General features: G+C 64.0%; 48 protein-coding genes (1 of these 48 running past the window's edge). 17 read left to right on the top strand and 31 right to left on the bottom strand.

Features of this window, described 5'->3' with window-relative positions:
• The 3 genes from HWY30_RS11920 to HWY30_RS11910 all read right to left on the bottom strand — a co-directional run.
• On the bottom strand, positions 1-1,021 hold the 5' portion of the coding sequence (locus HWY30_RS11920; protein ID WP_090808993.1) for a SulP family inorganic anion transporter. It extends 731 nt beyond the left edge of the window; only the first 1,021 of its 1,752 coding nucleotides appear in the window; the start codon lies at positions 1,019-1,021; its stop codon lies off the left edge, out of view.
• An 82-nt stretch (positions 1,022-1,103) separates the two neighbouring features.
• The gene (locus HWY30_RS11915; RefSeq protein WP_090808991.1) at positions 1,104-2,063 is read right to left on the bottom strand and encodes a DUF2950 domain-containing protein; all 960 of its coding nucleotides are present in this window, start codon (positions 2,061-2,063) and stop codon (positions 1,104-1,106) included.
• A gap of 9 nt (positions 2,064-2,072) precedes the next feature.
• On the bottom strand, positions 2,073-3,551 hold the full coding sequence (locus HWY30_RS11910) for a DUF3300 domain-containing protein (RefSeq protein ID WP_244144883.1): 1,479 nt from the start codon (positions 3,549-3,551) through the stop codon (positions 2,073-2,075).
• A gap of 330 nt (positions 3,552-3,881) precedes the next feature.
• Here HWY30_RS11910 and HWY30_RS11905 point away from each other — a divergent pair, with 330 nt between their 5' ends.
• Together HWY30_RS11905 and HWY30_RS11900 are read left to right on the top strand one after the other, a co-directional pair.
• Positions 3,882-4,355, top strand: a complete 474-nt coding sequence (locus HWY30_RS11905; protein WP_090810400.1) for a glycine zipper family protein — start codon at positions 3,882-3,884, stop codon at positions 4,353-4,355.
• An 18-nt stretch (positions 4,356-4,373) separates the two neighbouring features.
• Entirely contained in the window at positions 4,374-4,961 is a 588-nt protein-coding gene (locus HWY30_RS11900) for a hypothetical protein (RefSeq protein ID WP_090808989.1), read from the top strand.
• A gap of 15 nt (positions 4,962-4,976) precedes the next feature.
• On the opposite strand, the gene HWY30_RS11895 is transcribed toward HWY30_RS11900, so the two are convergent.
• The 18 genes from HWY30_RS11895 to HWY30_RS11810 all read right to left on the bottom strand — a co-directional run bounded on the left by HWY30_RS11895 (position 4,977) and on the right by HWY30_RS11810 (position 27,089).
• Entirely contained in the window at positions 4,977-5,996 is a 1,020-nt protein-coding gene (locus HWY30_RS11895; protein WP_090808986.1) for a hypothetical protein, read from the bottom strand.
• Between the two features lie 19 nt (positions 5,997-6,015).
• Entirely contained in the window at positions 6,016-6,273 is a 258-nt protein-coding gene (locus HWY30_RS11890; protein WP_090808984.1) for a hypothetical protein, read from the bottom strand.
• A 20-nt stretch (positions 6,274-6,293) separates the two neighbouring features.
• Positions 6,294-7,076 (bottom strand): enoyl-ACP reductase FabI, encoded by a 783-nt coding sequence (fabI, locus tag HWY30_RS11885; protein ID WP_090808982.1) that lies wholly within the window; start codon positions 7,074-7,076, stop codon positions 6,294-6,296.
• Positions 7,077-7,088: 12 nt separating this feature from the next.
• On the bottom strand, positions 7,089-8,264 hold the full coding sequence (locus HWY30_RS11880; protein ID WP_090808980.1) for an acetate/propionate family kinase: 1,176 nt from the start codon (positions 8,262-8,264) through the stop codon (positions 7,089-7,091).
• A gap of 4 nt (positions 8,265-8,268) precedes the next feature.
• The gene (locus tag HWY30_RS11875; RefSeq protein ID WP_090808979.1) at positions 8,269-9,258 is read right to left on the bottom strand and encodes a phosphate acetyltransferase; all 990 of its coding nucleotides are present in this window, start codon (positions 9,256-9,258) and stop codon (positions 8,269-8,271) included.
• A gap of 94 nt (positions 9,259-9,352) precedes the next feature.
• Positions 9,353-11,689 carry a DUF3141 domain-containing protein gene (locus HWY30_RS11870; RefSeq protein WP_090808977.1) on the bottom strand — a complete coding sequence of 779 codons (2,337 nt, stop codon included), beginning with the start codon at positions 11,687-11,689 and terminating at the stop codon, positions 9,353-9,355.
• 178 nt (positions 11,690-11,867) lie between these two features.
• Entirely contained in the window at positions 11,868-12,467 is a 600-nt protein-coding gene (locus tag HWY30_RS11865; RefSeq protein WP_090808975.1) for a PqiC family protein, read from the bottom strand.
• On the bottom strand, positions 12,464-14,077 hold the full coding sequence (locus HWY30_RS11860) for a PqiB family protein (RefSeq protein WP_090808973.1): 1,614 nt from the start codon (positions 14,075-14,077) through the stop codon (positions 12,464-12,466). Before HWY30_RS11860 ends, HWY30_RS11865 begins: the two co-directional genes overlap by 4 nt.
• On the bottom strand, positions 14,061-15,341 hold the full coding sequence (locus tag HWY30_RS11855; protein WP_090808971.1) for a paraquat-inducible protein A: 1,281 nt from the start codon (positions 15,339-15,341) through the stop codon (positions 14,061-14,063). Before HWY30_RS11855 ends, HWY30_RS11860 begins: the two co-directional genes overlap by 17 nt.
• Positions 15,338-16,852, bottom strand: coding sequence for an efflux transporter outer membrane subunit (locus tag HWY30_RS11850; protein WP_090808969.1), 1,515 nt, complete (start codon positions 16,850-16,852; stop codon positions 15,338-15,340). The genes HWY30_RS11855 and HWY30_RS11850 overlap by 4 nt, the downstream gene beginning before the upstream one ends.
• 1 nt (position 16,853) lies before the next feature.
• Positions 16,854-20,087 (bottom strand): efflux RND transporter permease subunit, encoded by a 3,234-nt coding sequence (locus HWY30_RS11845; RefSeq protein ID WP_090808968.1) that lies wholly within the window; start codon positions 20,085-20,087, stop codon positions 16,854-16,856.
• A 13-nt stretch (positions 20,088-20,100) separates the two neighbouring features.
• Positions 20,101-21,348, bottom strand: coding sequence for an efflux RND transporter periplasmic adaptor subunit (locus HWY30_RS11840; protein ID WP_090808967.1), 1,248 nt, complete (start codon positions 21,346-21,348; stop codon positions 20,101-20,103).
• 16 nt (positions 21,349-21,364) lie between these two features.
• Positions 21,365-21,757, bottom strand: a complete 393-nt coding sequence (locus HWY30_RS11835; protein WP_090808966.1) for a hypothetical protein — start codon at positions 21,755-21,757, stop codon at positions 21,365-21,367.
• Between the two features lie 215 nt (positions 21,758-21,972).
• The gene (locus tag HWY30_RS11830) at positions 21,973-22,359 is read right to left on the bottom strand and encodes a response regulator transcription factor (RefSeq protein ID WP_090808964.1); all 387 of its coding nucleotides are present in this window, start codon (positions 22,357-22,359) and stop codon (positions 21,973-21,975) included.
• A gap of 162 nt (positions 22,360-22,521) precedes the next feature.
• Positions 22,522-23,145 (bottom strand): response regulator transcription factor, encoded by a 624-nt coding sequence (locus tag HWY30_RS11825; RefSeq protein ID WP_090808962.1) that lies wholly within the window; start codon positions 23,143-23,145, stop codon positions 22,522-22,524.
• Complete coding sequence (locus HWY30_RS11820; protein WP_090808960.1) at positions 23,142-24,602, bottom strand: PAS domain-containing sensor histidine kinase; 1,461 nt, start codon at positions 24,600-24,602, stop codon at positions 23,142-23,144. The genes HWY30_RS11825 and HWY30_RS11820 overlap by 4 nt, the downstream gene beginning before the upstream one ends.
• Before the next feature lie 935 nt (positions 24,603-25,537).
• Positions 25,538-26,125, bottom strand: a complete 588-nt coding sequence (locus tag HWY30_RS11815; protein ID WP_425199372.1) for a BPSL1445 family SYLF domain-containing lipoprotein — start codon at positions 26,123-26,125, stop codon at positions 25,538-25,540.
• A gap of 283 nt (positions 26,126-26,408) precedes the next feature.
• Complete coding sequence (locus HWY30_RS11810; protein ID WP_090808955.1) at positions 26,409-27,089, bottom strand: hypothetical protein; 681 nt, start codon at positions 27,087-27,089, stop codon at positions 26,409-26,411.
• A 231-nt stretch (positions 27,090-27,320) separates the two neighbouring features.
• On the opposite strand from HWY30_RS11810, the gene ppk2 reads away from it, so the two are divergent.
• On the top strand, positions 27,321-28,136 hold the full coding sequence (ppk2, locus tag HWY30_RS11805; RefSeq protein ID WP_090808952.1) for a polyphosphate kinase 2: 816 nt from the start codon (positions 27,321-27,323) through the stop codon (positions 28,134-28,136).
• A gap of 27 nt (positions 28,137-28,163) precedes the next feature.
• On the opposite strand, the gene HWY30_RS11800 is transcribed toward ppk2, so the two are convergent.
• From HWY30_RS11800 to HWY30_RS11785, 4 genes are all read right to left on the bottom strand, one after another.
• Positions 28,164-29,948 (bottom strand): acyl-CoA dehydrogenase family protein, encoded by a 1,785-nt coding sequence (locus HWY30_RS11800; RefSeq protein ID WP_090808949.1) that lies wholly within the window; start codon positions 29,946-29,948, stop codon positions 28,164-28,166.
• 17 nt (positions 29,949-29,965) lie between these two features.
• Complete coding sequence (locus HWY30_RS11795) at positions 29,966-31,846, bottom strand: feruloyl-CoA synthase (protein ID WP_090808947.1); 1,881 nt, start codon at positions 31,844-31,846, stop codon at positions 29,966-29,968.
• A gap of 72 nt (positions 31,847-31,918) precedes the next feature.
• Positions 31,919-33,370: an aldehyde dehydrogenase gene (locus tag HWY30_RS11790; protein WP_090808945.1), complete on the bottom strand. Its 1,452-nt coding sequence runs from the start codon at positions 33,368-33,370 to the stop codon at positions 31,919-31,921.
• A gap of 38 nt (positions 33,371-33,408) precedes the next feature.
• A complete protein-coding gene (locus tag HWY30_RS11785) occupies positions 33,409-34,236 on the bottom strand; it encodes a p-hydroxycinnamoyl CoA hydratase/lyase (RefSeq protein WP_090810398.1) in 828 nt (275 codons plus the stop codon).
• A gap of 205 nt (positions 34,237-34,441) precedes the next feature.
• Here HWY30_RS11785 and HWY30_RS11780 point away from each other — a divergent pair, with 205 nt between their 5' ends.
• Positions 34,442-34,855, top strand: a complete 414-nt coding sequence (locus tag HWY30_RS11780; protein WP_244144881.1) for a MarR family winged helix-turn-helix transcriptional regulator — start codon at positions 34,442-34,444, stop codon at positions 34,853-34,855.
• Positions 34,856-34,888: 33 nt separating this feature from the next.
• Positions 34,889-35,788: an amidohydrolase family protein gene (locus tag HWY30_RS11775; RefSeq protein ID WP_090808941.1), complete on the top strand. Its 900-nt coding sequence runs from the start codon at positions 34,889-34,891 to the stop codon at positions 35,786-35,788.
• Positions 35,789-35,846: 58 nt separating this feature from the next.
• On the opposite strand, the gene mhpT is transcribed toward HWY30_RS11775, so the two are convergent.
• A complete protein-coding gene (gene mhpT / locus HWY30_RS11770; protein WP_090810395.1) occupies positions 35,847-37,076 on the bottom strand; it encodes a 3-(3-hydroxy-phenyl)propionate transporter MhpT in 1,230 nt (409 codons plus the stop codon).
• Positions 37,077-37,298: 222 nt separating this feature from the next.
• Here mhpT and HWY30_RS11765 point away from each other — a divergent pair, with 222 nt between their 5' ends.
• The 3 genes from HWY30_RS11765 to HWY30_RS11755 all read left to right on the top strand — a co-directional run bounded on the left by HWY30_RS11765 (position 37,299) and on the right by HWY30_RS11755 (position 39,086).
• Positions 37,299-37,784, top strand: a complete 486-nt coding sequence (locus HWY30_RS11765) for a MarR family winged helix-turn-helix transcriptional regulator (protein WP_090808939.1) — start codon at positions 37,299-37,301, stop codon at positions 37,782-37,784.
• A gap of 253 nt (positions 37,785-38,037) precedes the next feature.
• Entirely contained in the window at positions 38,038-38,616 is a 579-nt protein-coding gene (locus HWY30_RS11760) for a DJ-1/PfpI family protein (protein WP_090808937.1), read from the top strand.
• A 131-nt stretch (positions 38,617-38,747) separates the two neighbouring features.
• The gene (locus HWY30_RS11755) at positions 38,748-39,086 is read left to right on the top strand and encodes a ribbon-helix-helix domain-containing protein (RefSeq protein ID WP_090808935.1); all 339 of its coding nucleotides are present in this window, start codon (positions 38,748-38,750) and stop codon (positions 39,084-39,086) included.
• 77 nt (positions 39,087-39,163) lie between these two features.
• Here HWY30_RS11755 and HWY30_RS11750 read toward each other — a convergent pair whose 3' ends face one another.
• The gene (locus HWY30_RS11750) at positions 39,164-40,402 is read right to left on the bottom strand and encodes an MFS transporter (RefSeq protein ID WP_090808933.1); all 1,239 of its coding nucleotides are present in this window, start codon (positions 40,400-40,402) and stop codon (positions 39,164-39,166) included.
• A gap of 219 nt (positions 40,403-40,621) precedes the next feature.
• Complete coding sequence (locus HWY30_RS11745; protein WP_090808931.1) at positions 40,622-41,506, bottom strand: class I SAM-dependent methyltransferase; 885 nt, start codon at positions 41,504-41,506, stop codon at positions 40,622-40,624.
• A 786-nt stretch (positions 41,507-42,292) separates the two neighbouring features.
• Here HWY30_RS11745 and ptsP point away from each other — a divergent pair.
• The 6 genes from ptsP (at position 42,293) to HWY30_RS11715 (ending at position 52,579) form a co-directional block, all read left to right on the top strand.
• Positions 42,293-44,818: a phosphoenolpyruvate--protein phosphotransferase gene (ptsP, locus tag HWY30_RS11740; protein WP_090808929.1), complete on the top strand. Its 2,526-nt coding sequence runs from the start codon at positions 42,293-42,295 to the stop codon at positions 44,816-44,818.
• 22 nt (positions 44,819-44,840) lie between these two features.
• Positions 44,841-46,625: a PTS glucose transporter subunit IIBC gene (gene ptsG / locus HWY30_RS11735; protein WP_090808927.1), complete on the top strand. Its 1,785-nt coding sequence runs from the start codon at positions 44,841-44,843 to the stop codon at positions 46,623-46,625.
• Between the two features lie 97 nt (positions 46,626-46,722).
• Positions 46,723-48,312, top strand: a complete 1,590-nt coding sequence (locus tag HWY30_RS11730; RefSeq protein WP_090808925.1) for an aspartate:alanine exchanger family transporter — start codon at positions 46,723-46,725, stop codon at positions 48,310-48,312.
• A 183-nt stretch (positions 48,313-48,495) separates the two neighbouring features.
• Positions 48,496-49,803 carry a c-type cytochrome gene (locus HWY30_RS11725; protein WP_090808923.1) on the top strand — a complete coding sequence of 436 codons (1,308 nt, stop codon included), beginning with the start codon at positions 48,496-48,498 and terminating at the stop codon, positions 49,801-49,803.
• The gene (locus tag HWY30_RS11720) at positions 49,800-50,282 is read left to right on the top strand and encodes a (2Fe-2S)-binding protein (RefSeq protein WP_090808921.1); all 483 of its coding nucleotides are present in this window, start codon (positions 49,800-49,802) and stop codon (positions 50,280-50,282) included. The genes HWY30_RS11725 and HWY30_RS11720 overlap by 4 nt, the downstream gene beginning before the upstream one ends.
• Complete coding sequence (locus HWY30_RS11715; protein WP_090808919.1) at positions 50,279-52,579, top strand: xanthine dehydrogenase family protein molybdopterin-binding subunit; 2,301 nt, start codon at positions 50,279-50,281, stop codon at positions 52,577-52,579. Before HWY30_RS11720 ends, HWY30_RS11715 begins: the two co-directional genes overlap by 4 nt.
• Before the next feature lie 124 nt (positions 52,580-52,703).
• Here HWY30_RS11715 and HWY30_RS11710 read toward each other — a convergent pair whose 3' ends face one another.
• From HWY30_RS11710 to HWY30_RS11700, 3 genes are all read right to left on the bottom strand, one after another.
• Entirely contained in the window at positions 52,704-53,177 is a 474-nt protein-coding gene (locus HWY30_RS11710; protein WP_090808917.1) for a hypothetical protein, read from the bottom strand.
• 149 nt (positions 53,178-53,326) lie between these two features.
• The gene (locus HWY30_RS11705; RefSeq protein ID WP_244144880.1) at positions 53,327-54,508 is read right to left on the bottom strand and encodes a Na+/H+ antiporter NhaC family protein; all 1,182 of its coding nucleotides are present in this window, start codon (positions 54,506-54,508) and stop codon (positions 53,327-53,329) included.
• Positions 54,509-54,718: 210 nt separating this feature from the next.
• Positions 54,719-55,231 (bottom strand): hypothetical protein, encoded by a 513-nt coding sequence (locus tag HWY30_RS11700; protein WP_090808915.1) that lies wholly within the window; start codon positions 55,229-55,231, stop codon positions 54,719-54,721.
• Between the two features lie 432 nt (positions 55,232-55,663).
• Between HWY30_RS11700 and tnpA the strand changes: the two genes are divergently transcribed.
• From tnpA to tnpC, 3 genes are all read left to right on the top strand, one after another.
• Complete coding sequence (gene tnpA, locus HWY30_RS11695; protein WP_244144879.1) at positions 55,664-56,092, top strand: IS66-like element accessory protein TnpA; 429 nt, start codon at positions 55,664-55,666, stop codon at positions 56,090-56,092.
• 32 nt (positions 56,093-56,124) lie between these two features.
• A complete protein-coding gene (gene tnpB / locus HWY30_RS11690) occupies positions 56,125-56,433 on the top strand; it encodes an IS66 family insertion sequence element accessory protein TnpB (RefSeq protein ID WP_343048332.1) in 309 nt (102 codons plus the stop codon).
• Between the two features lie 30 nt (positions 56,434-56,463).
• Positions 56,464-57,671 (top strand): IS66 family transposase (tnpC, locus tag HWY30_RS11685; RefSeq protein ID WP_176078885.1); only part of this gene is annotated, 1,208 nt, incomplete at its 3' end.

Raw genomic sequence — 57,671 nt, 5'->3', positions numbered from 1 at the left:
TTTTCGCGCCGGCCTTGTCGTTCACCGACGATTGCGAAAGTCCTCCCGCAACCGGAAAGGCCTGGAACAATCCCGCCGCCAGATTGGCCGCGCCGAGACCCAGCAATTCCTGGCGGGCGTCGATCTCGTAACCATGTGCCTGCGCGAGCGCGCGCGCGGCCGAAACGCTCTCGACGTATGCCAGCAACAGGCACGCGAACGCCAGCGGAACGATGCCGTCGACATCGCGCAGCCGCAGCCCGGGCAGACGGAATTCAGGCAAGCCTTGAGGCAGCGCGCCCACGAGCGTGAAGCCGCGGCTGGCCAGCGGCGTGACGGACAACACGACGATCGAGGCAGCGACGACGGCGAGCGCCACCGGACGCCCCGGCAAAAACTTTTCGCCGAGCAGCAGCAACGCGATGCAAACGAGGCCGAAACCGAGCACGCCGAGGTTGGTCAGCGGAAGCTGCCCCCACAGCACGGCGATCCGTTCGAAGAAGAATTCGCCGCCGCCTTTCACCCCGAACAGCTTCGGCAGCTGGGTCATCGCGATCGTCAGCGCGGCGCCCGCCTTGAAGCCGAGCAGGATCGTCTCGCTGATGAAGCTGACGAGCGAACTCAAGCGCAGCAGCCAGCCGATCACGCACATGCACGCGATCAGCACGGACGTGAGCGCCGCGATCGAAGCCCAGCGCGAGGGGTCGCCCCCGGCCATCGGCACGAGCGTCACGCCGACGAGCATCGAGATCGCCGAGGTCGGGCCGATCGCGAGCTGGCGCGACGAGCCGAACAGCGCATAACAGAGGCCGCCGACCAGATAGCCGTAGATGCCGTATTGCGGCGGCAAGCCGGCGAGCGACGCATAGGCGAGCGATACCGGAATGCCATAAGCCGCGAGCGTCACGCCGGCGACCGCGTCCTTCGCGAGCCATCGAGGCTGATAGCTTCGCAGCCACTGCGCGGGAGGAAACGCGCAGCGCCACCCGCGCGCGGGTGGCGTGGAAGACGCGCGGCCGGTGACGCTCTGTGGATGGTTCAACGTAGCGCCTCGAGTACGGAAGCGGACCTGACGGAAGCACGGGCGCGCTGTACGGCCTTCGCCTCAGCCAACCCGGAGCGGCTCAGAGCGAATCCTTGACGCGCTGCCACGTGTGATCCGGATTGAACTCGGTCACAGGCGGCGCGTGCGCGCCACGGTCCTTCTGGTAGATGACGCCGTTGTTGTTGACCACGAAGGTCATCACGCCGCTCGTGCCGTACCGCGCCGGGTAAGCGACCATCGCGAAACCCGCGATCATGTGGCCGTTGATCACGTAGCTGAACGCGCCGCCCGGCGCGTTCTTGCCCTGCCGCGTCAGGATGTGGAAATGGTAGCCCCGGTAAGGATCGCCCGCCGCGTGGCCTTTCAGATATTCGGAACTCGCGGCGACGAGCGGTCCGAACGGACTCTCTTCTTCGTCACTGTTTTCGTCGGTGGGCCAGTAGAGACCGTCCTGCTTGCCGGGTGTGCTGGCCAGCTTCTGCGCGTATTCGAGCAGGCCGTCGTGGTTCCGGTCGCGCGACGCGTATTGACGCTGCGCGCCGATATAAGCCTGCAGCACCTTGATCGCTTCGAGTTCGTTGGCGCCGATCCGTCGATTGATCAGTTCTTCTTCGCCCTGCTCGGTGGCGAAGCGCCAGGTGCCGTCCTCTTTGACGATCGGTATCGGCATCGGCCACGCCTCGTCGCCGACCAGCAGAATCCGCCGGTTCGGGCCCCTGTCGTCGAGCAGGTGATAGGCCTCGATCTCCTTGCTCGCCTTGGCCCAGTTCGCCTCGTTCTCCGCCTGATCCGGCGATACCACGAGGCTCTTGTGCGCTTCGCCGAAGATCGCGACGAGCGACGCTTCGTCGTCGGTCTTCAGTGCGCTGGACAGCGCGGCGACCGCGTCTTCAGGGGTGGCGAAAGTGCGCTGCCCCGCGGCGAGCGCGGCCAACGGAATCGACAGCGCGAGCACCATCGCGCACAGCCGACGCGATGTGGCCACACGTCGCCGCGAATCGTCGCGTGGGCGCTTTCCGGTGATGCTTTGTCCGCTCATGGCTGCTCCTTATCGCCGTCCGCCGCCGCGGCCGCCACCGCCACCGCTGGGCCGCGGCGAGAATCCACCACCGCCGCCGCCACGGCCGGCACCGCCGGAGAACCCACCGCCACCGGAATTTCCGCCGCCACGCGTCGATTGACGGCTCGCCGCGCCGCGCGCGCTGTTGGCTTGCGCGTCGCGCGCCGAGCCGTAGCCGCTGAACGCATCGCCGCCGCCCCCAGGCGACGCGCGCTGACTCACCTCGCGTGTGCCCGCCGACGCCGTCGGACGCTGGGACGCCTGCGGCCGCCCTTGCGCGCCAGCACCGCCGCCCGCGAAGTTTGCGCCGGCGCCGCCACCCGCGCCGCCACCTGCATAGTTTGCGCCGCCGCCCGCGCCGCCGCGGTTGCCGCCCGCCAACCCACCGCCCGCGCCCGCGCCCGCGCCTGCACCCGCGCCGCCGCCGCGCGACGGCGGATCGCCGACCCGTTGCGTGCGCGCCGAGCGATCCGAGATACCGCTGACCTGGCCCGGCTTCTTGTCCGAGGTCCACGCGGAGGTGCCCCCTCCCTGCCCGCGTCCACCGCCGCGGTTGATGTCGCCCGTGTTGATATTGCCGCGCTCGACGTTCCTATCGCCGCGCTCGACGTTTCTATCGCCCCGCTCGACGTTTCTTTCGCGGTTGATGTTGATGTTGTTGTTGCCGCCGCCTCCGTAATGCGTTTCATAGTGCCCGCCGTTCCAGGCGGCGGTAATCGCCGCGCCCCAGATCAGCCCCGTCGCGAGCGCGGCGCCGGGCGCGTACGGATAGTAGTAGGCCGGATAGGGCGTGGGCGCGTAGGCGTAGGTCACGGGCGCGCTGGCCACCACGATGGTCTGCGGGTTGTACTGCGGCACGTAGATCACCTGCGGATCGGCCGGCTGGATCTTGATCACTTCCTTCTCGACCACCACGACCTGCTTGTCGTCGGATTTCAGATGCCCCGCCGACTGCGTTTGCCGCCGGAAGCGCTGAATCGCTTCGAGCACCGAGCCCTGGTCGGCAACGACGGCCTCGCCGAGATTGATCGTCCAGTCGAGATCGGTGCTCATGTTCTTGACGATGCTGGGGTAATTCAGCAGCGCCTTCACCGGATCGTGCCACGCGTCGTTGAGCTTGAGCGACTTATCGTTTTTGTACTGGTCGAGAAAGCGATCGGCCTGCACGATTTCGACGGGATAGGTGGAGGCAGGAAGAATGATCGCGATCAGATCGTCCGGATATAGCGCGATCGGTCCGACGAGCTTGTCGAGCGCCGCCGCGGAAACGGGTGCGTTCGAGGCCGCGTTCGCCGGGGCGTTCGCGGCCGGCGCCTGCGCCAGCGACACCGCAGTGGAGAACGCGCCGCAGCACGCCAGAAGCGCGGCGCCCAGTACATGGCTGATGCGTCGCGCGCGCTTCGCCTCGTCGTCGAGCGCCGTTGCAAACGGGATGATGCGTGTACGAGCACGCGAATCGCGGTCCATCGATGCTTCCCCTTGCGCTTTGTCAGCGGCCCCGGGCGGCATGGCCATGATCTTTGACAGACAGTTGTCCGAAGCAATGAAAACGACCTGCACCTGTCGCATGAATACAGTTTGGAAACCATGGACGAAATTGCAAATACGACCTTGGTCCGATTGCGCGCGACAGGCCCGCGACACCATGATGAACGCGAACCTGCCATTGCTGCGCATCCACCGCGCGGCAACCGGTCCCACCAGAATTCCCATTCACGGGTGCCGGTTGCGCCCTCACGCCTGAGCAAACAGGAAGCCGGCGACTCGCACCCGCGTGTGCCCACGCAAGGAGCTGTCGTGAACAAGTCTACGAAATATGCCGTGATCGCCGCGTTGAGCGCGTCGCTATCGCTGGAAGGCCTGGCGCAATCGAGGCCGATTGCCTATCCGGCCAGAGGGCAAAGCCCGCAGCAACAGCAGCAGGACGAAGGCGCCTGCTATTCGTGGGCGAAGAGCAATACCGGCATCGACCCGACCATGGTCGCCAATGCCCCGCCCCCGCCTTCCGGCCCCGCGGTGGGAGGCGGCGAGCGCGTGCAGGGCGCCGCGCGCGGCGCGGCCGGCGGCGCGATCATCGGCGCGATTGCGGGCGACGCCGGCAAGGGCGCGGCGATCGGCGCGGCGACCGGCACGATGGTCGGCGGGTCACGCGCGCGGCAGAACCGGCGCGCGGCCGCGACACAATCGCAGGCGCAAACGCAGGGCTCGATGGACACGTTCAATCGCGCTTTCGCCGCCTGCATGTCGGGGCGGGGTTACACGGTCAATTGATCGCGCAAGGAGAGCAAAATGATTAACCGCAAACTGATCATCGCGGCGGCGCTCGTGTGTCTCGCGAATACAGGATTCGCTCAGACGGAGACACCCGTCACGGTCAAGAGCGAGCCCGGCAAAGTCACTATGTCGGGCATGGTCAAAACGACCGCGACGGTCGTCGGCATCGAGCCGGCAACGCGCACCGTCTTGCTCAAGGACCCGAAGGGCAAGGTCGTGCAGGTCGTGGTCGGCGAGGAAGCGCGCAACTTCGATCAGATCAAGGTCGGCGACGTGGTCAAGGCCGAGTATTCTCAGGCTCTGACCATCATGCTGAAAAAAGGCAACGCGCCGCTGACCGCCAACGAAACGCAGACGCTCGAACGCACACCGGCGGGCGCGAAACCCGGCGGCTCGGCCTCGCGCGAAGTCACGATCATGGCTAACGTCATCGCGGTCAATCACCAGAGCGGCGCGGTCACGCTGAAGGGCCCGCAAGGCAATACGGTGGATCTGATCGTGCAGGATCCCGAACAGCTCAAGCGGATCAAAAAAGGCGACCAGATCCAAGCGGTCTATACCGAGGCCGTGGCCATCTCCGTGGAGCCGGTCGCCGGCAAATAGCGGGCATGGCTCGCGTCAGATCAGGCGGTGCGCTTGCGCGAGGCCGCTGAGGGGAGGCGTAAAGTCCGCGCGTCGAAAACGCACCGTCGAGAAAACCCGTATCGCATTGGGACTCTCCGGCAGACGCGCAAGGCGAAACTCGATTTCGTGCGCGGGCCGCGTCTCTCCCTCTTCCAGGACGACGTTCATCCGGTCGAGCCGGTACACGCTTTTGCGCACGTAGAAATGCGCATCCGGCGCCCCCAGTACACCGCACATCACGTCGAGATGCCGCTCCAGCGCCTCTGTCTTCAGGCCCAACTGCGCCAGAGCCTGATCGTTCTCTTCGATCTGCGCCTGCAGCTTCGCCACCTCCGCGTAATTCGACGTCGCGTCGCTACCAAGCAGCGAGCGCACGCCCGCCCCTTGCCGTTCGAGAATCGTCAGGCGCGTTTTCAGCAGCGCCCTTTCGCGTTGCAATTCGTCCTGCCGCGAGGTGTCGGCCTCGATCTTGCCGAGGGCTTCGAGCACGAGCTGATCGACGATCCGCAACACGATCTGGCGCCGCAACGCGGCTTCGGATTCTTCGCACACGCGCACCTGGTGATCGCTGAAGTTGATGGTCGTCTGCGCGAGATCGGTTTGCGTCGTTTCGCCGTGTTGCCCGACGCCGAAAATACGCCGCTCGTCCATGGCCATGCCGAGCACCGCGAATACCTGATCGGCAGCGGGATGGTCGCTGAAGAACGTGTTCAGCTCGTGTGAGCGGTTGAAGACCGGGCAGACGTCGTCGGGTGTGGCGAAAAAGGCGTGGATATACGGGTCTGTCGCCCACGCCGCCGCGTTCGCTTCGCGCGTCGGCGGCACTTCATCGGCGAGCCGGAGCAGATAGGCGGTCGTGTGTTGCACGGCGGGCCGCAGGCGCGACGCATAGTTGCGCGCGAGCCGCAACGACGGACAGAGCCCGACGATCCGCTCGACGATTTCCTTCGTCTGCTGATCGTCGCTCTCTTCGGAAGCGTTGCGCCTGGTCAGCCACCGCGACAGCAGACCCATGCCCGGCTCCCGTCGCCCGTCACGATTCGTCGCGCTCCGGCAGCAGCTGCGCGACGATCGTGTGGTTCTTCCAGAACAGGTTATGGACGCGGTTTTGCAGTATGCGCAGCCCGTCCGTGGGCACGTCGTCGAAGACGACCACCGCGCCTGGCCGCGAGCCCGTGCCGAGCACCCGCTTGATCGAGCTGAAGCGCGGGAACCCGTAGCGAATCAGGAACTCGCCGATATCTTCGTCGGAGACGCTTTCCTCGACGTTTCCAAGAAACAGTTCAGCCATGATGCTTACTCCTCCAGACCCTATGCGACGATGTTCAATCCGCCGTCGATATACAAGGTAGAACCGGACACCCGCCGGGCATACGGCGTGGCCAGAAACGCACAGGTATAGCCGACATCCATGATGTCGACGAGTTCGCCGAGCGGCGCGCGCTGCACCGCTTCGTTGAGCAGCAGCTCGAAATCCTTCAGGCCCGAAGCGGCGCGGGTCTGCAGCGGCCCGGGAGAAATCGCGTGCACGCGGATGCCCCTCGGTCCCAGCTCGAACGCCAGATAGCGCGCGCAGGCTTCGAGCGCCGCCTTGACGGGGCCCATCAGGTTGTAGTTCGGCACGACCTTGTTCGCGCCGTAGTAGCTCATCGTCAGCATGGTTCCGCCGTCTTTCATTAGCGGCGCGGCGAGGCGCGCCATCCGCACGAACGAATGGCAGGAGATGTCCATCGCGCTCAGGAAGCCCTCGCGCGACGATTGCAGCAAGCCGCCCTGCAGATCCGCTTTCGGCGCCCATGCAACGGCGTGAACGAGAATATCGAGGCTTCCCCACGTCTTCTCGATCCGGTCGAACACGGCCTCCATTTCGTCCTCGCCCGTTACGTCGAGCGGCATGAAGATCTCGGCGTCGAGTGCTTTGGCGATCGGTTCCACATAAGGAAGCGCCTTGTCGTTCGCATAGGTGAGCGCAACGCTCGCGCCGAGGTCGTGAAACGCCTTTGCGCATCCGTACGCAATCGAATGCTCGTTGGCGACGCCGGTCACGAGGGCCTTCGCTCCTCGCAGAATCAAACTCGGTTGCTCGACAGACATGGCGAAACTCCTCTATGGGGCGACAGCGCGCGTATGACGGGCGATCATCAGTTCCTCGTTGGTGGGCACGACCCAGACCGGCAGCCTGCTCGAGGTGCGGGTGATCAGCGGGCCGCCCGCCCGATTGGCCGCTTCGTCGAGTTCGGCGCCGAGCCACGCGGCATCGCGCACGATGCGCTCGCGGATCGCGACGGCGTGCTCGCCGATGCCGGCCGTCAGCACCAGTGCGTCGAGACCTTGCATCGCCGCGGCGAGACTACCGAGTTCGCGCGCGATCCGGTAGGTGTAGACGTCGATCGCAAAGCGGGCACGCGGGTCGTCGCTGTCGAGCAGCACGCGCATGTCGCCCGAGATGCCCGACATGCCGAGCAGCCCCGAGCCCTTGTAAATGAGGTCCGCGATCGACTGCGTATCCATCTTCAGCTCGTCGAGCAGATAGAGCATCACGCCGGGGTCGAGGCTGCCGCAACGCGTGCCCATCGGCAGGCCTTCCACCGCCGTGAAGCCCATCGTGCTCGCCACGCTCTTGCCCGCGACCATCGCGCACATGCTCGCGCCGTTGCCCAGATGCGCGACGACGGTGCGCCCCGCCGCCGCGGCCGGTGCGATCTCCGGCAGCACGCTCGCGATGTATTCGTACGAGAGCCCGTGAAAACCGTAGCGCCGCACGCCGCGGTCGGTAATCGACGGGGGCAGCGCATAGGCCTGCGCGGTCTCGGTCTGCGTGCGATGAAACGTGGTGTCGAAGCACGCGACCTGTGGAAGGTCGGGACGCAGTTGCGCGAGGATGCGGATCGGGGTCAGGTTATGCGGCTGATGCAGCGGCGCGAGCGGGCTCAGGCTGTCCAACTGGTCGATCACCTCGGAGGTCGCGAGGACGGGGCCGGCAAAGCGCTGCCCGCCGTGCACGACGCGATGCCCGACCGCCTTCAGTTGATTGCCGCCGCCGTGGTCGTGCAAAAAACCGCCCAGATATTCGATCGCGCCCTGATGGCCGAGCCGATGGCCATCGCCCCATTCGTGCGAGCTGGCATTACCGTCGCGGTCCGTCACGCGAAAACGCGGGCTCGTGTAGAGCGCTTCGATCTGACCGCGCAAAATGAGCTCGAGTTGCGCTTGTTGCGCGTCGAAGGCGCTGAACTTGAGGCTCGACGAACCTGCGTTCAATACGAGGATCACATCCGCCATGACGTCACCCGACCACCTTGCCGGCCTCGCGCCGTGCCTTGGCCACCAACGCGGCGACCGCGCACGACGCGAGACGCGTCGACAGAGAATCCGCGCGGCTCGTCAGAATGATCGGCACGCGCGCGCCGAGCACGATGCCCGCCGCGTCCGCGCCGGCGAGAAACGACAGGCTTTTCGCGAGCATGTTGCCCGCTTCGAGGTCCGGCACCATCAATACATTGGCGCGACCGGCCACCCGCGACTCGATCTGCTTGATGCGCATGGCTTCAATGCTGATCGCGTTGTCGAGTGCGAGCGGACCGTCGACGAGCCCGCCGGTGATCTGCCCGCGGTCCACCATCTTGCACAGCGCCGCCGCTTCCACCGTCGATGGAATTTTCGGATTGACGCTCTCGGTCGCGGACAGGATCGCCACGCGGACTTCGTCAAATTTCAGCGCGTGCCCGAGATCGATCGCGTTCTGCAGGATGTCGACCTTCTCTTCGAGCGTCGGCAAGATGTTGATCGCGGCGTCGGTGATGATCAGCGCGTTCTCGTACCCGGGCACGTCCATCACGAAGCAATGGCTGATGCGCCGCTCGGTGCGCAGGCCGATGTCGCGGCGAATCACCTCGGCCATCAGCTCGTCCGTATGCAGGCTGCCTTTCATCAGGGCCTCCGCCTTGCCTTCGCGCACCAGTTGCACGGCTGCTGCCGCGGCGGCATGGCTATGCGGCGCATCGACGATCGTGAAGTTCGAAATGTCGATGCCGTGTTCGGCGGCAATCGCTTCGATGCGCGCGCGCGGCCCGACCAGCAGCGGCGCGATCAGTCCCATCCCGGCTGCTTCGACCGCGCCATTGAGCGAACTCTGGTCGCACGGATGCGCGACCGCTGTCGGCATCGCCGGCAGCGTCCGGCAGAAATCGATCAGACGCTGATACTTCGCGTGCTTTTCCATCTGCGTATTCCTCGTGTGTACGGTGCGTTGGATTCGTGACGCGTGGCACGCCATGCTGACGGGAGCCGTGCACACGGGCGCCGTGCATACGGGCGCCGTGCACACGGTTCCGTCACGCTTGCGTCCTGCCGCGCATCGCGCCGGTTGCTCACGTGCGAGTGGGGTCGGGCAAACGTGCGTTGCGCTTGCGGCTCTCGCGCGAACCCAGCACCGCGCGGATGCGTTCGAACGCCTCCTTTTGCGCGGCGTCGGGCGCGGTGTTCAACACGCGCTCGTCGCTCGCCAGCTTGTCGAGCAGTTGTAGAAAGCGCTCGCGGTCCTCGCTGTGGGAAAGCAGCTTCGGCAACGTGGCTATCGCCTCGTCCGGTTCGAAGCTGACGATGATTTCCTGCTCGCCCCGGATCCGCCGCCAGTGATCGGGGCTGATGTCGGGCAGGTACTCCACGTAACTTTCGGCGATCTCCTTGCGCATCTCCAGGCGCGCGAGCGGCAACGACCCGCCCTTGCGCGACAACAGAAAGGCCGCGCGCCCGAGCGCCTCCGTGTAGCCGCCGTCGCCGATCGCCTGCAACGCCGTGCGCACGAACGGCAGCTCGCGCGGATCGATCGCGCCGGCTTGCGCGGCCACGCCATCGGCGCCCGGCTTGCTCAGATACGTCGCATACAGATTCGCGTACACGCTGAAGAAGCTGGCCTCGGTCCCCGCGTCGCGCATCGCGCGGTAATAGTCCAGCGACGCGCTGAACATTTGCGAGCCGTTGTGTTCGAGCTTGCTCCACGGGTTATCGGCGGCGGCCCGCTGGCGATTCTCACGAACCGACTGCGCGGCCGCCGGCAGCCAGCCAAGCCACGGGTTCATCGCGGACACGGCCCAGCGCTGCCAGCGCAGCGGATGAAACTGGCGCAGCAGGCGGGCGCTCGTTTCGTTCGACATCGCCTGCACGAACGGCCGCGCGAGCAGTTCATACATGCGCTGATTCAGATTGGACACCGCGGCGACCGCTTCGAACGGCTTTTCGTCGATGCGGCCGAAGCGGTTGAAATGCGCGGAAATCTCCTCGAGCCGCCGCTCATGAAATTCGACTTCGTATTCGATCTCCCCGGCCGCGTTCCTGGCCTCGTTGATGGTCATGCCGTAGAGTCCGGGCGGGAAGGTTTCGATGGTCTCGAGCACGGACATGATCTGCTTGTGCTCCTTCTTCGCGACTTTCCCGGACACGAAAATGCCCAGATGCCCGATGTTCTGGTGCGTCAGACCGACGATCACCTGGCCGCGCGACTTGATCTCCTCGGTGCTGCCGTAAAGGTCCGCCACCCAGTTGAACGCCTGTTGAGGCGGCGTGATGTTGTCCCCCATCGACGCGAACAGGATGATCGGCGAGCGGATTTCACGCAGATCGAAAGCCTGGCCGCTGCTGTTCGTCACTCCGCCCGACCACAGCTTGTTGCCGACGAACAGGTTGCGCGTGATCCATTCGATCTCCTCGCGATTCATCAGGTAGTAGCTGCCCCACCAGCGCTCGAATTCCAGAAAGCGTGGCGGCTCCGTATCGACGTTCGAGAACAGGTGGTAGTACTTGTCCCAGAACGTGTTGGCGGGATTCAGGTTCTCGAAGTTCTCCACCAGATACGCGCCGTCGAACTTGCCGTTGCCAAGATCCGCCGCGTACGACGCGAGCCACGCGCCGCCCAGCATGCCGCCCGCGTAACGCATCGGGTTGTCGCCCTCGCCTTCGCTCCAGGCCGCGCTCCAGTACGACATCGGCGCACCGTTGATGACGATCGGGCCGGTCTCCTCGGGGTCGGAGCTGGCGAGCATCATCGCCGCCCAGCCGCCCTGGCAATTGCCGATGATCGCGGGCTTCGGACTGTCGGCATGCAGCGCGCGCACCTTGCGCACGAATAGCTGCTCGGCGTTGCAGACGTCAAGCAGGGTCTGACCGGGCTCGGGGTCGCGAAAGAACACCACGAAGTAGACGGGATAGCCCGCGCGCAGCGCGATGCCCGCCTGCGAATCGTCCTTGAAGCCGCCAATGCCGGGGCCGTGCCCCGCGCGCGGATCGATGATCAGATACGGGCGTTTGCGCACGTCCACGCCCACGCCTTCGAGCGGACGAAGTTGCAGCAGCGCATAGTTGACCGGCCGTTCGAAGGTGCGGCCGTCCAGCACCATGTCGTACTCGAAATGCAGCACCGGCGCGGGACCGCTGACGCTGCGTTCGACGAACTCGTTGCCGCGCCGGTACAGCGTGTCCCAGAACAGCAGCGAGCGCTGCGCGGCATCTACCGTGTATTGCCACGCACTGAGCGGATCGAATGGCGCGGGCATCGCGCTTGCGGTCGGGGCGCCATCGTGATCGAGCCCCAGCGTTTCGGTGACCCGTTCATTCAGATGCCGCTGGGCGATTTGCGTGCGCTTCTGCAGCACGTGGGTGATTTTTGAGGCAATGTCCTGGCTTTGTGACAACAGCGTTTCAGCGTCCATCGGAAGACTCCTGAAAGGTGCACGTCACGATCGGTGCCGAGGCACGCGCCGTGCATCGATTGAATCGTGGAGTTGGCCCAGAGCTCTAGCAATCGGACCAAGGTCTTATTGTGCGCGCGACCCGGTGCAGCGCACGGGTTCGGGCGCGGCGCGTGTCGACGTGACGCAGCGCGACGTCTCATTGAGCGGGTTTTGCCTGCACCGCTGCGGCGATATCGCGGCTCACCGAGGCGAGCGCGAGATCGTGGGCGGCGATGATCGGCTCGAATCCGGGACCGGACACGCTCTCGCGCGCGACCGAGCGGCCGGTGATGGCGCGGACCTTGCCGGGCGGCCGCACGGTCCACAGCACATCGACGGTGACGTCGCGCCCCGGCACGGACTCGAAGCGCATCACGTCGATCCGCACGCGCCAGACGACGGACGGATCGCGTACCGCATCGAATACCGAAATCTGCTGCGAGTTCAGCAGCGCGCCGAGATCGGCCGCGATTACGCGGCCGATGTCGCCACCGAGCGGCTGCGCCCAGCGGTCGAATTCGTTGACCGCGACCTCGTTGTTAGCGATCCGCGTGACGATCTGCGGCCGGTCCACGATCTCGGGTATCGTGACCGGACCGATCACCGCCGCGATCGGCCGGCTCGCGCCGGTGCTGCTCAACGACTCGTCGGGGCTCAGCGTGTAGAAGTTCGTCGCCGGCGACTTGCAGGCGCCGAGCAGAGCGCCGGCGAGCGCGAGCATCAGGCCGGCCGCGAAGCGGCGCATCACATCTGTCATGGCTTCTTGTCCTCGGACTTGCCGCGCACGAGCGATTCCGGATGCTGCGCCAGATAGTCGGCCAGCGTGCGCAACGAGGCAGCGGTGCGAGTCAATTCACGCATTGCGTCCTCCGTCGATTGCTGCAGCGACGAGTCGGGCTGCAGCGCGGCATTCGCGGAATCGAGCGTCGATTGCGCGGACAGCAGCGTGTCGCGCGCTTTCGGCACGACCTGCGTGTTGAGCTGCCCGAGCATCGCGTTGGTGGTGCGCAGCGTCGAGCGCGCGTCTTTGCCGATATCCTCGAACGGTATGTTGTTGATCTTGGCGAGCAGTCGCGTGACCGATTCCTGCAGCGATTGCAGCGTGCGCGGAATCGCGGGCATTTCGGGCGGCGTCTTGCTCCAGTCGATCGACGCCTTCGGCGCGTCGGGGAAATAGTCGAGCGCGAGATACTGCTGGCCGGTCAGCAGATTGCCGGTTCTCAACTGGAAGCGGAAGCCGTGCTCGACCAGATAGTTCGCGAGAGCGCGCGGGTCGTCGGTGATGTGTCCGCCGGCGCCGTCGTTCTGATAGCGCGACGTGAACCGCTCCGGATAGAGATTGATCTCGACCGGACTGCTGAAGCGGCGGGTGTCCGGATCGAAGCGCGTGTAGATCGCCGTCACTTCGCCGATATCGACGCCGCGGAAATCGACCGGCGCGCCAACTGTCAGGCCGCGCACCGAATCCGCGAAGTTCACCACGTATTTGACGACGATGCGATCGTGCATCTTCATCGCGTCGGCGCGCGTGGTGTACAGCTCGAACCGGGTGCTGGTATCGGCGCTCGTCTCTACCTGTGAATCGGGCGGCGATTCGAACGCGATCCCGCCGATGATGATCGACACGATTGACTGCGTTTCGACGCGCAAGCCGCTGCTGTCGAACGACATGTCGACACCGCTGGCGTGCCAGAAGCGCGTGTCGGTTCTGACGAAGCGGTCATACGGCGCGTTGACGAACACCTTCACCGTGACGCCGTGGCCGTCGGGGTCCAACTGGTACGACGCGACCTGGCCCACCTGAATTCTGCGGAAAAACACGGGCGTACCCACGTCGAGCGAGCCGAGTCCCGTGCCGTGCAACGTGTACTCGTGCCCCGGCACGTCGCTCGCGATCACGGGGGGCTCCTCGAGGCCGACGAAACTGCGGCGCGCTTTTGGCGAATTGCCGACGTCGACGTCGACATACGAGCCCGACAGCAGCGTGCCGAGCCCCGACACCGTGCCACCCGAAATGCGCGGACGCACGACCCAGAAGCGCGTGTTGTCGACGAGCAGGTCCGACACGTCGCGCGTCACCTCGGCCTTGGCCACCACGCGCTTGTGGTCCGGCGTCAGCGAGACCGCTTCGACCACGCCGATATCGACGTCCTTGAACTTGAGCTTGGTCTTGCCTGCTTCGAGACCGTCGCCGGTCTTGAAGCTGATGCTGATCTGCTCGCCGCGCTCCATCACCGCCTTCACCGCCAGCCAACCGCCGATCAGGATCGCCACGATCGGCACGAGCCAGACCAGTTGCATCCGCCAGCGCGAGCGCGGCACCGGCTCCGCGGCGGGCAGTTCGGGCTCTTCAGTCGGAGTGGACACGTTCCGTCTCCAAAGCGTCCCACATCAGGCGCGGATCGAACGCCATCGAGGCGAGCAAGGTCAGCACGACGACCGCGCCGAACGCGATCGCCGCCGGCCCCGCCTTGATCGTCGCCAGCGCCTGGAATTGCACCAGCGCGACCAGCATCGTGATCACGTAGATGTCGAGCATCGACCAGCGACCGATCAGCTCGATCAGGCGATAGATCCGCGTGCGCTGCCCGGGCAGCCATTGCCAACGAAGCTGGGTCGACAGCGCGAGATACCCGATGCCGAGAATCTTCAGCATCGGCACGACGATGCTCGCGATGAATACGAGCACGGCGAGCGGCCACGAGCCCGATACCCACAGATACACCACGCCGCTCAGGATCGTGTCCTTCTGCGTGCCGAACAGCGAACTCGTGTCCATCACGGGCAGCACGTTGGCCGGAATGTAGAGCACCATCGCGGCCACCAGATACGCCCACGTTCGCGACAGGCTCGCGGGCTTGCGCTGGTGCAACGGCGCCTTGCAGCGCGGACAGACGTGCTTGACCGCGCCGCTGGGCTGCTTGAGCAGCAGGCCGCATTCTTCGCACAGCACGAGCCCGTAGGCAGACGCCGTGATGGCGTTGCGGCGCACGCGGATCGGCGGCAACTGCCACGCCCGCGCGCCACGCGCTGCCGTGATGCGGGCCCACACCTCATGCGGATCGAAGGTCGCCGCCGCGGCCGCGAGCAGCAGCATCAGCGCGATGAACGACCACAGCGCAGTGCCCGGCACCACCTTGGCGATATGCGCGAGCTTGACCAGCGCGACCAGCAAGCCGAGGATCAGCACCTCGGTCATGCCCCACGGCCGCGCGAACTGAAACAGACGAAAGCACTCGGCCGGCCGCCACGGCACGCGCCCGAAGCGCAGCGGCAGCAGCAGCCACAGCATCGCCGCGGTTTGCAGCACCGGCGTGACGATCGTCGTCAGGCCGACCAGCAAGGCGAGCGGCCACGAGCCGTGGCTGTACAGCATGCGCACCGAACCCGCGAGCGTCGTCTGCACGACATGGCCGTTCAACGACAGACCGACGATCGGAAACACGTTCGAGATCACGAGCAGCACCGCGGACGCGCACGAGAATGCGAGCGCATACTCCGGCCCGTTCGAGCGTCCGCGCCTGAGCTCCGCGCGGCACCGCTGGCAGCGCAACGCATTGCCGGCGGCGGGCGGCGCGCCGAGCTGAAGCAGGTCGCACTCTTCGCACGCAATCAGCTCGTTGCCCATCATCTCGCCTCCACTGCACCCGACGTTCCAGCCGGCGCGGGCGCGTTCTGCGAGACCGGCGCCATCGCCGGCGAGTTTTGCTGCGCGGGCGGCGGCGCCGTCAGTTTTTCCGCCTCGGCCACCCAGCCACCGCCCGTCGCCTTATAGAGCGTGACGTACGAGGCCAGCACCGCGCCTTGAGTTTGCGCATAGGTCAGTTGCGCGTTGAACAGGCTGCGCTCCGCATCGAGCACTTCGATGTAGCTCGTATAGCCGCCTTCGTAGCGCTGCCGCGCGAGGTGCGCATAGGTGTGCAGCGCCTCGACCTGGAGGTTTTGCGCATCTAGTGCCTGATGCGTCTTCTGCACGGAGATGAGCGCGTCCTCGACCTCCTGGAACGCTACCTGGATCGCCTTTTCGTACGAGTACAGCGATTCCTGCTGGCGCGCTTCGGCCTGGTGCACCTGGCCGGTGATGTTGCCCGCCGTGAAGATCGGCTGCGTGACGCTGCCGGCAAACGACCACACGCGCGCCGGGCCGGTGAACAGATTCGAGAACTGCGCGCTGACCGAACCGAACAGCCCGGTCAGCGAAATCGACGGGAAGTACAGCGCGCGCGCCGCCCCGATCAGCGCGTTTTGCGCGACCAGCGTCTGCTCGGCCTCCAGCAGGTCGGGACGGCGTTCGAGCAGATCGGACGGCAGCCCCTCGGGAATCGGCGGCGTGCCCATCTGCGACAGCTCACGGCCGCGCAGTATCGCGCCGGGATTCCTGCCGATCAACACGGACAACGCGTCTTCCTGCTGGGCGATCTGCGCTTCGAGCTGCGGAATCGTGACTTGCGCGGCTTGATACTCCGACTGGCTTTGCGCGAGTTCCATCTGCGAGACCTCGCCGTAGCGGAAGCGCGCCTCGAACACGCGCACCGATTCCGCGCGGCTTTGCACGGTCTCCTTCGCGATCTCTAGCTGCCGGTCCAGACTGCGCAGATTAATGTAGGCCGACGCGACCGAGCTCACCAGCGTCAGAATCGTGGCGCGGCGGCCCTCTTCGCTTGCGAGCAGATTCGCGCGTGCCGCCTCGGTTTCCCGGCGTACCTTGCCGAACAGATCGAGTTCCCAGGACACCGCCAGCGTCGCGTCGAACTGGTTGTAGACGGGGCTCACGCCCGTCGGCACCGGCACGCCTTCGTCCTGCGAGACCCGTTGACGCGACGCGTCGGCGCCTGCCGAAAGCTGCGGGAACAGCCCGGAGCGCGTGGTCACGAACTGCCCGCGAAACTCGTCGACCCGCGCGGCCGCGACCTTCACGTCGCGATTGTCCTGCAGCGCGGCGGCGATCAGCTGATCGAGCACCGGGTCCTGAAACTGCTCCCACCACACGGCGTTGGCGATGCCCGCGGCCTCGCCCTGGGCGAAACGATAAGTGGCCGGCACGTCGACCGCCGGGCGCTGGTAGTTGGGGCCTAGCAGGCATCCGCTCAGCGCGAGCAGCATGACGGATGCGAGCAAACGCGCCGGTGCCGTGCCGCGCATCTCATTCACCTTCCTGCGGCGCGGACGGCGCCTCGCTCGACGCACCGGGCCCCGACACCGCCGAGGGTTCGCGTCCTGCGCCGCCGCTGGGCTCCACGCCCGGCGTCGGCTTTTTGCCTCCCTTCGAGCGCGACGACATGGATTCGAGCAGGTAATAGAACATCGGGATGAAGAATACGGCGATCGCCGTCGCGCCCAACATGCCGCCGATCACACCGGTGCCGATCGAATGACGGCTGTTGGCCGATGCGCCCGTCGCGATCGCGAGCGGCACGCAGCCGAGAATGAACGCGAGCGAGGTCATCACGATCGGGCGCAGCCGTTCTTCCGCCGCGGTCATCGTCGCGTCGAACACCGAGGCGCCGGTCTCGCGATTGAGCACCGCGAATTCGAAGATCAGGATCGCGTTCTTCGCGGCGAGCGCGACCAGCATCGTCAAACCGATCTGGAAGTAGACGTCGTTGGACAGGCCGCGCAGCATGATCGCGAGCAGCGCGCCGAACAACGCGAACGGCACCGCCATCAGCACGCCGAACGGCAGCGTCCACTTCTCGTACTGCGCGGCAAGGATCAGGAACACCATCACGAGACCGAATACGAAGACGAGCCCGGACGTGCCGCCCGACTGCCGTTCCTCGAATGCTTCGCCGCTCCATGCCACGTCGTAGCCTTCCGGCATCTGCGCGGCGATCTGTTCCAGCGTCGAGATCACCTGTCCGGAGCTGTAGCCCGGCGCGGCGTTCGCCGTGACCTTGATGGCCGGGAAATTATTGAATCGCGTGACGAGGTCCGGGCCCGTCGTAAAGCGGTAGCTTGCCACCGACTTGATCGGCACCATCGCGCCGTTCGTGCTGCGCACGAAGATCTGATCGAGATCACTAGGCTTCAGGCGATACCGCGGCTCCGCCTGCAGGATCACCTGCCACAGCCGGCTCGAACGATTGAACTGCGATACGTACAGCGAGCCGAACATCGTCTGCATCGCGCTATAGACGTCTTCGACCGGCACGCCGAGCGTCTCCGACTTGTCGCGATCCACGTTGACCAGCAGTTGCCGCGACGCCGCATTGAACGTCATCGTGACGCCGGTCAACTCCTTGCGCGCCCGCGCTTTCTGTACGAACTGGTCGGCCACGCCCGCAAGCTGTGTGATGGTCGCGTCGCCCTTGCTCTGAATCCACACCTCCGTGCCGCCCGTCGTGCCGAGCCCCGGAATCGACGGTGGGTTGACCGGCAGAATAATGCCCTCCTGGACGTTCGCGAAGTGGCGATACGCGTCGAGCAGCACCTGGCGCGCGTTCTGCGTCGCGCGGTTGGCGCGCGTATAGCGTTCGTCGAAGCTCTTCAGGCCGACGAAGAAGGTGCCGGCATTGTTCTTGTTCTGGTTGTCGAGCAGGCTGAAACCATCGACCGTGGTGATGCTGCCGACCGCCTCCTGTTTCATGAAATAGTCAGTGATGACTTGCGACACCTGGCCGGTGCGGTCGAGGCTAGCCGCGTCCGGCATGATGACCGCGCCGAGCAGATAACCCTGGTCTTCAGGCGGCAGGAACGCCGACGGAATCGAGCGCACCATCAGCACCGCCAGCGCGATCATCGCCGCGAAGAACACGAGCCCCATGACAAAGCGCTTGATGATGAGCTTGACCGCGCGTGTATAGCCCGACGTCATGCGGGCGAACTGATTGTCGAACCAGCGGAAAAAGCCCTTCTTCTCGTGGTGCGTGCTTTTAAGCAGCAACGCGGCGAGCGCCGGTGACAAGGTCAGTGCGACGATGCCGGACAGCACCACCGAGATCGCAATCGTGATCGCGAACTGCTTGTACATCTGGCCGGTGATGCCGCCGAGAAACGCGACCGGCACGAACACCGCGCACAACACCAGCACGATCGCCACGACCGGGCCGGCGACTTCGTCCATCGCCTTCTTCGAGGCCTCTTTCGGCGAGAGCTTGTACACCGTCATGTTGCGCTCGACGTTCTCGATCACGACGATCGCGTCGTCGACGACGATACCGATCGCGAGCACCATGCCGAACAAGGTCAGCATATTGATCGAAAAGCCCAGCAGCAGCATGAACATGCAGGTGCCGACGATCGACACCGGCACCGCGATGATCGGAATCAGCGTCGCGCGAAGGCTTTGCAGGAATACGAACACGACGATCACGACGAGCACCAGCGCTTCGAAGAACGTATGGATCACGTCCGAGATCGACGCTCGCGTGAACTCGGTCGTGTCCATCGCGATTTCGTAGGTCATGCCTTCCGGAAACGACTTCTTCAGTTCCGCGAGTGTCGTGCGCACCTGCTTCGCCACGTCGAGCGCGTTGGCGCCCGGCTGCTGATACACGGCGAGCACGGTGGCCGGCTTGCCCTGGAAGCGGCTGCGAATCGAGTAGTCTTTCTGGCCGAGCTCGGCGCGGCCGATGTCCTTGAGCCGCACGATCGCCGCGCCGCCGCTCGCGGCGCGCACGATGATGTTGTCGAACTGCGACGGCTCGGCGAGGCGTCCCGTGGTCGTGACCGCGAACGACTGCTGCACCGCTGAACCCGTTGGCGACTGCCCGATGCTGCCCACCGCGAACTGCTGGTTCTGGTTCGCGACGACCCGTTGCACGTCGGCAGCCGTCACGCCGAGCTGCGCCATTCGGTCGGGCTTCAGCCAGATGCGCATCGCGTAGTCCGGATTGCCGAAAATACTCGACTGGTTCGCGCCCGGAATCCGCTTGATCGCGTCAAGCACATAGATGTTCGTAAAGTTCGCGATATACGTCGCATCGTAGCGGTTGGTGGGCGAATAGATCGCGATCACCATCATGAACGCCTGTGACTTTTTCTGTACCTGAATGCCCTGCGCCTGGACCGATTGCGGCAGTTGCGGCAGCGCGAGATTCACGCGGTTCTGCACGTCGACCTGGGCCAGTTCGGGGTTCGTGCCGATCTGGAAGTACACGTTAAGCGTCATACTGCCGGTCGACGAACTCGACGAGTTCATGTAGATCATGTTGTCCGCGCCATTGACCTGCTGCTCGATCGGTGCGGCGACATTGTTCGCGACGACCTCGGCGCTGGCGCCCGGATAGGTGGCGGACACCGTGATTTGCGGCGGCGTGATATCGGGGTACTGCGCGACCGGCAGCGAGAACATCGCCAATGCGCCGCCGAGCGTGATGACGATCGAAATGACTGACGCGAAAATCGGCCGATCGATGCAGTAGCGCGAAATGTTCATGGCGACTGCCCCGTCACTCGGCGGCGGGCGCTGCCGCGGCGCCTTGCGATGCAGCCGTCGCCACCGCCGCCTGGCTTTTCCCGCCGGCCGCCAGGGTTTTGATGATTTTCAGCTGCGAATCCGCGGTAACGCGCAGCGCGCCGTCCACGACGATGCGCTCGCCCGCCTTGAGTCCGTCGGAAATAAACCAGTTATCGCCCTGCCAGTCGCCGACTTCGACGACGCGCTGATGGGCCTTCGAGTCGCTATCGACGACCCACACGAAGTTGCTCTTCGCGCCCTGCAACACCGCGCGCTGCGGCACGAGCGTCGCATTGGGCCGGATCGCGCCGGAAACGCGGGCCCGCACGAACTGGCCGGGGCGCAAGATGCCCTTCGGGTTTTCGAAGGTCGCGCGCACGAGGAAGGTTCCCGTTTCGGTATTGAACGCCGGGTTCGCGAAGTTGATCTGGCCTTGCTCGGCATAGGGCGAGCCATCGGCGAGAATCAGATGCACGGAGAAATCGTCGTGCGCGGGAAATCGCAGACGTCCTGCCGCGATGTCATCCCGGTACTTCAGCATCTCGTTCTCGGAGATGCTGAAGTTCACCCACATCGGATCGAGCTGGTACACGTAGGTCAGCAAACCGTTCGAGGTCGCCGTCACGTAGCTGCCATCCTGCAGACGCGCGAAGCTCGACAGGCCGTTCAGCGGAGACTTGATCGTCGTGTAGCCGAGGTTCAGCAGTGCGGTGTCGACTTCGCCCTGGGCGGCGATCACCGCGGCGGCGCTCTGCTTCTCGTTGCCGACCGCGTCGTCGAGATCCTTCTTGCTCAACGCGTTCTGCGCCGCCAACGGCACCACGCGCGCGAGATTGGCCTTGGCGACTTCGAGACGCGCCTGCTGCTGGGCCAGTTGCCCTTTCGCGGTCTGCAGCGCGGCCTCGAACGGCTTGCGGTCCATCTGGAACATCGTTTGTCCCGTCTTGACCAACGCGCCTTCGGTGTACATGCGCTTGTCGAGGAAGCCGTCGACCCGCGAGCGGATCTCGACTTCACGCGAACTCTGCGTTTGCGCGGTAAATTCGAAGTCGACCGGCGTGTCCTGTTGCGTCACCGTCATCACGGTCACTTCCGGCGCGGCGGCGACCGGCGGCGGTGGCGCCTTCTTGCATGACGCGAGCAAGGTGAGCAGCGTCAGCGCCGCGACGACGGCGAGCAATGGGAGAGCGCCGCGAGAATCCGGCCGCGGCGAGACCAGGGAAACGGGTACGGTTTTCATCGCGCACTCCGCCTGATCACAAAGGCGTGCAGTTGCCGAACAGCACGAAGGCATCGTTTCTGTTGGCAATCGTCAGCGTCATCTCGCCGTCCGTCGAATCGACGACCAGCGTCCAGCCAAAGCCCAACTCATTGCCGAGGATCAGGAGCTGATCCGCCTCCTTGGTGACCGACAGCATCGGCGTCGTGCGCGCGGGACCGACGACCGCGCGTTTGTCGAAGTCGAGAGTCAGGAATTTGGGCAGACCGAGATCCGCGGGCAACGCGCGCGTGCAGGCGATGCCCGGATCGCAGGCGTGCGCGTCGATCGTCGCGCAGATCAGCCGCTTGCTGCCGTCGAAGTCCGCCGCGCCCACCTGCATCGCAGCGGTACCGAGAAGAATCGCGAGACAAACCGAAATTGATTTCATCACGTGCGCTCCCGCTTTTATCCTTGAACGCTGCCGCACTCCGCGCGGCGCATCGCACGCGCAAAGGCACGCACGCGCCGCAACCCGTCCGGTTTCGAATTCGGTGCGGCGCAGCCGGTGTCGGTTCGACGCGTTGACTGAGTTCAGTTTGGTGGTCCGAAGAAACGGCGACAATCGGACCTTGGTCTCATATCATCCGGCGCGAAGACGCGCGTTCAGGGTGTCGGCGGACCGCCGATGGCCACCTCGACCGCCTTGAACAGAATCGCGCTGGTGAAAGGCTTGCGCAGATACGCGGCCGCACCGGCCGCGAGCGCGGTCTGGCGGACGGAGAGATCGTCATAGGCGGTAATCACGATGACCGGCACGCCCATTTGCGCGAGCTGACGCTGGACTTCCAGGCCGTTGGTTCCCGGCATCTGGACATCCAGAATCACGCAGGCAGGCCGATACGACGGAATTGCCACAAGCGCATTCAAGAACTCGTCACCGCTGCAAAACGTCTCCGCCCTGATACCTTCGGAATGCAGCAAACGCTTGATGGCTCGGCACACCGACTCGTCATCGTCGACCACCGCAACGAATTGGTTAGGGTTGACCATATGACAGCGCGAACGCGCAGTCGCTCCGGAAAGTGGACCACTGATGCCTTAGCGTACTGGTTGAAACCCCGATGAGATATAAGACTTTGGTCCACTAGCGATGTCGGCCAGCGCCGCTGAAAGTGGCGGCACAACGCGGGAGTCGGCGCCTGGTTCGGGCGATTATTCTTCGTCGGCCCTACAAACGCCGCCCTTTCGCACCAGATGAACGAGGTCGACGATCGATCGGGCCTTCATCTTCTCCATCACGCGGGCCCGATGAATCTTGATCGTTTTTTCGGCCGCGCCCAGATCGCTCGCAACCTGTTTGTTCAGGCGGCCAGTCACGACGAGTTCCATGACTTCGCGTTCGCGGCGGGTCAGATGCCGCATCCGCTCTTCTATTTCCTCGCGTTCGTGGCGCCGCCTGCTTTCCACACACGCGCGCGCGAGCGCGCGATCCACCGCGGCGAGCAACAGCGAGTCGCGCACCGGCTTGGGCAGAAAGTCGACCGCTCCGCCTTTCATCGCGTCGACGCTCGAGCCGATGTCGCCGTGCCCGGTCAGGAATACGATCGGCAGCAGCTGATCGAGCTTGCGCTGCACTTCGAGTCCCGTCATGCCCGGCATCTGCAGATCGAGAACGAGGCAGGCTGGCATGCTCGTCAGATCGGCTCGTTCGAGAAAGGCCTCAGGACTGTCGAAGCATTCGACCTGGTAGCCGGAGGCGCGCAGCAAGCGGGCGAGCGCGCTGCGCACGCTGTCGTCGTCGTCGACGATGAAGACGCGAGTGTTGGTCTGGTTCATGATGATCGGGGCACGAGTCTCTGTCGGATATCGGTCGCGACGGGAAGCGTGACGTGAAACGATGCCCCTTTGCCCTCGTTGTTTTCCGCCCACAGCCGGCCGCGGTGCGCCGTGACGATCGTGCGGCTGATCGAAAGACCCAATCCGAGCCCCTGCGGTTTGGTGGTGAAAAATGGCCGGAAAATCCTTTCCATGCTGTCGACGTCGAGGCCCTGGCCGCGATCTTTTACCGTTATCCGTATCAGTCCGTCCGCTTCCTCACGCGCTGTCGTTTCGACGAGGCGGTCCGCGGCAGGGCAATCCTTGACCGCGTCGAAAGCGTTGAGCAGCAGGTTCAGGATCACCTGCTGAAGCTGAACCTTGTCGCCGCAAATGAGCGCCAGATTGTTCGGAATGTCGAAGCTCGTGCGCACGCTGCGCGTCAACGCATCGCTGTGCACGAGCGTCGCGATGTCGCGCACGACGTTGCCGACGTCCAGCAACTGCAACTCGACATCGCCTTTGCGCACCAATGCGCGAATCCTTTGCAGCACCTCGTTCGCGCGGCAATTGTCGGCCACGATGTCTTCGAGCGCTTCGCGCAGCTCCACTACGTTGGTCGTCTCCGCATCCATGAATTTGCGTGCGGCTTGCGCGTTGAACAGGATCGCGGTAAGCGGCTGCTTCAACTCGTGCGCGAGCGATCCGGCGAGTTCGCCCAATGAAGAAACGCGCGCGAGATGCGCGAGATCCCTCGTATTTCCATCGACTTCGCCGCACGCACTGCAATCCGATATCGCGGTGATCCGCAATTCCTGATTGTGCACGCGGCATCGCGTGGTTTCCGCCTCCGCGTGAAAGCCGCCGCCATCGCGCCGCCGCGCGATCAGAATCTGCGTGGTCGTGACGCCGGGGATTTGTATCTTCGCGCCACGATTGCCTGGACCCGACCGATCGGCATTGATGCCGTCGATCGGAAACAGCTTGGCGGTCGGCACGCCGATCAGCTCTTCCCTCGTGTAGCCGAACAGTTGCGCCGCCCGCGCGTTCGCGAAAATGATCTGGTCCCGCTGGTCGATCGTGACGATCGGAACCGGCAACATTTCGAGCGTCTCGCACAGCGGCATGCTCGCGTCGAGGATGCGCCGCGTGCTGCTATCGCCTTCGCCTCGCAGCCACGACGCGCAAGCGGCGACACAGCGCCGCCATGCCGGCAACGCGTACGGCGGCTCGTGGGTATCGCGGGTACTCTGTCGGCTCGACACGCCGGGGATATTGCGAGCGCGCTGAAACCGGTGATGCCTGGGTGAAAACTGTCTGGAACGGTCGTGCCCGGATAGTGGAGGACCGTCGTTGCGCGCATTGTCGATCTGTGACGGGCCGCATTGACCCATGTGGCGCGGTTGCGCGTGCAGCGCCGTGAGAATTCCCGCTACCCCGATCGCCAGGTGTCTGCCGTACACGATCAGATTAATCATTGGCACCTCCGGGTCCAGTGCGAACGGATTCCGTACAACTGCGACGTCTTTATCTTTGGGCTTCGAACCACATAATTGACTTCACAATCGCTACTTCGCACGTCGGGTGGCTGGAAGTCAGTATAGGCTATCCAGAATCACTTACCGAAGGGTTACCTTAATTTATGCCGCTTACTCGGGAAACTACTCAATAGTGTTCTGCGTTGTCCGCCATCAATCGGAAAATGGCGACAGAGTTTGTTAGGCAGTTAGTTATTGCCGGGCGAGGCAGTGTCCGCGCCGCCCGTTTGCACGCACAGGAAAGTTAGCAAACTGGCAACGTCGCCGTACGAGCCGCAATGTTCCCCTGCGCCGTGACGGATTTGCACTAGCCCGTGAAGCCCGGCGCGATAGCGCTTTCAGATGGAAACTTCCAACCGTAAAGCTTTCATGCATCGCGAATCGCAGAGTCAGCGGGTATACCCAACGCTAATTCTCCAATTTAATTAATTGGTCGGCGATAGGTTTTTTTGACGCAATTCAACGCTTTTATCGCCCGCTATTCCAGTACGAATCATTTGCATTCATCGATCACAAAAAAATAAAATTATGCCCGGCAGATGACTAAACGCAGCACCGCGGCGAGAACGCGTGTTTCGGCTTCGTCTTTTCTACCGGTATTGAATAAACAGGAAGGTCAGTGCAGATTACAGGCAGCGTCGCTGCGAGTCGCGAGCGCATCTGGCTCGCAGCGTTTCGTGGGAACAACGGGAGGGATGATAGGGAGGCTAAGTGGGGTGAGTCCGCCAAAAACTACCCGCTGCGCGTCGCCGTGCCAAGGCATGCGTAGCGTGTCGCGCGGCTTCGCTGTAACGAAACCGCAACACGCGATAGACGCGCCACTGTGTGACAGCGCCATGACGATTCGTTCGAATGCCGCTGCTTGCCGCGCCCTGCTACAGATTCATGCGCGTAACCTTGGTGCCGGCCAGCGACAGGTCGGCCATCAAGCCCGTATTGGTCAAGACCATCGCGACGACCTCGGCGGTCGCCGACGTGGTATCGATCGCGCCGGTAGCGCCGACTTTCAGCAGTGAAACCGAAGCATCGACGCCCGCCGACCAGCCCTTCGCGTTGCGGAATTTATCGAGCGAATCTTTCGTCATGAACAGGAAGAACACGGCGGTCGACTGCGCGCCGGCCTGCAATCCGAACGATGCCGCGGTGGTACTGTAATAGCCCACCGTCGCTCCCCCGACGCGCAATGCCCCTTCACCGTACTCGCCACCGACGATGAACGCCGCCTTTCTCACCGAAGGAAACACCAGCACGCCCTGCGCCTTCGATACGAGTTCGTGCGAGCCTTGCACCGTATCGAACAATTTCGACAGCGCACCGTTCACGGCCGCGTCGATCTCCTGCCGTTTGGCGGCGTCGGTAGTGGCGCTCTCGCCACTGCCTCCGGTCGTCGTGCAACCCGCCAAAGCCAGACTCGCGGCCATGGATGTAAGCGCGAGCGTGTGCACAAAGTTCCGTCTGTTCACTATCGACTCCGTTCTGGTTACGATCCGAGTCGCCAGTCCTGATGGCTGGAAGCCTCGATCTTTTTTCTCCGCCGTGAAGCGGCATAGCCGCCCAAGGAACCATCAATGCCATCGCCGCGCGTCGATTTTCTTCGGTATCCGGATGCGACGACTACAACGCTTGCAGATACATGATGTCACGCTGAAACCGGCGCGGAATCGGACCTTGGTCTTACAGGAAGCGCGGTGTCGATGATGAATGAAACGCGAAGCCAGCGAAGCTGATTGGCGGGGCCGACCTCGATCATCCGCCGAGCGCGATGATCGCCACGGTGAGCAGGACGCCGACCGCCGCCATCGCAAGGCCGGCCTGCCAGCCGCGAAATCCCGCGTAATGCCCCAGCGCCATGCCGCTGCCGAATAACATCGCGATAGTCAAGACACGGGAGACGATCAGCGCCGTCGGAACGTGCGCGAACAGCACGAAGGGCAACGCGACCGGGAACGTTGCGGCTACTACGAGCACAAAGATAGCCGCGGCGGCGGTGAAATCGTCGCGCACGAATACTGCTCGCTGCGGCAGATCCGGCCGCGCCGCAACACGCCTGCGGATGGACTCGAGCTCCGTATCGCCGATCAACGGTCTGAGCCACGCGGCCATTGCGCCGCGAAGCGTCCGAACGCCCGCGGCCGCATTCGGCTGGCCTCGCACGGAATGCGCAAGCGTCACACGCCTGCCGCGAGCCACCAGCGTACGCACGAGGAACATCACCGCGTCCGCGAGGCCCCATGCGAGATTGCAGCCGAGCGCGGTGTAGAACATCTTGTGCCCCGCGTCGGCACCCGCGCCGACGGCCGAAACGGTGCCGACGAACGTCAGCGCCATGAAGAGGCCGAAACATGACTCGCACACTCGATCGACGACATCGAGAACCGGCTCCCTATCGCCGAAGTTTTCCTGCTCCGTGTGACCCGTGGCATCCATGAGGCCTCCCGTGGCGATGACGTGAACCGAGCCCGCCCTTTGCAGGCATACGGATGAGGTGCGACGAGGACAGTCGGATCGGGCAGGCGCGAGCAGACGCCCGCATCATACTGCGCGCCCTGTACCGGCGATATTGGACCAAGGTCGTATGGCCCTGCTTCGCGTCGCGCTCTACCGTGGGAATGGATCATTGCGTAGTACGCTGGAACAGTCCGCGCTGGGGAGAAGATAATGGCCAAAACGAAGTCGGAAAACGAGCAGCCCGAGCAAGACAGGGCGCTGTCGTACAAGGAATATCGCAAGGCGCTTTTCGATCTGCATGTCGAGCTCGTCAAGCTGCAGGAATGGGTCGTCCAAACGGGAAGCAAGGTCTGCGTCGTCTTCGAGGGACGTGACGGCGCGGGCAAAGGCGGCACGATCAAGGCGATGACCGAGCGCGTCAGTCCGCGCGTCTTTCGCGTCGTTGCATTGCCCGCGCCTAGCGAACGTGAAAAAAGCCAGATGTATGTGCAGCGCTATGTGCCGCACTTGCCGGCCGCGGGCGAGATCGTCATTTTCGACCGCAGTTGGTACAACCGCGCGGGCGTCGAGCGCGTGATGGGTTTCTGCTCCGAGGCGGACGTGCAGACGTTCTTCAAGGCCGTGCCGCTCGTCGAGCGGGCGATCGTCGAATCCGGGGTCATCCTGCTCAAGTACTGGCTCGAGGTCAGCCCCGAGGAACAGACCCGACGTCTCGAGGCACGCATCCACGACGGTCGCAAGATCTGGAAATTGACCGAGATGGACCTGAAATCCTATAGCCGATGGTATGACTACTCGCGTGCCCGCGATGAGATGCTCGCGGCGTCGGACACCGACTATGCTTCGTGGTTCATAGCGAATTCAAACGACAAGCGGCGCGCGCGACTGAACATCATCAGCGACATGCTTCAGAGGATTCCGTACAAGCAGCCTGCCCGCAAGAAGGTCTCGCTGCCGAAACGGCAAAAGCCCGACGGTTATAAGGAACCAGACTATCCGTTTAAATACGTGGCCGAGCGGTATTGATCCAGCAGGTGTTGCTCGAGCTGACCTTCAAACGTACGGCAGCGTTGCCTCGCACCCGGCTGCAACGAGGCTGCGGCGATAAGCGAAGGCCGCGAGCGGGTAGTCGAAGAAGAAGCGGCCCGTCTCCCGCTTCTCCACATAGAACGTTTCCGCCTCGCATTGCGGCGTCGCAATTCGCAGCGCACGCGCCCATGCGAACGCCAGCAGCATCCAGCCAAGCATCGCGAGATAGTCGTCCGCGACCCGGTATGCCGTCTCCGGGTCTTGCGCGTGGCGAGCCTTGATCGACCGTGTCGTGCTCTCCACTGTCTGTGCTAGCTCTGCGAGCTTCGCGCCGGCGGCACGAACCGGCGGATCGGACTCCTGACACAGCCGCGCTTCCGCGCGCACCTGGCGAAGCAGCACATCGAACGCCACCGCCCCATCGGGCAGCACCTTCCGAATCAGCAGATCGATCGCCTGAATTTCGTTGGTGCCTTCGTACAACATCGACACGCGACTATCGCGCAACGTCTGTTCAATGCCGTACTCGTGGATGTAGCCGTAGCCGCCGAACACCTGCAGCGCGTTCGATGCAGCGCCATAACCGTTGGCCGTAAAAAACGCCTTTGCAATCGGAGTCAACAGCGATGCGAGCTGCGCCGCCTGTTCCCGTTCGGCGACATCGGCATGACGTGCGGCGATGTCGAGCCAATGCGCGGTCCAGTAACCGATCGCGCGCTCGCCTTCGACGATCGCGCGCAGCTCCATCAGAATCCGCCGCATGGCCGGATGAAACGCGATCGGCGCAGCCTTTCCCGGTGCGACGTTCGCACCGGGCGGCACGCTCACTGCACGCATCTGCGCGCGTTCCTGCGCGTAAGCGTGCGCGCGTTGCCACGCGGTGTGCGCATGCCCGAGGCCCTGCATCGCAACCTGTAGCCGCGCCGCGTTCATCATCACGAACAGGCACGCGAGACCGCGATGCGCTTCACCGACGAGCCAGCCGAATGCGCGTTCGAAGCGCATCGTGCAGGTCGGGCTGCCTTTCAGGCCCATTTTCTTTTCGATGCCTTCGCAATAGACACCATTGCACGAGCGCCCACCGTCGCCGTCTTCCAGCCATTCCGGCACGACAAACAGCGACAACCCTTTCGTACCGGGCGGCGCATCGGGCCCTCGAGCGAGCACCAGATGAACGATGTTCTCCGTCATATCGTGCGCGCCGCCGCTGATAAAGATCTTGCTGCCGTCGATGAAATACCCGTCGGTGCCCGGTGCTTCAGTCGCGCGCGAACGGATCAGGCCGACATCGCTGCCGGCTTGGGGCTCGGTCAGACACATCGTCGATAGCCACTCGCCACTCGCGACTTTCGGCAGCAATGCCTTTTTCACGCGTTCGCTGCCATACGTCTGCAAGCATGCCGTCGCGCCGTGCGTGAGCCCGGGCGACATCAACCATGCATGGTTGGCGCCCGCGAGCATTTCCTGAAGTGCGACGTCGAGAAGCTGCGGCAGACCCTGTCCGCCGTGCCCGGCGTCGAGCGATAATGTCGGCCAACCCGCTTCGACGAATTCCGCGTAGGACTCGCGAAAGCCCGCGGGCGTCGTCACCTTGCCCGCGTCGAAACGACATCCTTCGAGATCGGCGCTCGCGTTGAGCGGCGCGATGCGCTCCTCGACGAAACGCGCCGCTTCCTCGAGCACCTGCTGCGCGGTCGGCGAGTCGAGGTCTTGCCAGTCGGGCACGTCGCGCCACCACGAAGCCGCGTCGAGCCACTCGTCCATCACGAAGCGCATGTCGCGTAGCGGCGCCTGATAAGTCAACGTCATTTGTTCCTGTCCCTGGACTAGCTGCCTCTGCGCGCATGGATCACGGTCGCCTCGGCGACGTCGGCTTCGTGCATTGCTTCCACGAGCGCGGCCCGGTGCTGGAGCACGGCGCGCTGATTGATCGAGCCTTTGTCGGTGATCTCGCCGAGGTCGAGCGACGGCGGCACGCTCAGCAGGTGCATGCGGGCAATGAACGAGGCACTGCCTGTCGCACTCCGATTCAGCCGCGCGACGAGCTCGCTGAAGAAATCTCGCACGGCGGCCGAGTTGAGCACGTCCTCGGCGCTCGCAGCCGCGGGCGAACCCGCCAACGAGCGACACGCGTCGAGGCGCGGAAAAATCATCGCGCCCACTTCGTCGCGATTCATCCCCGTAATGACGGCATCCTGAACGTAGGGCGCCCCTTCGCTGATGATGCGCGCGCGCATCGGCCCGACGCTGACGAACGTTCCCGACGCAAGCTTGAAGTCCTCCGCAATGCGGCCATCGAACATCAGGCCCAGTTCGGGACGTTGCGGGTCGACGAAACGCACGGCGTCTCCTGTGCGGTAGTAGCCTTCATCGTCGAACACGCTGCTCTGAAGCGCCGGCGATGCTCGCCAGTAACCGCCCATCACGTGAGGGCCGCGAAAGCGCGCTTCGAATTTGTCATCGACGGGCGCGAGCTTGGCCTGGCACCCAGGCGGCGGCAAGCCGATATAGCCGGCGCACGATACCGGTCCCGTCGTGAACAGACACGACGGCGCGGTCTCGGTCATGCCGAGCCCGGCCATGATGCGGATGCGTTCTCCGCAATGTTCGAGCGTTACGCGCTCGAGACGCTCCCACGCCGCCTGCGACAGACCGGCGCCCGCGAAGAAATACATCTTCACGCGCGAGAAAAACCGCTCGCGCAGCGCCGCATCCTTTTCCAGCGCGATGGTCAGTTCTTCCCAACCCTTCGGCACGTTGAAGTAGATGGTCGGCGCGACCTCACGCAGATTGCGCAGCGTCTCGTCGAATTTGCCGGCCACGGGTTTGCCGTCGTCGATATAGAGCGTGCCGCCGTTGTACAGCACGATGCCGACGTTGTGGCTGCCGCCGAACGTGTGATTCCACGGCAGCCAGTCGACGAGGACCGGCGGCTCGATGCCGAACTGCGGAAAGGTTTCGAGCAGCATCTGCTGATTTGCGCCCAGCATGCGATGCGTCGTCGGCACGGCTTTCGGCAGGTTCGTCGAGCCGGACGTGAACAGGAACTTCGCAATCGTGTCGCCGTTCACGCGCGCGTTGGCAGCGTCGACGTCGCGCGGGGCCGTGTCGAGCAATGTGTCGAAGCGCGTCACTCTCGACGCGTTTGGCGCGGGCACCGCGCTGACACGTTCGACGTCGCTTCCCAGCGCGGCATCGAGCGCCGCTGTGTATGCCCCGATATCGTCCGCGTAGACCAGACCCGGTTTGAGCAGTTCGAGGACATGGCGCAGCTTTCCGTAATCGCCCGACATCAACGAATAGGCCGGCGAAACGGGTGCATAAGCGATACCCGCCCACATCGCGCCGAGCGCGAGTTGCATATGTTCGACGCTGTTGCCCGACAGGATCACCAACGGGCGTTCCGCGCTGAGATCGCGATCGAGCAGCGCCTGCCCGATCGCACGCGCGCGCTCGAGCATCTGCGCATACGTGATGCCCTGCCACGCGCCACCGGCATCGCGTCGTGCGACGAGCAGCCGGTCGGGATGCGCGCGTGCGCCGCTCAGCAGGCGGTCCGTAAAGCGCTCCGGAAACGGACCCAGAGGTTCAAGTGTCTCGAGGTACCAGCAGTCGCCGCGTTTCTCGATCCGCGCTGAAGGCGCTCCGATGGCGACGCTCCGGTATCCGGTCGCCAGAGAGCTTGCGTGGCTGTGCTCCGATTCCAAAACCTGTCTCCTAGTTGTGCCATTTCATGCAAGGATGGGGTGGCCGCAATCGTTGCGGCCGGGAGCCGACGCCTAGATCGGATAATGACGCGGACTCGTCTGCACCGTGATCCAGCGCAACTCGGTGAACTCGGGAATCGACGCCTTGCTGCCGAAGCGCCCATAACCACTCGCCTTCACGCCGCCGAACGGCATCTGCGCCTCGTCGTGCACGGTCGGGCCGTTGATGTGGCAGATGCCCGACTCGATGCGTTTCGCGACGTTCATCGCGCGCGCGATATCGCGGCTGAACACGGCGGCCGATAAGCCGTACTCGCTATCGTTGGCGACCGTCAGCGCCTCTTCGTCGCCGTCCACGCGCTGCACCGTCACCACGGGGCCGAACGATTCATCGGCATAAAGCTTCATCTCGCGCGTCACGTTCTCGACGATCACCGGCTGCATGATCGCGCCTTTCACCTCGCAACCGAGCGGCAGCTTCGCACCCTTTTCGCGGGCGTCTTCGACCAGCGCGCGAATGCGCCGCGCGGCGGCTTCGCTCTCGAGCGTGCCGAGGATCGAGCCCGGCTGTGTCGGATCGCCTGCCTTCAGCGTGCGCGCTTTCGCGACGAGCTTTTCGACGAACGCATCGGCAACCTTGCGATCGACGATCACGCGTTCCGTCGACATGCAGATCTGCCCTTGATTGAAGAACGCGCCGAACGCGATGCCCTCGACGGCAGCGTCGAGGTCCGCGTCGTCGAGCACGAGCACCGGCGCCTTGCCGCCCAGTTCGAGCAACGCGGGTTTCAGATGGCGCGCGGACAGCTCGGCGACGATGCGGCCGACACGCGTCGAACCGGTGAAATTCACACGCTTCACGGCAGGATTCGCGACCAGACGCTCGACGATCGCGGGCGCGTCTTCCGGCGCATGCGTGAGCACGTTGACGACGCCTTCGCCGAGACCCGCGTCGTTCAGCGCTTCGCCGATCAGCGCATGCACGCCGGGACAACCTTCCGATGCCTTCAGCACGACCGTGTTGCCGCACGCGAGCGGCATGGCGAGCGCGCGCGTCGCGAGGATCACGGGCGCGTTCCACGGCGCCATGCCAAGCACGACGCCGCACGGCTGGCGCACGGCCATTGCGAGGCTGCCCGGCACGTCGGACGGAATCACCGCGCCGTCGATCTGCGTCGTCATCGCCGCGGCTTCGCGCAGCATGTTGGCCGCGAGCATGACGTTAAAGCCGTACCAGTTCGCCATCGCACCCGTTTCGGCCGCGCCGATCTCGATGAACTCGGCCGTGCGCGCGTCCATGCGCTCGGCGGCGGCGAGCAGGCGTTTGCGGCGCTCCGTCGGCGTGAGCGCCGCCCATGCCGGGAACGCGCGCGCCGCCGCGGCGACGGCCGCATCGGCATCCTCGACGGTGGCCGCCGCGGCGCGGGTGGCCACCGCCCCCGTCGCGGGATTGATGCGCTCGAAGGTCTTGCCGTTCGACGCGGCACGTTTCTCGCCGCCAATCAACAGGTTCGTTTGATGCATGTGTTCGTCTCCTCAGTCGTCCTGCTGAAGTGCGCCGCTTAGCGCTTGTAGGTCTGCAAGCCCGGCTTGATGCTCTTGTCGTCGAGGAACTGCTTGAGGCCCTGTTCGCGGCCGCCTTCCGGATCGCGATAGTTCGCCTGGTCGAGCTTCGCGTACAGGTAGTCTTCGTTCTGCTCCCATGTGAGTTCGCGCGAACGCTTGAAGCCATGCTTCGCGTTGCGCAGCACGACCGGGTTCTTGTTCAGCAGCTTCGCCGCGAGCGCGATCGTTTCGTCGCGCAGTTGCGCGAGCGGCACGCTTTTGTTCACCAGACCCATCTTCGCGGCTTGCGGACCCGTGAAGGTGTCGCCCGTCATGATGTAGTACAGCGCTTCACGATGACCGACGGTATCGGCCATCGCCTTGCTCACGAGGTTGCCCGGCGGGATACCCCAGTTGATTTCGGACAGGCCGAACACGGCTTCGTCCGCGGCGATCGCGAGATCGCAGGCGACGAGCGGAGAGAAGCCACCGCCGAAGCACCAGCCGTTGACCATGGCGATCGTCGGCTTTGAGTACATGCGCAGCAATTGCCATTGCCAGCGGCTCGCGTCGCGGCGAATCCGCTCCTGCAGCACATCCGGGCCCGCGTCCACTTCGCGGAAATATTCCTTCAGGTCCATGCCGGCCGTCCATGCACTGCCTTCGCCGGTCAACACGAGAACCTGGGCTTCGGCGTCGAGTTCGAGCGTCTCGAGAACGTCGATCATTTCCTTGTTCAGCGTCGGGCTCATCGCGTTGCGCTTATCCGGACGATTGAACGTGACCCAGGCGATTCCGCCTTCCACCGCGACCTTGACCGTTTTCCAGCGTCCTTCGTAACTCATCTGCTTCTCCGTATCAATGCCGCCCTCGCGGCCTGAACTCAATTTAATATCAGGTGACCTGATAAGTAAAGTACAATATCGAAGTCTTGGTACAAACCCCTAACCGCCTATGCCGACGATCACGAGAAAGCCGTCAGGGTCTGAATCGACAGCGCGCGCCACGGCGCGGCGCAACCTGCGCGATCGAAGGCACGCTGCCGCTCCGGTGCGTCTCAGCTACCTGGCCGGGCAGCTCGACAAGATTCTCACGCGGCAGCTTTCCGAAGCGCTTGCCTCGCATGGTCTGACGTTGCCGCAATACACCGCGCTGTCGGTGCTGCGAGCGCGCGCACGTTCGTCGAACGCACAGCTCGCGCAGCGCTCGTTGATCACGCCGCAAGCGGCCAGCGCGGTCGTCAAATCGATGGAAGCGAATGGATGGGTGACGCGCGTGGCCGGTCCGCTCAACCGTCGCGTCGGGCTGCTGTCGCTGACGAAGGCCGGCGAAACATTGCTGGCTCAGTGCGACGGTACCGCTGACAGGGTCGAGCAATCGATGCTCGGCGAAATCGATGAACACGATTCACAGATGCTGAAAAACCTGCTGTTGACGTGCGTGCGCAATCTTCGCGCAGCCTGACGCATCAGCTTTAATTACACATAGGAGACCCCATTGAACATCGATCAACTGAAGGCCATCGACACCCACGTGCATGCCGAGGTGTCGTGCTGCCAACCACCGGACCTGTTTGCCAAAGAATTCGACGAAGCCGCCGACAAATACTTCGGCACCGTGCTCAAACAAGGGCGCCGCCCGACCATTCCCGAAACGATCGAGCACTATCGGGAGCGCAATATCGGCTTCGTGATGTTTACCGTCGACTGCGAAGCGAACATCGGGCGCCGTCGCATTTCGAACGAAGAGGTCGCGGAGTTCGCGCAGAAAAACTCCGACATCATGATCGCGTTCGCCAGCATCGATCCGCACAAAGGCAAGTTCGGCGCGCGCGAAGCGCGGCGGCTCATCGAGGAGCACGGCGTGCGCGGTTTCAAGTTTCACCCCACGATGCAGGGTTTCTTCGCCAACGACCGCATGGCATACCCGCTCTACGAAGTGATTGCCGAGTACCGGCTGCCGGCGGTATTTCACAGTGGACACTCGGGCATGGGCTCGGGCATGCGCGGCGGCGGCGGTTTGCGCCTCAAGTATTCGGAGCCGATCTACCTCGACGATGTCGCCGCCGACTTCCCCGACATGAAGATCGTGATCGCGCATCCCTCCTGGCCATGGCAGGAGCAGGCGCTGTCGATCGCGCTGCACAAGCCGAACGTGTATATCGATCTGTCGGGCTGGTCGCCGAAGTACTTTTCGCCCGAGCTGGTCAAGTATGCGAACACGCTGTTGCGCAACAAGGTGCTGTTCGCGTCCGACTTCCCACTGATCCGCCCGGACCGCTGGCTCGAAGACTTCGATACGCTCGACATCAAGCCCGAAGTAAAGCCGCTCGTTCTGAAGGAGAACGCCGTCAGGTTGCTTGATCTGCGGGTCCGAGGCACGACGAATCACGAATGACACATGAAAAATGGCCCGGCGCGAAAACGCCGGGCCAGTTGGGTCCATCAACGAAGAGTTAGCGTTTCGCGGCGTTGGAGCGAATGACGAGCAATGCCGTAATCGCCGCGATGATCGTCACCGGCACGCTCGCGCCGATGACGAGCGCTGAGCTCTTTCCCATCGCAAGCAATTGCCCGGCGGCTACGGGGCCGACAATCGAGCCGACGCGTCCCACCGCCACCGCGGCGCCGACTCCCGTACCCCGCACGCTGGTCGGATAGCTGGCGGCGGACAGCGAATACAGCATCGACTGCGCACCGACGACGCCCATTCCGGCAAACAGCACGGCAACGGACAGCGTCTCGATGCTGGCGACTTGCGAAAGCGCGACCAATGCACCGACTATGCACGCATAGATTGCCGTGACTGACAGGCCTTGTCTGAAGCGGTCCATCAGCAGACCGATGCCGAGTACGCCGATCACACTGCCGACGTTGAAACAGATCTGGGCAATCCCGGCCTGCGAACGGCTCATGCCGCGCCCCACGGTCAACGAAGGCAGCCAGTTCAGCAGGAAGTAAAGAACGATCAGCGTGCAGAAGAAGCTGATCCAGATACCGATCGTCGCGGCGGCGCGCCCCTCGCCGAACAGGACTTCGCGCGTCGAAAGGAGCGGCTTGTCCGCCGTCGTGAATTCCCGCGATTCGGTGGCGAATTCGCGCGACTCAGGCAGCAATGCCATCAGCAGCGGAATGATGATCAGCGGTCCGACTCCGCCCACGTAGAAGATATGACGCCACGCGGTAGCACCCGCGCTCAGTACGGCGATCAATGCGGCAAGCGCGCCGCCGAGTGGCATACCGCAATACATGACGCTAACCGCCGTGTTGCGGTGACGCGCATCGACCGCCTCGGACGACAACGCGATCAGGTTCGGCATCGCGCCGCCGAGCCCGATGCCCGTCAGCACGCGAGCAATCAGCAGACTTTCGAAACTCCAGACTTGCGCGGTCGCAATCGAGAAGATGCCGAAAATCGCCATCGAGATCATCAGAACGCGCTTGCGGCCGATCCGGTCGGCGAGTCTGCCACCGATCATCGCGCCCGGCAAAAGCCCCAACATGCCGGCGCTGAAAGCGAGCCCCAACTGGCTGACCGACAAGCCGAACTCATGCGCCATTCGAGGCGCCGCAACGCCAGTGGACTGCAGGTCGATACCCTCCAACACCGCGACGAGAAAGCACAATGCCAACGTTAGTGCAGTACTGGAGCCCACCGCACTCGACCGATTAGCAACACTTGACATGACGTCTCCTTCACCTTTGATTGAATTGCCAGAGGCGAGCCACGCTTCGTTCTTCGACGAAGCGGCCATGGGAAGGAGAAGATTTCTGACAATGATCTTGCGCCACTTATCAGAATCCTTCCCACAGCGCCCCCGGAATTGACGATGAGTCTAGTCTCAGGAGGCCTGATATTGAAAGTAGAATATGATATGCCTGGTAGAAACACCTAAGGCAACCTGATAATGATCAAGACAATGGAGAAGCGGCGAACGCCCCTTGCCAAACAGGCCGGTTCAACGAAAACCGGTGCGCCACCTTCCCGCGTTTCCTATGTGGTCGGCCAACTCGACCGCCTGCTCAAACGCAGTTTGATCGATGTACTGGGTGAATTCGGGCTGACCTTGCCTCAGTTCACCGCGCTCTCCGTCATCAGCGCCAGCGGCGCGATGACCAATGCGAAACTCGCCGAACGCTCGTTCATCACGCCGCAGTCGGCCAACGAAGTCGTCAAGACGATGGAAGCCAACGGTTGGGTCGGACGCGTGGGGCATCCTACCCACGGTCGACTGATTCATCTGTTTCTGACCGACGAAGGGCGTCGGGTACTGCAGGAATGCGATTCGGCGATCGACGCGCTCGAAGCGTCCATGCTGGACGGAGTAACGGAAATCCCGGTCGATACGCTGCGCAAGGTGCTGCAGCGATGTGTGTCGAATCTGCGCGGTTGAATGGACGTTCCCAATGACAAAAGAGTCGCACTCGAATGGAGCGCGACTCTTTTTCTTTGCTCCACCACCGCGATCGTCTGCCGCATTCGGGCTGAATTCCGTTCAGCTCAGTGAAATCCCTGGTCGGCATTTAGCCGCGTATTACCTGGCCCACTGCGTCGATCGCTATATTGCTTCTCAACGGCCGCCGCCTTCACACCGCGATAGCGCGTCCGCCTCGCCATTTCCCACCCCATTCGAGAGGAGACGAAGCATGTCAAAGCGCATTCTTATCATCGCCGGCGATTTCGTCGAAGATTATGAGCTGATGGTGCCGTTTCAGGCACTGGCGGCAGTCGGGCATTCGGTGGACGTCGTCGCGCCCGACAAGCGCGCGGGCGACGCGATTCGCACCGCAATCCACGACTTCGAAGGCGATCAGACCTACACCGAAAAGCGTGGCCATAACTTCACGCTGAACGCCGATTTCGCGTCGGTGAACCCCGCGCAATATGACGCGCTGCTCGTGCCCGGCGGCCGCGCCCCCGAATATCTGCGGCTCAACGACGAGGTGATCGGCTGGGTGCGCCAATTCGCCGAAGCGAAGAAGCCGATTGCCGCGGTCTGCCACGGCGCGCAACTGCTGGCTGCGGCAGGTGTGATCGAAGGCCGGCGCATCTCGGCGTATCCGGCCTGCGCGCCCGAAGTGAAGCTCGCGGGCGCGCAGTACGTGGCGCTCGACTGGCCTGACGCGATCACGGACGAGAACTTCGTCACCGCGCCCGCATGGACCTCGCACGTGAACTGGCTTGCGCAGTTCCTTGCGCTGCTGGGCACGCGCATCACGCATTGAAGGAGCGCGCCTCGACCGAGGCGCGGCATCGCGGGCGACCAACCGTGTTACGCTCGATCGCGACGGCATGAGCGCCCGCGCCGCGCGCTTCGCGTCCTGCGACGTCATCATTCGCGAGAAAGGCTGAACGTATGTGCAACGTCTATGTCAACGCTGATCCGATCCTCTACGAGTCGCGTACGCGCGCGCTGCGCATTCATGGCGTCGTGACCACGGTGAGGCTCGAAAATCTCTTCTGGGACGTGCTTCGGGAAATCGCCAACCGCGAGAACGTGACGACGACCCAGTTCGTCGTGAAGCTTCACGACGAACTGGTCGCCTTGCGCGACGAAGAGCCGTTGAATTTCGCGTCTTTTTTGCGCGTGTGCTGCTTGCGCTATCTGTCGACGAGCGCCGCCCGCAACGAGGCCGCTGGCGACGTGCCGCTCAACGCCCCGTTTCAACCCAGAGTCGTGAAGACGGCTGTTTGACGGCTTCCGTCGCCTGGCGGTCGCCTCAGTTGGCTAGCGCGGTGCGGTCCAGTCACGCGACGCACTGTCTCGACGCGTCAGTCAACCGACGCATCGCAGGCGCAATCAAGGGAAGCCGCCGTGGCCGGTCGTTCCAATACAGCAAGCCGTTGCAGTGCCACGAGGCCCAGTAGCGCGAGTCCAAGTCCCAGCGTGAAGTCAGCGTGAACGCCCGCACGGTCGACAATGGTGCCCCCCACTGCCGAGCCCACCGCAATCGCCACCTGAATGATGCTGACGAACATGGCCGACCCCGCTTCGGGCAGGTCTGTCGTGCCGCGCTGAATCCACACGCTCAAGCAAAGCGGAAGCGCTCCGAACGCGATTCCCCACAGCAGCATCCCCGCGGTCTCGCCGATCGGCGAATGTTCGAGCAGCAACATCGACGACATCGCGCCCAATAGCAGCAGAACCATCGCGGCGACGGATTTCTTTAGATGGTTCGAAATCACCATCGATGTCAACGCATTGGAGAAGAAGCCGATCAGACCGAATCCGAACAGCAACAGCGTGATCGCGCTCAACGAGAAGTCGTGTTCGAGCAGCGGCGCAATATACGTGTAGGTCGAGAAATGCGCGCCGAAGACGAGCGCGACCATCACCATGCTCAACCTCGTATGAGGCCGGACAAGCAGGGTTTTGAAATCGGCGATCCGCAACGCCGATGCCGACGGCAACGAAGGCACGAGGAACGCCTGCGCCAGTAAGGCGAGCGACACGAGGCCCGCGGTGGCGGCGAACGCCATGCGCCACGATGCAAACGACGCGATAAACGTCCCGAGCGGCACGCCGATCACGGTTGCGCAGGTCACGCCGGTCAGAATGGTCGCGGTCGCTTTGGCGGCATCCTTTGCTTGCACGAGTCGAGGAGCCGCCGCCGTCGCCAGAGTCCAGAAGCCACCCAGCGCGCCGCCAAGCAGAGCCCGTCCTACGAGCATGATCGCGAGGTTCGGTGCGATGGCACACACGACGTTCGCGATCAACAGTACCGCAGTGAGGAGCAGGAAAACGTACCGGCGGTCCATGCGGCCCGCGCTGACTATCAGCGTCGGCGCCGATATCGCGGCCATCACGCCGGGCGTGGTGACCATGAGGCCAGCGACACCGGTCGACACGCCGAGGTCGAGTGCGATTTGCGGCAACAGCCCGACAGGCAAAAACTCGGCCGTGACGAAGGCGAATGCGCTTACCGCTACAGCGATGACGGATAGCCACTGGGCCGCCGACGTTGAATTTTCTTCCAGGGATGCTGGATTAGTAGGTGTATCGATGTGCATGATGACCCTGATGCCAGATTGAAGTCTGACACTTTAGGCGGGGTCTCACGTCGGAAAAAGAGTCGTCCGCTGAAAAGACTAGCTAACGTGGCTGAACAATGCGCAGAGGGTCACGGCCGCGTCGTCTCGTGACTTCAGCAATTCATGTCGCCACCAGGAGCGTTGGCGCGGGTAACGTGCCGCGCCATCAGCGTTGAGCGAAGCGGGAAGCCGCGCGCATCATTCGAGGCGCTGCACCGCGAACACGAGCCCATGCTCCTCGTTGACGATGTGCCGCCGATAGTGTTCGGGAAGCAACGCGCTGACGGCTTGCCAGACGGGCAGTGCATGATGCCCGATGTCTTCCACCACGACCCAACCGCCGCGCCTCACCTTTTTCAGCCCGAAGATCAGCGTCTGGATGTTGGCATTCGGAGAATGCAGACCGTCGTCGATGATCAGATCGCATTCGCCGTCCACCGATCGCGCGAGCTGCTCGAAAGTGGCGGGCTCGGTCTGGTCGACGAAGAACGTCTCGATGCGCTCCTCCTTGAAGAGGACCCGGCGGTCGATGTCCGCTCCATAGATCCGCGCGAAAGGCAGAAAGTCCCTGAACGCCCTGAGCGATCCGCCGGGCTTGCCCGCGACCATATACGAAACGGTGTCGGAATGTTGGGTCCCGATGCCGATTTCGATCACCGAGCGCATGGCTTCGCGATTCGCAAGGATCGCGCCGTACAGGTGGTGGTAGCTGTGGTGGTTCGACTTGTCGCTGCCTTGAGCATCGAAGTGCTGCTTGAGCGCGTTGGCGGCCTGCCGTTGTTCGTCGTTGTCCGGAAAGTCGACGATTTCCGTGACGGGCGTCTTTGGCTTTCCGACGGAGGCCGCCAGCTCGCTCAACAGGGGAATCGTCTCGTTGATCGCCTGGACCGTGAGCTTCGATCGGGCCTTGTAGCTGCCTTCGCTGTACGGAATGAACTGCGGGAAGGTGCGCAGCACGTTCAGCACGCTGAAGTTGCTGAGCCTGCGCTGGGCGGCGCGCGCGTAATGATCGACGAGGGCGAAACTCGAACTGTGGGAATTGCTGCGGGAGCGGGACTCGGTGCTGGCGACGGTATCACGCATGGTCGACCTCCTTCAGTCGGGTAATCGTGTCGTGCATGGAGTAGCAAGCCGTAAGAGGATTCACGCAAGGCTCGACCATGAACTACTTCGTCGCCCGGCGCAAGCCCTCGCATGTTCCGGGCCAATATGACAGCGGCATTGCGACGACCGCGTGAAGTCCAGGGCCGTTTTTCGCTACTCCTGAGATTGCCGGGCGCGGAGGCCGCGCGGAAGTTCCGTACTCATTCCAATGCAATCCAGACGTCAACTTTCGCTAAGCGAATAAAACACAGCTGCAGAGAAAGAGTCACAGCAATTTAGTAAAGACCATGTCGGTCTCGTGTCGAGAAATCGGAAAATTCAGGCGCTCATCTGCGAAATCGTCTCGTCTTGCAATCTGCGCTCAGTAACATATGCTCCTTGTCAGAGCGCTTTTCAGGTCCTTTTTCCGGGGCCACGGTGCAAACGGTCGTCCACAGGCGCGAGGCGATCCGACAAAGCAAAACAGTGCCGTCGCAGCGCGCCTGACGTTTCTCCGTTCACCCCGGGTCGATGCTGTGTGGGCGGCACCATCTTGAGAGCCGAGATGTCACGCGCAACGAAACCCGTTTTGCGCATACCGGTGACAAGCGCGACCTTATTTGGCTTTCCTGAGTTTCTGTCACCGACGCTTTTGTAACGTGCGCCGCTCACAAGTGGGTGAGCGGCGTGAGCGGCAATGGTGCCGACCGCACGTGTGAATGTCGCGCCCATGCGGCTCGAGTCGAGCCACCCGAGGCGAGCGTCAATGTACAAGGAGTCTTGGCGATGAAAGCTCCTCAGCGTCCTCTGCGCATCGGGTTGATGGCACCACTGTCGGGCGTACTGGTTCCTCTCGAGAGCGTGCCCGATCCGGTCTTCGCCCAGAAGATGGTCGGCGATGGCGTGTCGATCGATCCGACCTCGGATGAACTGCTGTCGCCGCTTGCCGGCAAGGTCACGCAACTCCATAGCGCTGGCCACGCCACGACGATCACCGGCGACAACGGTCTGCAAGTGCTGCTGCACATCGGGCTCGACACCGTGTTGCTGCGCGGCGAGGGCTTCATGCCGTTGGTCAAGGAAGGCGACGCCGTCGCGACGGGCACGCCGCTGATCCGCTTCGACCCAATCGCGGTCGGCGCAAAAGCAACCAGCCTGCTCACGCAAATGGTGATCGCCAATGGCGATCTCGTCACGCGCTACGTTCCCGCGAAAGGGCTCGTCGTCGCCGGCACCGACGTCGCGCTGTACGTCGAGCTGGTCGGCAGCATGGAGGGCAAGGAAACGGCCAGCGCCACCGGCGCGATCCTCTCCGACGAGATCACACTGCCGAATCCAGCGGGCCTGCATGCACGGCCCGCCGCGGTCGTCGCGGTCGAGGCGAAGAAATTCAAGTCCGAGATCCGGCTGCTGCGCGGCGATGCCAGCGCAAATGCCAAGTCCGTCGTCGCGATCATGGGGCTCGCAACGAAGTTCGGCGACAAGCTGCGCGTCGAGGCCCGCGGTCCCGACGCGGCGGAGGCGGCCAGTACCGTCGCGCGTCTGCTTGGCGCGGGATCGGGCGAAAAGCCCGGCGATGCGCCCGCACCCGCGGCGGCTGCGCCAACCGCACCGACGGAAGCGACTCCCGCCGACACCAACGAATTCATCGGCGTATCCGCTTCGCCAGGGCTTTCGGTCGGCAGGATCGTGCAGTTCCGCCAGCAGGTCATCGAGGTGAACGAAGCGGGCGAGTCGCCGCAACGCGAACGGGCGCAACTCGAAGCGGCCCAGCATCAGGCGCGTCAGCAGATCGAGGCGCTCAAGGCGACGCTCACCGATCCGTCGAAAGCGCAGATTCTCGACGCGCATCTCGAACTGCTGGACGATCCTGGCCTCAACGACGCCGCGATCAGCAGCATCAGCGCGGGAAAGGGCGCGGGGTTCGCGTGGCGCGATGCGTTCCAGCACCAGGCAAGCACGCTCGAAAAGCTCGACAATCCGCTGCTGCGCGAACGCGCCGGCGATATCCGCGACGTCGGCCGCCGTGTGCTCGCGCTGCTCGCCGGCGTGAAGCAGGCGCAGATCGACGTGCCGGGCGAATCGATCCTGATTGCCGAGGAGCTCTCGCCGTCCGACACCACGTCGCTCGATCGCAGCAAGGTGCTCGGCTTTTGCACGACGAGCGGCGGCGCGACGAGCCACGTCGCGATCCTCGCGCGCTCGCTCGGCATTCCGGCGATCTGCGGTATCGACGCGCGCGCGCTGCAACTCGCCGACGGCACGCCCGTCGTGCTCGACGGTTCGCGCGGCAGCTTGCGGCGCAACCCGAGCGCCGAGGAACTCGAGAAGGCGCGCGAACGCATCAGGCGCCAGGCCGTCAAGCGCGAAGACGAAAAGCTCGCGGCAACCAAACTCGCAATGACGGCCGACGGCCACCGCGTCGAAGTCGTCGCGAACATCCGCAACGCGCAGGAAGCACGCGATGCGGTCGCGGCCGGCGCCGAAGGCGTGGGCCTGTTGCGCTCCGAGTTCCTGTTCGACGCGCGAGACACCGCGCCAACCGAAGACGAACAGGCCGCCGAATATTGCGCCGTCGCCGAAGCGCTTGGCCGCGAGCGGCCGCTCGTGGTCCGCACGCTCGACGTCGGCGGCGACAAACCGCTGTCGTATCTGCCGCTGCCGAAGGAAGACAACCCGTTTCTCGGCCTGCGCGGTGTGCGCGTGAGCCTGGAGCGTCCCGACATCTTCCGCACGCAACTGCGCGCGATCCTGCGCGCGGCGCCGCTTGGGCATCTGCACGTGATGTTCCCGATGATCGCCGCGATCGAGGAGGTGCGGGCAGCGCGCAAGATCCTGCTCGAAGAAGCCGGCGATCGCGCGGCGAGCGTGAAAGTCGGTGTCATGATCGAAGTCCCCGCGGCCGCGCTGATCGCCGAGCCGCTCGCACGCGAAGTCGACTTCTTCTCGATCGGCACGAACGATCTCACGCAATACACGCTCGCAATGGACCGCGGCCATCCGCAACTCGCGAAGCAGGCCGACGCGCTGCACCCGGCGGTGTTGCGTCTGATCGGCATGACGGTCGACGGTGCGCACAAGCATGGCAAATGGGTCGGCATTTGCGGCGGCATCGCGTCGGATGCGATGGCGGTGCCGGTGCTCGTCGGCCTTGGCATCGACGAGCTGTCGGTGAGCATTCCGGCGGTCGGTTCGATTAAGGCTCAGCTTGCACGCGTGACGACCGGAGAAGCCAGGAAGCTCGCCGCCGAGGTGCTGTGTCTGGGCACCGCCGCGGAAGTCCGCGCGCATCTGTCGCGCTTTGCCGAGTGAGCGGATCAACAGGAGATCAGCCATGTTCTCGCATGCCTTCGGAGTCTTGCAGAAGATCGGCAAATCGCTGATGCTGCCCGTCGCCGTGCTCCCGGTGGCCGGCCTGCTGCTCGGTCTCGGCGCCACCGACTTTCACGGTTACGTGCCGGCCGTCGTGCTCGCGCTGATGAAGAATGCGGGCGACGTGATCTTCGGCAACCTGCCGCTGATCTTCGCGATCGGCGTCGCGCTCGGCTTCACCGAGAACGATGGCGTCTCGGGCATCGCCGCAACGATCGGATATCTGGTGATGACGGCCACGTTGGGTGTGATCGGCAAGCTCCAGGGCGTCGAAACCGACACGATCATGGGCATACCGTCGATCCAGACCGGCGTGTTCGGCGGCATCCTCGCCGGCGGTCTTGCGGCATGGATGTTCAACCGCTACTACCGGATCACGTTGCCGCCCTATCTCGGCTTCTTCGCCGGCAAGCGCTTCGTGCCGATCGTGACCGCGATCGGCTCGATCGTGCTCGGCGCGATCCTGTCTTTCGTGTGGCCGCCGATCGGCAGCGCAATCAAGGCTTTTTCGCATTGGGCGGCGGTTTCCGACCCGCGCACCGCCGCGACTGTCTACGGTTTCGTCGAACGTCTGCTGATTCCGTTCGGCCTGCACCACATCTGGAACGTGCCGTTCTTCTTCGAAATGGGCAGCTACCTCGACCCGACGACCGGCAGGACGGTTCACGGCGACATCACCCGTTTTTTCGCGGGTGACCGGACCGCGGGCATCCTGGCGGGCGCGTTCCTGTTCAAGATGTTCGGCCTGCCGGCCGCGGCGATCGCGATCTGGCATTGCGCGAAGCCGGAGAAGAAGCTGGCCGTCGGCGGCATGATGGTCTCGGCCGCGCTGACTTCTTTCCTCACCGGCATCACCGAGCCGATCGAATTCGCGTTCCTGTTCGTCGCGCCGGTGCTTTACCTGATTCACGCATGCCTCGCGGCGTCGGCGCAGTTCGTGGCGAACACACTGGGCATGCGCATGGGCTTCACGTTTTCGCAAGGCGGCATCGATTTTCTGATGTTCAACCTGATCGGTGGGAAGGCCACGCACGCGTGGTACGTTTTCATCCTTGGTCCAATTTACGCGGTGATCTATTACGGCGTGTTCCGCTTCGTCATTACGCGCTTCAACCTCAAGACACCCGGTCGCGAGGACGACGCGGCGGAAACAGCGGCGGTTGCCGCGAGCAGCGCGGGAGGACGTTCGCGCGAACTCGTGCTCGCCTTTGGCGGCCGCTCCAATATCACGAGTCTCGACGCTTGCATCACGCGGCTGCGCATCTCCGTGAAGGACCCGGCGGGCGTCGACGAACCCAAGCTCAAGGCGCTCGGCGCCGCGGGGGTTGTGCGCATGGGCAACGGCGTGCAGGCGATCTTCGGGCCGTTGTCGGAGAACATGAAAACCGACATGCAGGACTATCTGAAGACAGCGGGCGCCGAAGCGGATTTGCCGGCGGCGGGGGTGCCCGGTGTGGAAGGCGCAGGGGCGGCGGCTCCAGCGGCTGTGGCCGCCTCCGTGCAAAACTCGCCGCAGGAAACGGAGCGCGCGGAAAAGATTCGTGCGGCGCTGGGCGGCGCGGCCAACATCAGGAAGCTCGACGCGCTGGCGGCCACGCGGTTGCGTGTCGAGCTATCGGACGCGTCGCGCATCGACGCGGCCGCATTGAAAGCAGCCGGCGTGGTCGCGACGCAAGCGTTGAAGAACGGCGCACTCGATCTGATCGTCGGTCTCGGCTCGGGCAACCTCGCAGGCGCAATGCGATAGCAGCAACGAATATCGTCAGCAACTGCCGCGCGTCGAACGCGAGGCCTGCCGGTGGAAGCGCTCAGTCGCATTGCTTTGTCCACCTATAGGGGGCGGCATGGAAGCAGCCAGAACTTTCCTCGAAACTCAGCCGCTGTTCGCGCTTTTTCTGACCATCGCGCTTGGCTACCTGGTCGGCGAAATCACTATCAAGGGCGTGGCTCTAGGCTCGGGGGCCGTGCTGTTCGTTGGACTGGCGCTCGGCGCGTTCGCGCCGAAATCCGCGCCGCCGGCGTTGCTGGGCACGCTCGGTCTGCTGCTGTTTCTGTATGGCATCGGCATTCAGTACGGCGCGCAGTTCTTCCGCGGACTCACGAGCCGGGAAGGCATGAAGGCCAACGCGGCCGCATGTCTGGGCGTGATCGTTTCGGGTCTGGTGGCGTGCGCCTTCATCCATTTCGGCATCACGCTCGCCGATGCGCTCGGCATGTTCGCCGGCAGCGGCACCAGCACGGCGAGCCTGCAGGTTGCCATCGCATCGATGAAAAGCAGCGATGCCGCCGTGGCTTATAGCGTCACCTATCCGTTCGGCGTGGCCGGGCCGATCCTATTCCTCTATGTGCTGAACTCGGTCCTGAAAGCCAAAATACCGAAACCGCCCGCGAAGGTGCTGGAGACCGCGGAAATCGCGCTGCGCAATGCCAGTCTCTTCGGTCTCAAGCTGTCGGAGCTCTCGACTCGCCTGCCTGCCGGCGTAGTGATCGCGGCCGTGCGGCGCGCGCATCACAATCAGCTGCCCAGCGACGACTTCACGCTGCGCGCCGACGACGTCCTCCTTGCCACCGCCACCGAGCGCCGCCCGCTCGACGAAGCAACGGCGCTATGCGGCGAGCTACAGCCCGGGCGTATCTCGAGTCATCGGGAAGACCTGGACTATATGCGCGTGTTCGCGTCGAGTCCGTCGGTCGTCGGCACGGCGCTCGGCAATCTGCGCTTTCCGGATGGCGTGAACTGCGCGGTCGCGCACGTGCGGCGCGGCGACGCCGATCTATTGTCGACGCCAGACCTCGTTTTCGAAGCTGGCGACCGCGTCGGCCTGCTCGTCAGTAGCGCGCATCGCGCGAGGGTCCGCGCGTTTTTCGGCGATTCGATCAAGGGCACGGCCGACCTCAGTTTCATCTGTCTTGGCATCGGCGCGGCAGCGGGGCTGCTGGTCGGCGCGATCCCGCTGCGCGCGCCCGGTCTCGGCGTGTTCAGCCTGGGTCTCGCGGCGTTGCTACTGGTCGCGCTGTGCCTCGGCAAGGCGCGCCGCAGCGGACCGTTCGTGTGGGTGATGCCGCTCTCTGCAAATCTCGTGCTGCGCAATCTCGGGCTGACGATTTTTCTCGCGCAGGTGGGCCTGTCTTGCGGACCGAAGTTCGTCGCGACCGTCGGCACCGCCGGACCGCTGCTGCTGCTTTATGGCGTGATCACGCTGCTGGTGCTGGTCGGCGTCACGGCTGTGTGCTGCCTGTGGGTCTTCAGACTGTCTTTCGATACATCGGTCGGCGTGATCTGCGGGGCGACCGGCAATCCCGCGATTCTCGCCTTCGCCAACCGCATCGCGCCGACGGATCAGCCCGACATCATGTACGCGATGATTTTTCCGTCGATGACCATCGTCAAGGTGCTTTTCGTGCAGATCGCCATCGCGATCGCAGCCGGCTAGGCGAGACCGTTATCGACCTGCCGCTGTTCGACCCTAAAGCTTCCGTCATCGTAGACAGCGGCCAACCGCGGAGCGGCGGACAGCCGCAGACTTCCGCGAATATCAGGAACGCCGCTTGCGCCACCTGGAGCCGCGCGACGTAGTCTGGAACGATGATGCGGACGGCTCGGCGATGGAGGCTAGATGAAAGGACGAGTGGCGAGTGCAGGCGTGGCCGTTGTTCTGGTTGCCCTCATGGCCGCATACGGCGGACCCGCCGCGCATGCTGGGGAGCCCGCGCAGGCTGCCGTCACCGCGCCCATCGCGGCCGGCAGCGATACCGCGGCCGCGGCGCGCGGCGCGAAGCTCGCGGCCGTTGGCAATTGCGTCGCGTGCCACACCGCGACGGGCGGCCGGCCCCTCGCGGGCGGACTGCCACTGCGAACACCCTTCGGCATCATTTACTCGACCAACATCACCCCGGACAACGAGACGGGTATCGGGGGCTGGTCGCTCGACGCGTTCTCGCGCGCGATGCGGCGCGGCGTGTCCAGCGACGGCCATCTGCTCTATCCCGCGTTCCCCTATCCGCACTTCACGCACATCAGCGAGGCCGATATGGGCTCGCTGTATGCGTGGCTGATGAGCCGCGCTCCCGTCAAGGCGCCTGCACCGCACAACGAGCTGATCTTCCCGCTCGGCTTCAGGCCCCTCATCGCCGTGTGGAATCTTTTTTACCTGCATACCGGTACCGAAGCAGCGCCGGCCCCGCCCGAAGCGCCGGACGTCGCACGCGGACGATACCTGGTCGAAAGCCTCGGTCATTGCGGTGCGTGCCACACGCCGCTCGACCGCCTCGGTGCCGAGCGCCGCGACCGCGCGCTGCAAGGCGGCACGATCGAAGGATGGGATGCGCCCGCGCTGACGGACCTCGCTTCACGCCCCACGCCCTGGACGCAGGCACAGCTCGTCAGCTATCTGCGCACGGGCCTCGCGAGCGCCCATGGGGCGGCGGCGGGTCCGATGCGCCCCGTCACGCGCATGCTCGCCGACGCCTCCGCCTCCGACGTAGAGGCGATTGCCGCGTATCTGCTGGCGTTGCCGTCCGGGGGCCGAGGCATGCCGGAGCATCCGGTCGCCTCACCCTCCGCTTCCGCCGCGCCCGTGTCCACCGCGCCCGGCGGCGGCGCGAATCTATTCTCCGCGGCCTGCGCATCGTGCCATGCCGAAGGCGCGCCGATGTCGAGCGGGGGCGCTCGACCGTCGCTGTCCCTTTCCACGGCCGTCAACGCCGACAGCCCGCGCAACATGGTCCGTATCATCCTCGATGGAATCGACTGGCACGAAAGCGATAGCGCGCCCTTCATGCCATCATTCGCCAACACATTCACGGATGCGCAGATAGCGGAGCTCGCCAACTACACGCGCGAACGCTTCACCGCACGCGACGCGTGGCCCTCGCTCGACGCCGGCGCGGTCGCGCATTTTCGCAAGGACGGCCTGCCACGATGATCACGCTCAACGTCAACGGAGTCAGTCATACGGTCGATGTCGACCCGTCAACGCCGCTGCTCTACGTGCTGCGCAACCAGTTGCAGCTCGATGGCGCGAAGTTCGGCTGCGGTCTCGGTCAATGCGGCGCATGCACGGTCAGCGTCGGCGGCGAGCCGGTGTTCTCGTGCCTCATGCCGGTCGTGGCCGTTGGCGACCGGCCAGTGCGAACCGTCGAAGGACTTGGCAGCGCGGAACATCCGGGACCACTTCAGCAAGCCTTCATTGACGAGCAAGCCGCGCAATGCGGCTATTGCATCGCCGGTATGATCATGCGCGCACACACGCTGCTGGAGCGAATCCCGCACCCGGGCGATGAACAGATCCGCCGCTACATGCAGCCGAACCTGTGCCGCTGCGGCACGCACATGCGCATTCTCGCGGCGATCCGGCAAGCCGCGACGGGTTCGCCGCGAACGGACGAGGGAGCGCAGTCGTGAGCGACGGCCGCCCGTCCTCCGTCGCTCACGGCAGCGGCCCCGATGACCCCGCGCGGCGCCGCTTCCTCGTTGGCGGCTCGCTGATGGTGAGCTTCGCGATCGTGCCCGGCATGGCCGCGCTTGCGCAAACCACCACCGAAGCGGGCACCTTCAACGCGAGCGCCCCGAAGCTGCCGGGCAGTCTCAAGAGCACGCCGTTGCTCGATGCGTGGATCAAGGTCGCCCCTGACGGCCACTTGAGCGTATTCACGGGCAAGGCGGAGCTTGGCACGGGCATTCGCACCGCGCTGCTGCAGGTCGCCGCGGAAGAGCTGGATCTCGCGCCTCATGCGATCGAGCTGATCACCGCCGACACCGCCGCAACGCCGAACGAAGGCTACACCGCAGGCAGTCACACGATGGCGGACAGCGGCACCGCGATCCTCAACGCCGCCGCTCAGGTACGCGCGCTGCTGGTCGCGAGCGCGGCGTCGCAGTTGGGCGTCGACGCAGCGGTCCTGACGACGCGCGACGGCGCCGTCATTGCCGCCGACGGAAGACGCGTGAGCTATGGGGAAGCCGTGCAATACGCGGACCTCCATCAGAACGCGCAGCCCGACGCGCCGAAAAAGCCGCCATCGGCCTACGCGCTGATTGGGCATATGCTGCCGCGCGTGGATATACCGGGCAAGGTGACGGGCAGCGCGAGCTACGTCCAGGACCTGCGGCCGCACGGCATGCTGCATGCCCGCGTCGTGCGGCCGCCGTCTTATGGCGCGAGCCTCGTCGCAGTCGATAGCGGGCGCGTCGAAGCGCTGCCCGGCGTCATCAAGGTCGTGCGCAACGGCAACTACCTCGCGGTGGTCGCCGACGACGAATGGCGCGCGATCCTCGCGATGCGTGAGCTTGCGCTTGCCGCGCAATGGCAGGCCGGGCCGCCGCTGCCCGATCCCGCGAACGTTCACGCCTTGCTGATGAGTCTGCCTTCACAGGAAATCGCGGTGGCCGATCAGGGCGCGGCGCCGGGCGCGGCCGCGCCTGTGGCGACGCTGCGGGCGCGCTATTCGAGGCCGTATCTGACGCATGGCTCGATTGGGCCATCGTGCGCTGTCGCGCAGCTCGACAACGATGTGATGACCGTGTGGACGCACACGCAAGGCGTCTATCCGCTGCGTGCGGGCATCGCCGAAATGCTCGCGATGCCACCCGACAAGGTGCGCTGCGTCCATGTGGAAGGTTCGGGCTGCTACGGACACAACGGCGCGGACGATGTCGCGGCCGACGCCGCCCTCGTTGCACGCGAGCTGCCTGGCCGCCCGGTGCGCGTGCAATTGATGCGCGAACAGGAACACATGTGGGAGCCGTTCGGCCCGGCCATGACAGTCGAGGCGAATGCAACGCTCGATTCCGCAGGCACGCTTACCGACTGGCGTTACGAGCTATGGAGCAACACGCATAACAACCGCATCGAGAATGCGGGCCGCCTGTTGCCCGCGCAGCTCCTTGCGCGACCGTTCACCCCCGCGCCGCCGAAGCCGATTCCGATGCCGGAAGGCGGAGGCGACCGCAACAGCATTCCGCTTTACCGCGTGCCCAGCCTGCACGTGCAGCATCATTTCGTGCCGACGATGCCGATACGTGTCTCTGCCATGCGCTCGCTCGGCGCGCACATGAACGTGTTCGCGATCGAGAGCTTCATCGACGAGCTCGCCAGAGCCGCGCACGCCGACCCCGTGGCGTTTCGCCTCAAACATCTCGATGATCCGCGCGCGCATGGCGTCATTAGCGCCGTAGTCGATCAATTCGGCTGGCGAGCCCGCAGCGCGCGAACGGGCGACTCGAGCCCGCGCTCGCACGGTACCGGCTTTGCGTTTGCCCAATACAAGAACCTGATGGCCTACCTTGCCGTCGCGATGGACGTGACGGTCATGCGCGATACCGGCGAGCTCAGCATCGAGCGTGTCGTAGCAGCCGTCGATTGCGGACAGATCGTCAATCCGGACGGCGTGCGCAATCAGATCGAAGGCGGCATTTTGCAAACCACGAGCTGGACGCTCTATGAAGAAACGCATTTCGACCCGCAACGCATCACGAGCTATGACTGGAGCACTTATCCGATCATGCGTTTCTCGTCCGTACCCAAACGCGTGGACGTGCTGTTGATCGACCGGCCGGGCTTGCCATTCCTCGGGGTCGGAGAAGCAGCGCAAGGCCCGGCCGCCGCGGCGCTCGCGAATGCGATCGACGACGCGACCGGTGTGCGGATCCGCGACTTGCCGTTGCTCGGGACGAAGGGGAAGAACGTGCTCAAGGCATGAGGCTTTCGTTCCGCAAAAGTACAGATACTGGCGTGTAAAAGCCAAATAAGCCTATGGCTGGGTCTAGGCCCCTTGCCAAACGAACGCGACGCGCGCGACCTTCGGCGCGGCGTCGGGACCGCGCTCAGTGGGTGGACGGAAACGCGAACGTCGCACGCGCGCTGCCATTGCCGCGGACGTTCACGGTCTCCCTTCTGGTCACGCTGCCGTAAGTGGCGTTGACCGTATAGCGCCCTTGAGGCAGCCGCACGAGCATGTACGGCCCCTTCGACGTGGCCTCGAACACGGCCGCGCCGCCAGCCTTGGCAATCTTCACCTGGACGTCGGCCACATAGCTCGCCCCCGGACCGGTGAACTGCAGAGACAACGGCCACTGCCTTCGTGCCTGCCGCAGCGCAGTCGACTCGTCGCGACCGACTCCGCCGGTCACGAACGATATGTCGCCCTGCTGCTGCGTCTCGGGCATGCCGGTCCTATGCATATCGCTGGCGCTCTGCGGAGCAGCCGTCTGCGACACCGCGACGCCTGCCTGAGCCAGTGTGAACGCCGCGGCGAGCATCATGGACGCGATCCGGGGAGCGTTTCGTTGCATTTTCATCTTGACTGCTCCTTACAGTATTGCCGACGGTTCGTCGGACGGAAGAACGCTTGCAATAGGTTGGAAACACATCGCGCGCCGGGTATCGGCCACGAGCGAGGGTGCCTCACGACTCGAGTAAGAATACCCGTCAATTCTGTTTGGCGTCTTCATGGACCGGAGTTGGGGGGCCGCCTGCCGTTGAGGTCCCGGCTTGGGCTGGAGGGACGCGTGGCATGCGGATACCCGCGTAGGCGATCGCCACCGTCAGCAGCGGACTCCCCTCCGAATGCCAGTGCCGTGATGATCAGCCAGATAGTATTCAACATGCTGTCCATACCGCCGCGAGTGAGGAGCGTATCAAGCACTGGATTTCCAGTCGTGGACCTGTAGCCGCTCCCAAGCGCAAGCCATACACCTTTGAGCATCGCAATCGGGATCGGCACGCCCTCTCGCGCGGCGGCAAATGCGAGGACTCGCGCTGGCTCGACGAAAACGGCAACCACGCCACCCGCCAATGCGCCAAGAAAGATGGTGGTAAATGGCGGAAGCCGGAACAGCGTCAGCACGACGACAAGAATGAGCGGCAGGAACAGCACGGGCGATATGTAGAATGCGCTCTGCATTGCAGCAACCTCCGCGCTCGCATCGAAGGCGCCCGGGCGGCCAAGCAGATAAAACACGGCCAGCGTGATGACAATCGCGACGAGCGATGTCAGCAGCGTCTCGCGCACGTGTTGATACAGATCGGCACCCGCGGCAGCGGCCGCAAGATTCGCGGTGTCCGAGAGCGGCGAAGACTTGTCGCCGAAATACGCGCCGGAAATCACTGCACCGGCCGTTATGGCGGGGCTCAGGCCCATGCTGTGCGCAATGCCCATCAGGCCGATTCCGATCGTACCCGCGACAGTCCACGAGGTTCCAATGGCGAACGAGATCACCGCGCAGATTCCAGCCGCCGTGACGTAAAAGTAGTCCGGGCTCAGCAATTTCAGCCCGTAATAGACCATGGCGACGATCGTGCCGCTGAGCGCCCACGTGCCGATCAGCGCGCCGACTGCGAACAGGATGAGAATCGCGCCAATACCGGAACTGACACTGGCATTCGCGGCCTCGCGCAGCGAAGCGAGCGAATGACCGCGACGCCAACCGACAAATACGGCCAGCATGGTCGCCACGACGAGTGCCACCTGGTTCGGCCCGTTCGCACCACCATCGCCGAACAGGTAGAAGGACAGACTGACGAGAAAGACGAGGCCAGCGATCGGTATCAGTGCTTCGAGCATCGTGACCGGCTGGGGCGACTCGCTCCGCTTCATCGCCACGCTCCGTTCGTTTGCCAGGTAGTCCAAACGTTGCCATCCAGACCGCCCGGTAGCCGGTGAATCATCGAAACATGCGCGAACGGCTGCTTTGATTCGATGTCACGGCGCAGGCGTGCGGCCCCCGGTCCTGCGACTCGGCAATGGCAGCTCCGGCGGGCTCGCCGTTGCTTAAATCATAGGAAAGAATCGTTGCTGCGTGAAGAATTGCAGGATTCGTGCCGAACATCCCGCCTGCGGTTACAGGCTGCCGTACCTACTCTCGCTCAGCGCGAGACCTGCAGTCAACGGCAGCTCACCAGGCGTAGCGAAAACCGACGTCGCCCCAGACGCTCCGGGACCGCTGATCTCGGGCGAGCTCGTCCCCGCGATGGCGCCGACAATCGTCTTCCCGCTGATCGTCACAGTGCCGTTGGACTTGATCTGCAAATCCGCAGTCCCGCTCGAACTGGAAACGGCACCGCCATTTGTCACGCTCAGTTGCGCAGGTCCGCTGTTCCCAATAATAAAAAAGCCCGCGTTCGTATACACCGATCCTTCATCGGCAACGGTGAGTACACCGCTGCTGCCCGGGTTGTAACCGACGTAGCTCTGAGAGGCGCTGAAGACCGTGCCGCCGGCGCTGACGTTCAGCGTTCCCGATCCGTTAAAACCGATGTAATACTGCGACTGCGGGTTTGTCGTCGTAATGTTCCCGCTATTCACGGTTTTGAGGCCACTACTGTTGGCTGCAAAACCAGCAAAAAAGGCCACTCAATGTAACGTTCGCACCTGTCGGCACGATGAATGTTCCGCCTGGAACGCCGAACCGATCACGCGATACTGTACAAACGTAGTTCCCTGCATTTACGTGCACGGCCGGAGCGAATTCTTTTGCCGCAGAGTCGTGACCGGCCGCAGACATAAACGGTATTTGCGGACTCCCTTCCGACTGCAAGTCCAAGGCTTGCCGCCGCTACACCACCCAACCGAGGTTTCAACTTTTCATAACCGATCGTGGTTATTCATGCCTTGCAAGGATTATGGTTTTTCGTTAATTAACTGTGCGCTGATTGTGTGGGTCTACCCCGCGTAGACAGAACAACGACGGAAGAATCCGACACTAATTCGAGAAAAAACGACCGTTTTTTCACCGTAAGCACCTCACGACGACCGTCGTAGACGACGGCGAGAAGCGACATCAAAGTGGTGCCCATCATTTTCGATTTGATGGACATCACTGTGACAGAGTCGGAAGCCAAGCCGGGTAGCCGCAAGGGACGCCCGAATTATGATCCCGAGTTTCGACGCCGGCTTGCGGCCGCGGCATGCGAGCCTGGTGCGTCGGTCGCGAAGCTGGCGCGGGACAATGGCATCAATGCAAATATGCTGTTCACCTGGCGGCGTCGCTATCGCGAGCAATTGCAGGCGGAAACGACGTCGCTGATTCCCGTGGCGGTGGTCCATGAAACGCCGCCGCAGCGCGTGACGATGCCCTCGGATGCAGGGGCCGTCGGCAACCGGACTACACGAGCCGGGACAATCGAGATCCGGTTCGGTGACCTGGTAGTCAAGGTGGACGGCATCGTCGACGCCGACACGCTACGCGTCGTGCTGGGGAGCGTGCGATCGTGATCTCTCTACCCACGGGTACACGCGTCTGGCTGGTGGCAGGCGTCACCGACATGCGCTGCGGATTCCAGGGGCTGGCGGCGAAGGTGCAGACGGCGCTCGAGGACAATCCGCTGGGTGGCAACGTGTTCATCTTCCGGGGCCGGCGCGGCGATCTCGTGAAGGTCATGTGGGCGACCGAGGACGGGCTCTGGCTTCTTGCGAAGCGGCTTGAGCGGGGCCGCTTCGTCTGGCCGCAGGCCGATGGCGGCAAGGTCCATCTGACGGCGGCGCAATTGTCGATGTTGCTCGAAGGCATCGATTGGCGGCAGCCGCGTCGCACCGCTGCACTGTCGATGTTGTAAACCGAGCAGAAGACTCGTAAACTGCGCCGCATGTCGAACGGCGCCGAACTTCCTGACGATGTTGCAACCCTGCGGGCCTTGCTGGTCGAGGCTCGTGCCCAGCTTGCCGAGCGCGATCTGGAGATCGAGCAGCTCAAGGCGCAGCTCGACAAGCTTAGGCGTATGCAATTCGGGCGCAAGTCCGAGCAGTTGGACCGGGAGGTTGCACGGCTCGAAACCGCGCTCGAGGACTTGACGGGCGAGCGCGGCGTCTCTGATGTGCGGCGCGCCCGCCAATCAAGCGCGAGCACGCCTGTGGGCAACGCATCGCCGAAAGAAGCGCTGCCGCCGCATCTGCCACGCGAAGAACGCGTACTGGAGGCTGACGCGACCTGCCCGAAGTGCGGCAGCGCCATGCAGCCGCTCGGAGAAGACGTGTCCGAGCAGCTCGCCCGCGTCGCGGCAATGTTCAAGGTGATTCGCACGATCCGGCGCAAGACGGTTTGTCCGTGCGGCCACCACTTCTCGCAGCCGCCGATGCCCGGCCTGCCGATTACGCGCAGCATCGCCCATCCGAGCCTGCTGGCCGACATCGTCGTCTCGAAGTACGCTGACCACGCCCCGTTGTACCGGCAGTCGCAGATTGCCGCGCGCGACGGCGTGAAGCTCGACCCGGCCAGCATGGGCCGCTGGGTCGGCCAGTGCGAGGCCCTTTGCGATGCACTGACCGAGGCACTGCGCCGCTACACGGTGGCACCGTCGAAGCTGCACGCGGATGACACGCCGATCCCGGTGCTCGAGCCGGGCAAGAAGAAGACAAGGACCGGGCGCCTGTGGGTGTATGTGCGCGATGACACCCGTTCGGGCTCGACCGAACCGGCCGCGGTGTGGTTTGCTTACTCGCCGGACCGCAAAGGCATCCATCCCCAGACCCATCTGGCCGGATTCGAGGGCATCCTTCAGGCCGACGCCTACAGCGGCTTCAACGAACTGTACGAGAGCGGCAAGATTCGCGAGGCTGCATGCTGGGACCACGCGAGACGGTACCTCTACGACGTGCATGCCCGAACGCCTACCGAGGCGACCCGAGAGGTGCTCGAACTGATCGGTGCACTTTACGGCATCGAGGCGGACATCCGCGGCAAACCCGCCGCTGAACGGCTGCGCGTGCGGCAGGAGAAAAGCGTGCCGCTGCTCGCGACCATCAAGACGTGGATGACGGACAAGCTCGCCACGCTGTCGAAGAAATCCGAACTGGC

This window comes from Paraburkholderia tuberum STM678, assembly GCF_902833905.1.
GTDB lineage: Bacteria > Pseudomonadota > Gammaproteobacteria > Burkholderiales > Burkholderiaceae > Paraburkholderia > Paraburkholderia tuberum.
Note: the sequence above shows the minus strand (reverse complement) of the source record. Positions and strands in the feature narration are given on the sequence as shown.

Bases quoted from the DNA above. Each gene is read 5' to 3' on its own strand.
- HWY30_RS11915 (WP_090808991.1), bottom strand. From the start codon at position 2,063: ATGAGCGGACAAAGCATCACCGGAAAGCGCCCACGCGACGATTCGCGG.
- HWY30_RS11910 (WP_244144883.1), bottom strand. From the start codon at position 3,551: ATGGACCGCGATTCGCGTGCTCGTACACGCATCATCCCGTTTGCAACG.
- HWY30_RS11900 (WP_090808989.1), top strand. From the start codon at position 4,374: ATGATTAACCGCAAACTGATCATCGCGGCGGCGCTCGTGTGTCTCGCG.
- HWY30_RS11895 (WP_090808986.1), bottom strand. From the start codon at position 5,996: ATGGGTCTGCTGTCGCGGTGGCTGACCAGGCGCAACGCTTCCGAAGAG.
- HWY30_RS11890 (WP_090808984.1), bottom strand. From the start codon at position 6,273: ATGGCTGAACTGTTTCTTGGAAACGTCGAGGAAAGCGTCTCCGACGAA.
- fabI (WP_090808982.1), bottom strand. From the start codon at position 7,076: ATGTCTGTCGAGCAACCGAGTTTGATTCTGCGAGGAGCGAAGGCCCTC.
- HWY30_RS11880 (WP_090808980.1), bottom strand. From the start codon at position 8,264: ATGGCGGATGTGATCCTCGTATTGAACGCAGGTTCGTCGAGCCTCAAG.
- HWY30_RS11875 (WP_090808979.1), bottom strand. From the start codon at position 9,258: ATGGCGTGCCACGCGTCACGAATCCAACGCACCGTACACACGAGGAAT.
- HWY30_RS11870 (WP_090808977.1), bottom strand. From the start codon at position 11,689: ATGGACGCTGAAACGCTGTTGTCACAAAGCCAGGACATTGCCTCAAAA.
- HWY30_RS11865 (WP_090808975.1), bottom strand. From the start codon at position 12,467: ATGACAGATGTGATGCGCCGCTTCGCGGCCGGCCTGATGCTCGCGCTC.
- HWY30_RS11855 (WP_090808971.1), bottom strand. From the start codon at position 15,341: ATGATGGGCAACGAGCTGATTGCGTGCGAAGAGTGCGACCTGCTTCAG.
- HWY30_RS11850 (WP_090808969.1), bottom strand. From the start codon at position 16,852: ATGCGCGGCACGGCACCGGCGCGTTTGCTCGCATCCGTCATGCTGCTC.
- HWY30_RS11845 (WP_090808968.1), bottom strand. From the start codon at position 20,087: ATGAACATTTCGCGCTACTGCATCGATCGGCCGATTTTCGCGTCAGTC.
- HWY30_RS11840 (WP_090808967.1), bottom strand. From the start codon at position 21,348: ATGAAAACCGTACCCGTTTCCCTGGTCTCGCCGCGGCCGGATTCTCGC.
- HWY30_RS11835 (WP_090808966.1), bottom strand. From the start codon at position 21,757: ATGAAATCAATTTCGGTTTGTCTCGCGATTCTTCTCGGTACCGCTGCG.
- HWY30_RS11830 (WP_090808964.1), bottom strand. From the start codon at position 22,359: ATGGTCAACCCTAACCAATTCGTTGCGGTGGTCGACGATGACGAGTCG.
- HWY30_RS11825 (WP_090808962.1), bottom strand. From the start codon at position 23,145: ATGAACCAGACCAACACTCGCGTCTTCATCGTCGACGACGACGACAGC.
- HWY30_RS11820 (WP_090808960.1), bottom strand. From the start codon at position 24,602: ATGATTAATCTGATCGTGTACGGCAGACACCTGGCGATCGGGGTAGCG.
- HWY30_RS11810 (WP_090808955.1), bottom strand. From the start codon at position 27,089: ATGGATGCCACGGGTCACACGGAGCAGGAAAACTTCGGCGATAGGGAG.
- ppk2 (WP_090808952.1), top strand. From the start codon at position 27,321: ATGGCCAAAACGAAGTCGGAAAACGAGCAGCCCGAGCAAGACAGGGCG.
- HWY30_RS11800 (WP_090808949.1), bottom strand. From the start codon at position 29,948: ATGACGTTGACTTATCAGGCGCCGCTACGCGACATGCGCTTCGTGATG.
- HWY30_RS11790 (WP_090808945.1), bottom strand. From the start codon at position 33,370: ATGCATCAAACGAACCTGTTGATTGGCGGCGAGAAACGTGCCGCGTCG.
- HWY30_RS11785 (WP_090810398.1), bottom strand. From the start codon at position 34,236: ATGAGTTACGAAGGACGCTGGAAAACGGTCAAGGTCGCGGTGGAAGGC.
- mhpT (WP_090810395.1), bottom strand. From the start codon at position 37,076: ATGTCAAGTGTTGCTAATCGGTCGAGTGCGGTGGGCTCCAGTACTGCA.
- HWY30_RS11765 (WP_090808939.1), top strand. From the start codon at position 37,299: ATGATCAAGACAATGGAGAAGCGGCGAACGCCCCTTGCCAAACAGGCC.
- HWY30_RS11760 (WP_090808937.1), top strand. From the start codon at position 38,038: ATGTCAAAGCGCATTCTTATCATCGCCGGCGATTTCGTCGAAGATTAT.
- HWY30_RS11755 (WP_090808935.1), top strand. From the start codon at position 38,748: ATGTGCAACGTCTATGTCAACGCTGATCCGATCCTCTACGAGTCGCGT.
- HWY30_RS11750 (WP_090808933.1), bottom strand. From the start codon at position 40,402: ATGCACATCGATACACCTACTAATCCAGCATCCCTGGAAGAAAATTCA.
- HWY30_RS11745 (WP_090808931.1), bottom strand. From the start codon at position 41,506: ATGCGTGATACCGTCGCCAGCACCGAGTCCCGCTCCCGCAGCAATTCC.
- ptsP (WP_090808929.1), top strand. From the start codon at position 42,293: ATGAAAGCTCCTCAGCGTCCTCTGCGCATCGGGTTGATGGCACCACTG.
- ptsG (WP_090808927.1), top strand. From the start codon at position 44,841: ATGTTCTCGCATGCCTTCGGAGTCTTGCAGAAGATCGGCAAATCGCTG.
- HWY30_RS11730 (WP_090808925.1), top strand. From the start codon at position 46,723: ATGGAAGCAGCCAGAACTTTCCTCGAAACTCAGCCGCTGTTCGCGCTT.
- HWY30_RS11725 (WP_090808923.1), top strand. From the start codon at position 48,496: ATGAAAGGACGAGTGGCGAGTGCAGGCGTGGCCGTTGTTCTGGTTGCC.
- HWY30_RS11720 (WP_090808921.1), top strand. From the start codon at position 49,800: ATGATCACGCTCAACGTCAACGGAGTCAGTCATACGGTCGATGTCGAC.
- HWY30_RS11710 (WP_090808917.1), bottom strand. From the start codon at position 53,177: ATGAAAATGCAACGAAACGCTCCCCGGATCGCGTCCATGATGCTCGCC.